The following is a 57671-nucleotide window of genomic DNA, read 5'->3' as shown; positions in this document are numbered from 1 at the left end:
CTATATATATTGTATTTTCTTTGTTAGGGATTATAGTACTTCCACTTGTAGGCATAGTTATATTTCTAGCTTTTATAATGGCCATTATAGGATTTGCTTTTAAAATAGTATTTTCACTACCTTTTTTAATATTCGTTGTTATACTTGGATTTTTACATTTTAGCAAGAGATAGTTTATAAAAATGTTGACTTATTATGAACAAGATGATAATATAAAAACGTACATTAAATAATTTTTTTAACAGAACATTCGTATAATCTTGATAATATGGTTCAAGAGTATCTACCAAGGTACCAAAAATCCTTGACTATGGGTGAATTCCGTGAAAATGGTATTTTTTTAGCTATTTTCTAACTTGAATTATCCTATAATTCATGTTAGAAATTTTTTAATTTTGGAGGGAATTACATGAATGTTGAAAAAGCGAACAAAAATGACGGTGGCAATTTATCTTTTTTAGAATCATTTTTTAAATTGCCGGAAAACAATACTACTGTAAGGACGGAGATTTTAGCAGGGGTTACTACTTTTATTACTATGGCCTATATAATCTTTGTAAATCCAACTATACTTATGCAGGCAGGAATGAATGTACATGGGCTTATGGGAGATGCAGCGGTTAAAGCTGGGTTATCTGCAATAAACGATCCTATTGTAGGCTCTATATTTACGGCAACTTGTATAGCAGCGGCTGTTGGAACTTTCATAATGGCACTTTACGCAAATTTACCTTTTGCACAGGCACCAGGAATGGGACTTAATGCATTTTTTACTTACAGTGTTTGCTTAGGTATGCACTATACATGGCATCAAGCACTGGCAGCAGTTTTAGTTTCAGGAATAATTTTTATTATAATAACGGTAACTTCTATAAGAGAAAAAATTGTAGATGCTCTTCCATTTAACTTAAAACTTGCTATATCAGGAGGTATCGGACTTTTTATAGCTCTTATAGGATTAAAAAATGCAGGAATTGTAATATCAGATCCTTCTACGCTGGTTGCTTTTGGAAAACTAACTAGTGCACCTGTTTTGCTATCAATTATAGGTATTTTAATTACAGTTATACTTATGGCAAGAAATGTTAAAGGATCAATTTTAATAGGAATAATATTAACTACTATAGTTGGTATACCTTTAGGAGTGACACACCTTACAGGAATAAAAGTTGTAAGTGCACCACCATCACTTGCACCTACATTCTTTGCTTTTGATTTTAAAGGCCTTTTAGGAATTGGAAAAGCAGGTGTAGTTGGAGGTTTAACTAGCATAATTATGGTAGTCATAACATTTACTTTAGTAGATTTGTTTGATACTATAGGAACACTTGTTGGAACAGCTGAAAAAGCTGGTATGGTTGATGAAAATGGAAGAGTTAAAAATATGCACAAAGCTCTTTTTGCAGATTCCCTTGCAACTACTATTGGTTCAATGCTAGGAACAAGTACTGTTAATACATATGTAGAATCTACTTCAGGTGTATCTGCAGGAGGTAGGACAGGACTTACATCATGTGTTGTTGGAATATTATTTATACTTTCATTATTCTTTAGTGGACTAGTCGGAATAGTTCCTACCCAAGCTACAGCTCCAGCACTTATAATTGTAGGGGCACTTATGATTGGAGTAGTTACTAAAATAGACTTTAGTGATTTTACAGAAGGACTTCCAGCTTTCTTTGCTATAGCATTTATGCCTTTTAGTTACAGTATAGCAAATGGTATAGCAGCAGCAATAATATTTTATCCAATAGTTAAAATAGTTACAGGAAAATATAAGGAAGTTCATCCAATAGTATATGTACTTGCAGCTTTATTTATATTTAGATTTGCTATGCTTTCATAATTAGAGATAAAAAATAACTGGTTAGAAAATTTATTTTCTAACCAGTTATTTTTTTTAATTAATAGTTAAGAATGAAGAATTAATAGTTAATGTGGATTTTTTTACGTTACACTACAAAAAATGTTCGATTAAGCTTTTTATCACTCGTTTCACTAAAGCCAAACATTACTGATTCATATAAATTTAAAGATTTTTTGCGACAGCTAAAAATCATCCTTCACTATTAATTTTTCATTATTAATTCTTAACTTGCGAAGCTTTGATTCGCATTATTTTTATATATTGTATTGTCTTTAGTCTACAAAACTATTCCAGTAATTTGAATAATCAATTGCTACAGGTGATATATTGGAGTATTTTACATCATAGTGTTCAGCTAATGCATTTATGAATTCTTTTGCAGGCATTCCGGATTTTTCTATTAAACCTTCAATTTGTTTTTGTAAGTCCTCTGGTATTTTAGAAAAACAGTAGGTAGTATTCATTTTAACAAATCCCCCTTATAATATAGTACTAACATTTAATATATTATATGATATATAACTTTTTAAGTGTAATATATACGCTGAATCTCTACTTTTAGTATAGCATTATATGCAAAAAAATTCAATAAAGAGTAGTCTATAAACATATTATTTTTTATGTACTTCTTTGAAAGCAAGTATTTTTTTATATACATTTTGTGCTTCTATCAGAGTAAGTGTTTTTTGTATACATTCTGCCATTAATTTATGGCCTAGTGCTGTAGGATGAATTCCATCTATAAACAAATCGTCATTGGTGTTTGTTTCTAATTTTTCCTGGAAGCGGCTATAAAAGTCTGCATAAAAAAGACTGTTTTTAGTGCAAAAATCTATTATCCAATTTCTGTATTCACTTTCTAGCTCACTTATTTTCTCATAATCTAAGGTACTATCCCACTTTTCCTTAGCTAATTTTTTGTATACGAGAGGTTCTATGCCTATTATTGTAATTATTTTTGCAGATAAGGCTTCTTTTACAATCTCTTTTAAATTGTCTGTTACTAGTTTTAGAGATCTTCCAGTCATAAAGTCGTTACATCCGACCATAATGAGTACATGACTAGGGTTATTTTGAATTACATCTTTATAAGAACGTGACAACAATCCCGAAGCCGTATCTCCACATACTCCTTTGTTTAAAATATCTATTTGAAGTTTTTCTCTTAGAATGGATACAAAACATTCACTGTTAGAAACACCATATCCAGCAGTTAAGCTGTCTCCTATACATACCATTTTCATAGTTAAACAATCTCCTTTCAATTTTTGAAACGTAAAATAATGTTCGATATGGTATGAACATTACCACCATATATTTTCTTACAATCTCAAAATATACGAATATTATGTAGTAAATTAGCATAAACGTATTGAATTATATAATTTGATATGATAATATAAGTATATCATAAATAAATGAATAGAATATCCATATAATCCTAATAATGAGGTTTAGGAGTATCTACAGGGAACCGTAAAATTCTCATAGCTATGGATAACTTTATTTAAAGCTGGATATTTTTATACCAAGTTTTAGTTAAGGTGACTAGCTTAAGGTTTCACATAGATTCTCAATTGTAGATTTTATTGAAACCTTTTTATTATACTTTTGGTGATATAATCTAACATTTGTTGTTTAAGGAGGACGAATATGAAAGTAGCAATTATATTTGGAAGTAGTTCCGACATTGACAAGATGAAAGGAGCTGCCAAAGCCTTAAAAGAATTTGACATTCAATATGAGGCATATATTTTATCAGCCCACAGGGTTCCGGAAAAACTTTTAGAAACTGTAAAAAAATTGGAAGAAGAAGGCTGTGAATGTATTATTTCAGGTGCTGGTCTTGCAGCACATCTTCCAGGAGTTATTGCAGCTAATACAACTATTCCAGTTATAGGAGTTCCACTTAATGCAGCTATTTCTGGATTGGATTCTCTCTTTTCAATAGTACAGATGCCAAAATCCATACCTGTAGCTACAGTTGGAATAAATAACAGTTACAATGCAGGCATGCTGGCAGTAGAGATTTTAGCACTTAAATATTCTGAAATTAAAAAGAAATTAATTGAATATAGAAAAAATATGAAAGAAAAGTTTATAAATGAAAATGGAAAAGGAGTGGAATTATAATATGGAAAAAGGAAAAATGATATATGAAGGAAAAGCAAAAAAGGTATATGAAACAGAAGATAAAGACAAGGTAATAATTTATTATAAAGATGATGCTACAGCTTTTAACGGAGAGAAAAAAGGACAGATATCAGATAAAGGAGTATTAAATAATACAATTACTTCAATGCTCTTTGAGTTACTTGAAAAACATGGTATAGAAACTCACTTTGAGGAAAAATTAAATGATAGAGAACAACTTTGTAAAAAGGTAGAAATAGTTCCTCTAGAAGTAATTGTTAGAAATGTAGCAGCAGGAAGTATGGCAAAGAGATTAGGCTTAGAAGAAGGTACACCATTAAAGACTACAGTATATGAAATAAGCTACAAAAATGATGAACTTGGAGATCCTCTTATAAATGATTATCATGCAGTTGCGATTGGAGCTGCTACTTTTGATGAGCTTAAAACTATATATAATATGACGGAATCCATAAACAATATCTTAAAAGAATTTTTCTTGAAACAGGGAATAAAACTAATAGATTTTAAATTGGAATTTGGTAAATTCAATGGAAAAATAGTTTTAGCTGATGAGATATCACCAGATACATGCAGACTATGGGATGCAAAGACTAATGAAAAATTAGATAAAGATAGATTTAGAAGAGATATGGGAAATGTAAAAGAAGCCTATGTAGAAATATTGAAGAGAATAAGTAAAAATTAGCAGCTGCCTTAATTTTATGGTTAAAAGGAGAGAATTTTTGATGTGCACTTTAAATGATAAATTTAATACTTGCTCCTGTATTGATTTGGAGGAAGATAAATTCAAGGATGAATGCGGTGTATTTGGAATATTTTCTAAGAACAATATAGATGTAGCATCTTTAACTTATTATGGACTATATGCTCTCCAGCATAGGGGGCAGGAAAGTGCAGGTATTGTAGTTTCTGATGGAAGTGAATTTAAGTATCATAAAGGTATGGGGCTTGTAGCAGATGTATTTAATAAGGATATATTAGAAGGACTTAAAGGAAAAAGTGCTATAGGTCATGTAAGGTATTCTACAGCAGGTTCAAGTACTTTAAACAATGCTCAGCCACTTATGGTGAAATATAAACTTGGATCTATTGCTATAGCACACAATGGTACTTTGGTCAATGCAGATGTCATAAGAGGACTTTTAGAAGATGCAGGATATATTTTTCAGACATCTGTAGATTCAGAAGTTATCTTAAGTCTTATTGCAAGAGAGGCTAGGAGAGATATAGGTAAAGCTGTAGTAGATACAGTTCAAGCAGTGAAAGGTTCTTATGCCATTACTATTTTAACGGAAAATGAACTTATAGGTGTAAGAGATCCAAATGGGATAAGACCGCTTTGTATAGGTGAATTAAACGGAGATTATATACTCTGTTCTGAAAGCTGTGCCCTGGATTCTATAGGAGCAAATTTTATAAGAGATGTAAAGCCTGGAGAAATTGTAATTATAAACGATGATGGAATTAAATCTATAAATTTTGCAGAAAAGACAAAATGTGAAACCTGCTCTTTTGAATATATATACTTTGCAAGACCAGACAGTACTATAGATGATATAAACGTATATACATCAAGAGTTAAAGCAGGAAGAATACTTTATAGAGAAAACCCAGTAGAGGCAGATGTGGTTATAGGTGTCCCTGATTCTGGAATACCAGCAGCTCTTGGATATTCAGAAGAATCGGGAATACCTTATGCTATAGGATTTATAAAAAATAAATATGTAGGAAGAACATTTATTGCTCCATCCCAAGAACTTAGGTCTAAAGCAGTAGCTGTAAAGTTAAACCCTTTAAAGGTAAATGTAGAAGGAAAAAGAGTGGTAATTGTTGATGATTCCATAGTTAGAGGAACTACCAGTGGAAAACTTGTAGAAATACTTAGAAAAGCTGGAGCTACTGAAGTGCACTTTAGAGTTTCATCTCCTGTAGTTAAGTATCCTTGTTATTTTGGAATTGACACACCTTATAGGTCTCAACTTATAGGTTCTAATGCAAAAATAGAGGAAATAAGGGATAAAATAGGAGCAGATAGTTTAGGCTATATAAGTATAGATGGAATTTTAAAATCTCTTGAATGTACTGAGTCAAAAGGATATTGTTTAGGGTGTTTTAATGGAATATACCCAATATCTGTACCTATAGAAAAAGATAAAAATTATTTAGAGTAAGAGGTGGTTTGCTGTGGTAACATATAAAGATTCCGGTGTAAATATTGAAGAAGGATATAAGTCAGTAAAACTTATGAAAGAATATTCATCTAAGACTTTTACCCAAGGGGTTTTAAATGGACTTGGAAGTTTTGCAGGTATGTTTGAACTTGGTAAATATAAAAATCCAGTACTTGTATCTGGAACAGATGGAGTAGGAACAAAGTTAAAAATAGCATTTCAAATGAAAACTTATGATACAGTGGGAATAGATTGTGTGGCTATGTGTGTAAATGATGTTTTATGCCATGGTGCAAAACCCCTGTTTTTTTTAGACTACCTAGCTTGCTCTAATTTGGAAGCAGAAGTTGCGGCAGATTTGGTTAAAGGTGTATCAGATGGATGTATTCAGGCAGGTTGTGCTCTAATTGGAGGAGAAACTGCTGAAATGCCTGGCTTTTATTCCAAGGGAGACTACGATATGGCAGGATTCACCGTAGGAGTTGTGGAAAAAGACAATATAATAAATGGAAGCACAGTAGAAGAAGGAGATGTCCTTGTAGGAATAGCATCTAGTGGAGTTCACAGTAATGGATATTCATTAGTAAGAAAAGTTGTAAAAGATTTTGATGAGGACTTTTTAGGTACACCTATAGGAAAAGTACTTTTGACACCTACAAAGATATATGTAAAACCTGTACTTAAACTTTTGGATAAATTTAAAATTAAGGCTATGGCCCATATAACTGGAGGGGGATTCTTTGAAAACATACCTAGAATGTTTAAAGATGATTTTACTGCAGTTATAGATAAGAAAAGCTTTGAAGTGCCACCTATATTTAATCATTTAATGGAACTAGGGGTAGAAGAAAAGCAGATGTACAACACTTATAATATGGGAATAGGATTTGTACTATGTGTAGATAATAAAGATGCTAAAAACGTAGTGGAAGAATTAAATAAAATGGGCGAAAAGGCATATATAATAGGAAGTGTAAAAAAAGGGGAAAAATCAGTATGTTTAAAATAGCAGTTTTGGTTTCTGGAGGAGGTACTGACCTTCAGTCTATAATAGATGCAGTTGAGAGCGGATATATAAAAAGTTGCAGTATAGAAGCTGTAATAGGTGACAGACCTGGAATTTATGCTTTAGAAAGAGCTGAAAAGCATAATATAAAATCCTATGTATTAGATAAGAAAATACATAAGTCTAATATTTCTCAGGAAATATTAAAGATGCTTAAAGGCAAAGTTGACTTAATAGTATGTGCAGGTTGGCTTTCCATACTTAAAGGAGAGCTGATTTCAGAATTTAGAAATAAAATAGTAAATATACACCCTTCTTTAATACCATCCTTTTGCGGAGATGGTATGTATGGCATAAAGGTTCATGAAAAGGCAATTGAGTATGGAGTTAAAGTATCAGGCTGTACTGTACACTTTGTAGATGAGGGTACAGACAGTGGTCCTATAATAATTCAAAAGACAGTTCCTGTATATTTTCAAGATACTCCAGAAATGCTTCAAAAGAGAATATTAGAAGAAGAGCATAAAGCCCTTCCTGAAGTTATCAAACTTATTTCTGAAAACAAAATAGTGGTGGAGAACAGAATAGTAAAAGTTTGTAATTAAAATAATTGGAGGCGCAAATTATGATAGATCGTGCATTAATAAGTGTTTATAACAAAAATGGATTATTGGATTTAGCAAAGTTTTTGATAAATAGGGGAGTTGAAATAATATCTACAGGTGGAACTTATAGATACCTTGTGGAAAATAATATAAAGGTTACAGAAGTATCTAAAGTTACTGGATTTGATGAGATATTAGATGGCAGAGTAAAGACACTTCATCCAGTTATACATGGTGGTATACTTGCCAAAAGAGATAATAAAGAACATATGGATACTATAAAGAGTAAGAACATAAAACCAATAGATATGGTAGTCGTAAATTTATATCCTTTTTTCGACAAGGTATGTGATAATATAACTTTTGATGAAAAAATAGAATTTATAGACATTGGCGGTCCAACTATGATAAGAGCTGCAGCCAAAAATTTTCAAGATGTAATAGTTGTTACAGATGTAAATGATTATTCACAAATAATTAAGGAGATAGAAACCTCTGGAGACGTAAAATATGAATTTAGAAGAAAACTTGCAGGTAAAGTATTTAATTTGATGTCTGCCTATGATGGAGCTATAAGTAATTTCCTACTTGAAGATGAATATCCAGAATACTTAAGCTTGTCCTATAAAAAATCTGAAAGCTTAAGATACGGAGAAAATCCACATCAAAGTGCAGCTTATTACACAGAAACTGTAGGAAAAGCTCCTATGAAAGATTTTGAGCAGTTAAGTGGTAAAACACTTTCATATAATAATATGAGAGATATGGATATGGCATGGAAGGCAGTAAGTGAATTTGAGGAAATATGCTGTGTTGCAGTTAAGCACAATACTCCTTGTGGTGTAGCCCTTGGAAAAGACCTACATGAGGCTTATGTAAAAGCTTATGAGTGTGATTCTACTTCTATTTTTGGAGGTATTATAGCTGTAAATAGAAAATTAGATGCAAAAACTGCGGAAGAAATAGCTAAGATTTTTGTTGAAATAGTCATAGCACCGGATTTTGATAAGGATGCAGTTGAAATATTAAAGGCAAAGAAAAATCTAAGGATAATTAAGTGTGATGTAAAACCTACTAATGATTTTGAAATATCAAAATTAGATGGTGGGATACTTGTACAATCTGCTGATGATAAATTGGTAGATGAGACTAAAGTAGTTACGGAAAAGAAACCTTCAAAAGAAGAAATGGACAATTTGATATTTGGAATGAAGGTTTGTAAATACGTAAAATCAAATGCTATTGTAGTAGTTAAAGACTTCATGGCTAAAGGAATTGGTGGAGGACAGGTAAATAGAATATGGCCTGCATGCCAGGCACTTGATAGGGCAGGAGATGGGGTAGTACTTGCCTCAGATGCATTTTTCCCATTTAACGATGTAGTATGTGAAGCAGCAAAGCATGGAATAAAATCCATAATACAACCAGGAGGTTCCATAAAGGATGAGGATTCTATAGCTGAATGTAATAAAAATGGAATTTCCATGGTGTTTACAGGGGTAAGACATTTTAAACATTAATTCTTAAGACGTTTAAAAGAAGTAACAAGTTAAAGATGCGACGGATATTTTTTATCAGACAAGGAGGTAGGTTCCGCAGATAGTGAATCCTATCTAAGGGTTCTACCGACGCAGTATGATAAAAAATAGGCTAGCATCTTGATTGGTTATTTCTTTGAAAATGTCTACTATGAAAAGGGGGATTTTATATAATGAAGGTACTTGTAATAGGTTCCGGTGGAAGAGAACATGCTATTTGCTGGAAAATATCTCAAAGTTCCAAGGTGGATAAAATATTTTGTGCTCCAGGAAATGGAGGAACGGATATAGTAGATAAATGCAGTAATCTGAATATAACAGACATAGATGGACTTATAGATTTTGCATCTAAAGAAAATATAGATTTAACTGTGGTAGGCCCTGAAGGACCACTTACAGAAGGCATAGTGGATAAATTTAAAAGCAAGGGACTTAAAATATTTGGACCAAGTTTAAAAGCTGCTCAGCTTGAGGGAAGTAAAATCTATTCTAAGGATTTTATGAAAAAGTATGGAATTAAAACTGCTGAATATTGCACTTTTGATGATAAAGACAGTGCTTTAAAATACATAGAAAATTGTAGGTATCCTGTAGTTATAAAGGCTGACGGATTAGCGGCAGGAAAAGGTGTTTCTATATGTCAGAATTATGAGGAAGCAAGTACTGCATTAAATGATTTTATGGTAAAGGACGTATTTAAAGGGGCAGGAAAAAATGTAGTTATTGAAGAATTTCTAGAGGGAGTAGAGGCTTCAATACTTACAATAACAGATGGAAATATTATTCTTCCTTTTATATCTTCAAAGGATCATAAGCAAATATATGATGGGGGTCTAGGACCAAATACAGGTGGAATGGGAGCTATAGCTCCAAATCCATACTGCACGGAGGAAGTTTTAAAAGATTTTGAGAAAAATATAATGGAACCTACTTTAAGAGGAATACAGCAGGAAAACTTAGATTATGTGGGAATAATCTTCTTCGGCATTATGATAACAAAAAAAGGAGTTTATTTGTTAGAGTATAATGTTAGAATGGGTGATCCTGAAACTCAAGCTGTACTTCCACTTATGAAAAGTGATTTTGTGGAACTTGTAGAAAATGCTATAGATAGAAAACTTGATAAATTTAATTTGCAATGGAAAGAGGGAGCTTCCTGCTGTGTTGTAGCTGCGTCTAAAGGGTATCCTTTAAAGTATGATACTGGTTTAAAAATAGAAGGGATGGAAAAGTCCAGTAATGTTTTTGCTGCAGGGGTTAAAAAAGAAAATGGACAGTTTAAAACATCTGGTGGAAGGGTTTTAGTAACTTATGGAGTTGGAAATGATTTAAATTCTGCTGTGGAAGCTGCTTACTGTAATTTGAAAAAAATAAGTTTTCCGGGTATGTATTTTAGAACAGATATAGGAAAGTAAATTATAATTTTAGTGTAAAATTTAGAAAAACTGATTTGTCTTAATTTTCATAAGGCAGGTCAGTTTTTTAAATTAACAGAATGTAAAAGATTTTTCAGTGGAAATAATTTAAAAATAATAGTAAAATAGTTCTATACTGTATGGAGGTTAATTTAAATGAATGATTCGAGAAATAGACGAAGGAAAAATATAAAGAGAAAGAAAAAGTTTTCTCCTAGACTGTTCTTTTTGTTTATAATTTATGAGCTTATAGTAGTTGTAGTTACTAGTCCTTTGCTAGTATTTTATGGGCCATTTAAAAATGTAAAAAACCAGATAGTAAGCACGGCTATGGCTACCTTTACTCATCAATACATAGCTACTCTTTTTTTGTCAAAGGATGAAATAAATAAAATACTGCAAGAAGGTAAGAGTGGCCAAACTACTAGCCAGGAAGCTGAAGATTTAAATGATGTAAATATAAATCATGTAGGTGATAAGGACATAAAAAGGTATGATATACCGAGCACAAGATTTGATGGTTATATTTTAGAGATAAAAGATCCTAAGAGAATACGTATAGGATATACTAGTAAATTAAGAGAAGTTGGAGAAAGAACAAGTGAAATAGCACAGAGAAATGGAGCTGTTGCAGCTATAAATGGAGGTGGATTTACAGATAAATCTGGAGGGAAGTATTGGGTAGGAACAGGAGGCTATCCAGAGGGAATTATAATATCTGGTGGTAAGGTAATATACAGTGATGTAAAATCTAATGAGAAAATAAATGTTACAGCTTTTACTCCAACTGGAAGACTTATAGTTGGAGACCACACACTTAAGGAACTCCTTGCCGATGGTGTAACAGAGGCAATTTCCTTTAGAAACTCACTTATAATAAATGGCAAGACTGTATCAGTAGAAAATGAAGGTTTAAATCCTAGAACAGCTATAGGACAGAAGGCAGATGGAACAATAGTCATGCTGGCTATAGATGGTAGAAAAGGATTGAAAATGGGAGCTTCATTAAAAGAAGTACAAAATATACTTTTGCAGCAAGGTGTAATTAATGCAAGCAATTTAGATGGAGGTTCATCCACTACAATGTACTTTAATGGAGAAGTAATAAATAATCCTTGTGATTGGAATGGTGAGAGAACTGTAGCTACAGCTATATATGTAAAACCTTAGAGGAGAGTGTGGTAGATGAAAAAACTTAAGAGAATAATTGTGTGGACAATGATTCCTATAGTTATGGAATTAGCAGGCCTTTTATTAGTAGATAAGTTTTATTTTGGTGGCGACTCCAATTTCAATATAAAAAAAGTAGATACTACTTCAAAACAGACAGCCAACAAAATTAGTGTAAAAATACCTGAAGATGCAAAGATGGTAAAAGTATCCTACAGTGGAAATTACATATCATATTATGATGGCCAATCTTTACAAGTAATTGATACATTAAAAAATAGCAAAAAAGAAGTGGACTTACAAAATGATTTATCCTATTATACCTGGAACTTGGATACAGATAACATACTTGTAGCAGAAAAGACAAGTGGTGGATCAGAATCAAGAAATTTAAAATTTGAGACTTATGATGCAAAACGTGATTCAACTTATCCATTGAAGAATGAGGAGAAGAAGCAGGAACTTTCAATATTACTTCCAGATAATTCTTATGATGTAAAACATATAGCTTTTTCTGGAGCTAGCAATGTAATCTATGTTAGCAGTGATACTAATGGAGAAGGCAGTAGTAGAATATATAGAATTGATGTAATGATTAGGATGAATTTGGTCAATTTTGTAAGATGCCAGCTTGGAAACATGGCTGCTATAAATGGCACAAATGGTGATGAACTTATATATGAAGATAGAACTTCTAATAGAATAAGAACTAGCAGGGGTGGAATAATAGCTACTGGTGAAAATGCTATGCATTATTTGTTGAATACAGACAACAATGACAATATTTACATAGGAAATGGGGAAGACAATAAAGTTAATAAAGTATTTGTGGCAAATCTTAAAACAAATAAAAACAGCTGGAAGGAATATACACTTCAAGGCTCTGTGAATAAAAACAATATATATGTTACAAGAAGTGGTAATATATATATAAATGATTCAAAAAATAGTCAGGTAAAAGATATTACTACAGGCAAAGTTACCAAGTATTCAGGAAATTTTGTATCTGTATATAAATATGGAGTAATAAGCCAGGACGGCAAAAAGCTAACAAACAGTCTATTTTAGGCATTTGAAAGAAAATAACTAGCGGCTATGCTAGTTATTTCTTTGAAAATGCCTTAGTTGGATTTAAAATAGTATAAGTTACCGTCTTCTATAGAATAGTCTATGAGCTTTTCATTGTATAAATAGGATATGAATGCAGATATTCCTCCAAAATTCAAATGATATTCATGAAAGTTTAAAGATAAATTGTTTAAAATAGTTATGTCTTCTAATATGTTTTCCCTAGTCAGCGGTTGATCTAAAAGATCTAGAATTTGATTTTTATATTTATCTATATTTTTAATGTTTTTGTCAACTAAAGAATTTATTTCACTTTTATCCAGTACCTTTTTGGAGTGGCTTATTACAAAGTAATCTGCATCTATGTCTTTAATTTTATTCAATGACAGGAGACTATCTTCTATATTATATAAGTATGGGAAGGAGTATTTATCTAGTATCTCACTGCTGAATATGGAATCTCCAAGGAAACATACCTTTTCAGGAGTTACTATTCCTATTTGCTCTATTGAATGTCCAGGAAGTGCAATAATGTTAAATTTCTCGTCATTCAATTTATTTATGCCATATTCTAAAATGAAATCTACCTCTAGAGGGTTATTACTCCGGTTAAATGCTCTTGAAGGGTAGGATGAGGAAAGAATAGAGGAAAAGATCTCTGTATTTTCCATAAATAATTTTTCTAATTTAGATGTATATACTAGACAGCCTGGATAGTTTTTCTTAAAGTATAAATTTCCACCACAGTGGTCTAAGTGGCTGTGTGTGTTTATTATGTACTTGGGATGTAGGCTGTTTTCTATAAGCAAGTTTTCTATTTTTTTTGCTTCAGTGTTGTTTATGCCTGTATCTACAATTAGGCAGTTTTTATTTTTAAATATGAATACTCCACAGTTAGTGGGGGCATCTATGTAATAGGTATTTCCTTTTATCTTATTTAAAGTCATTAAAAACACTTCCTTGAAATATTTGAATTATTATTTTGCATACATAGATGATAACATATTTTATCTTTAAAACAAATATAGTTCCCAATATGAAATGAAATTTTGAAATTAAGGATTTATAATGATATAATTTTTAATAGGTATTTTTACGTTAAGATAATTTTAAATGGAGGTATTTTAAATGGATTCAGCTATGACAGGGTTACTTATGTTTATGGGATTCATGGGTGTTATGCAGGGACTTGGAATGAAACATAGCAAAGCTGTGAGGACAAAATTTAAATTAGATGCAGAAGGTGTAGATAAAAAATATGTTAATTTTAAGGCTAATTTTTTAATTATACTGGGAGGAATAATATTAATATTTCAATTAATTATTTTTATAAATCCTACATTTGGTAATAGACTAGAAATAATGTTACCAGCAGTTTTACTTGTAGGTATTACCTGGGATTTTATATATAAAAAAACGAGATTTAAACATAATGATAAGAAAAAGTAAAAGTTAATGCTAAAAGGTCTGTATAATTTATGTACAGACCTTTTAGCATTAACTTTTTCTCATATTGCACAAATTTCTATTTGGGCATCTGGAACAGTCATGATCTTTTTTACTTAATTTTATATTTTTATCAGCTCCATATATATACGCCATAGAACGCATGGAAGAAAGCATATAGTCTTCATTTACAGTCAAATTTAAAAAATTCTCCGCATCTAGCTTATCTAGTATATACTTTTGACATTTAAGAGGAATTTCCCCATCTCCAGGAGATATTCTACAACTCAATCCTAAATGCAACTCTTTAACTTTAGCGTATATGTGGCTAAAGAGTTGAGAGCTGAGTTCAAACAAGTAAGATGAAGCCATAGCATCAAGCATCATACCTTCCTTCATATTTCCATAGGAAAAGAATTCATTTACTTTACTTGTACAATTATCACCCATAGTTATAATACAATACACGATATATTCATAATTTTTTACAGCTTCAAAGTTAAAGTTATCTTCCCTTTTTTCTATTTCAAATATTCCTGTTGGTTCTATATTTTCATATAAAATAGGAAGAAGTTTCTCGTATAAACCTTCTATTTCTTCATCTTTTAGTATACTGCCATAGGACTTTAAAGTTTGTATTACTTGATCCTTGTTTAATTTAAAATCAAAGTCCAGTATTACATCCATTCTTATTACCCCCAAAGTTAGGTTAATTAATGTTTAATGTAGTTAACCCACTGATTTCTAATATCCATAAAGTAATTATCACCTGTTATAGAGTAAATTGCTTCTAATAAATCTATATGAACCTTATGATAATCTAAAGCAGGATTAGCATCCCTAGATGTCATTAGATGGCTTAAATCATAACTGGTGAAACCACCTATGTCATAGTAAGGTAATACTATTTTCAAGGTTTTAATTCCTTCATTGAAATAATAACTTGTTTGATCACCGCTTATGCTAGATACTGTTTTTGAAAGTTGATTCCAATCGTATATACCTAATAATGTAAACATATATCCATTTAATGTATAGGTAGGTGTTGTATTTACATACTCCTGAAAAAATATGTCATTTTTGAATCTAGGTTCCAGACTTCCAAGGGTATCCATAACTCCACCCTGACTTATTGGTGTTATTAAGTAATTAAATACTTTATTTCCCGCATCTATATATTTGTGATTGTGAGTTATTTCGTAAGCACGAGAAAAAACATTTAATGCTTCACCTTGAGACATACTTGAAGTCCAATTAGTTCCAAGGGATTCATAAGAGTAAAATGGGAACTTATATCTAAAACTTCCATCACTATCCATGTGATCCAGAAGAAAATCGCTACACTTTATAAATTGACTTAATACAGATGTATCTCCATGTAAATATTTGGCATGTAAATAAAGTGCATAATTACATATACTAACATAATTATACTGGGTTCCGAATTCTACATAGGTTACCATTGGAATACCATTTTCATCAAAAGTGAATATAGGCAAATTAAAATGATTATCCTTGTAAATATTTAAATATTCCTGAGTAGGGTCGTACTTAATTGTATTATCAAAATTAAAATTAAGTTTACTATAATATTCCACAGCATCTTGAACTATTGCTTTAGAACTTTCCTTATAGATATATTTACTTATTATAGGATTTTTTGATAGTGCAACATTTTTATATATAGTAGCATTAATTTTAATATTTTCAGGAACTGGCAATTGAAGCAAATAATTATAGATGTTTAAAGCTGAATCATAATTTCCCTGATTATGAATGTTTACTGCAGTATCTAATAAGTTGTAGGCATCATGGTCAAAAGCCATCTTTAAATTATAATCGTTAGGATATAATGAAATACCTAAAACTATATTCTTAAAAGCAGCTAGTTCATCAGAAGAAGCTTGTTTATTATAAGAATCTATGAAGTCATTAGGCGTAATATTTTCTGAATCTGTGAAAAATCTATTTAATAGATAGTTTGGAGTAACATCTTCTCCGCCTACTACTATACATTCTTTTAGTGTAGCCTTGTTGCTTCTAACCATTCTAATCTGGTCGAAAGACATGCTGTCATTTACAAGTACTACGGGTGAGTTATTCTTGGCAGCTAGAGGAGAAATAGATAGTCCATCTGGATAATTTATTCCTGCTGCTACATATATTTTTGATGCTTTTGAAAGATCATAAAATTCTTTAATTACATTTGCATTTGTATCATATCTGGTTTGACCACTTAGTCTTTCATAATCACCAAAGTAAGAAGCTGTATCGTCAGGAATAACACCTTGTCCACCAATTACATAGGTTTTCGAAGATTTTAAAGTACTTATATAGTCTTTAAGTACATCAGGAACACCACTTTTAGGAGTTAAAACAATAGGTGCAACTTTACTTGAAGCATAAGATGAAATTGATAGTGCATCTGCAAAACTTTCAGATGAAACAACAAATAATTGGTTACCTCCAACTTCTTTTGCAATTTCAATGGAGGTTTCAATTCTCGTAGCTCCACCTAATCTTTTTACATTTAAATTTTTTTGTGTTAATTCATTTTCTATTTCATTTGAAACAGCACCTGTACCACCTATTAAAAATATATTTTTAACACCTAGGCTTGTCAACTTATTTTGCATTTCAGGACTTAAAGTGTTTCCATCTGTCATCAATAAAGGTGCATTGTACTTAGCACTTAAAGGTGCTGCACAAATTGCATCTGGGAAATTTTCACCTGAAACAATAATTGCAGAATCAGAATGACCGCTCCAGCCATAGTCAGCTATTTTCATATTAGTTGAGTATCTATTTGGACCAGATAATCTTGTTATAGTTGGACCTTGAGACTGAGCATTGATTACAGTAGTTTTTGAAAAAATTAGTGCTGTAGAAATTATTAAAGTAGTTATAACTTTTTTAGATAACATAAATTTCCTCCGATTTAGTTAGATCTTTACTAGAAAACAGAATTGAAATCCATATAAATCATATCATTATATCATTACATTATCAATAATAACAACGTTAGTGCCGTTAATTTTAATAAGTAGTAAAAAACGCGAATAACATCATACTAAGCCTTAACTGGCAATAGACGGATATTATTCGCTCATAAATTTGGATTATAGGTTAAATATGCATATTTTATATGAAGTTTATTGTTCTTCCATAAGATTTGCTTTAATATATTCAACAGCACTAGCTCCTGCTATTCTTCCGCTGTTCAAAGCAAAACCTAGTGAATTTCCAGGTAGTACAAAAGCATAATCAGGATTGTATAGTGAATTAGCATCAGTTCCAGCAGCATAAAGTCCCTTTATAACATTTAAATCATCATTAAGAACTTCAGTATTATAGTTTATTTTTATACCGCCAGCACTTCCATATGCACTTAAACCAAGTTTTAATGCATAATATTTAGGGCCTTTGATTGGTAATAAGTATTTAGGATTTTTATGGAATAACTCATCCTTTGAATCACAATAAGAATTATAAGTATCAATGGTATTTTTTAAGTTTTCTGCATCAATGCCGGTTTTTTTAGCTAACTCTTCTATAGAATCAGCAATAAATAATACATCACTTCCATTTTTCTTTGCTTCTTCTTCTTCTTGTCTAAAATAACTCATATCCATACTAGAAGTAACTACATTTATAAGATCTAATCCTTTTTCTTCATAATGCTTGATTAACTCTTCATCTATTATAGAATATGCAACTTTCTTTTTTTGTTTTTCAATAGCATTTGCGGTAAATACAGGATTTTCTATAACTTCTTCATTTATAAATCTTTCACCATCCAGGTTAACTAAAAGGTTAGGTTGACGGAAGGGTAACTCTATAGGAGCATATCCACCAGTGTTAGGAGCAAAGAATACCATTTCCATAGTCATAAAATCTTTTGAAGCGCCAGCATCCCAAGCCATCTGGATTCCATCTCCAGTTAATCCAGGAATTCTATATGAGAACAAATCTTTTCCCCATTCAAGTCCAACATACTTCTTAATAAAATCTGGATTATCACCAAATCCGCCTGTACCGATGATAACTGCTCCAGCATATACTTCTAATTCACCATCTTTATCGCTAGCTGTTACGCCAATTATCTCTCCTTGATCTTTAATAATACTCTTTACAGGTGTTTCTAATAATATTTTAACGCCTAATTCTTCTGCTCTTTCTGTCATGATTTTAATCATAGTAGCAGCTGCACGGAGTCCTGGTTTTCCAGTTTTAGGTTTAACAATATGCCAAGTTGCTTCTGAAGCTGGAAAATATTTTGAAGGTAATGCGAATTCTACTCCCATATTTTCTAACCATTCAATAGTTCCTGCTGACTGCTCTAAATATCTTCTTATCAATCTTGCATCTGATCTCCAGTGAGAATATTCCATGAACTTATTAAATGCTCTATCTACAGATATATCTATAAGCCTTTCTCTTTGCATTCTTGTTTCAACACCTAGAGGGCCCATTGCCATATTAGCACATCCACCTGTAGTATTAGCTTTTTCAAGCACCATTACTTTTGCACCATTTTCAGCAGCAGTAACTGCTGCAGCAAGCCCTGATGCTCCTCCTCCAACAACAACAACATCTGTTTCAAACTCTCTCATTACTTTTTCCTCCTTTAATAATATTATTGATATATGAAATTTGTATTATTAGCTTCGTCTGCGTCTTCGTCTGCCAGCCATTAATCCTCCACCATTTTGTGGTTCAGCCTTAAAACTTCCAACTGGTACTGGCTCTTGTGGAAGCTTAGGTACAACTGTGCCTGCCTTTTGAATTGCTGCGTTTTCACATATTACTGTACATTTTCCACATCTATCGCAAATATCTAAATTTATTACATGAATCAAATTATTATCTCCAGCAATTGCTTTTTGAGGGCATTCTTCCACACACTTATTACAGCCACTGCATTTTTCTGGTGAAACATAATAACTGAAAAATTTCTTACATACTAAAGCATCACATCTTTTTCTTTTTATATGCTTCTCAAACTCTTCTTTGCTTTCTTCAATTATTTTCTTAGTAATTTTTCCAACCTCTTTACCATAACTGCAGCATGATCCTAGTATTAAATCGTCTGATATTTCAGTTAGAATTTCAATGTCTCCATCACGACCCTTACCTTGAGAAATTGCTTCTGTTATTACATTAAGCTGTAATATTCCTTCTCGGCAGATTACACATTCTCCACAGCTTGTACGTCTTGTACTATCAGTAAATACTCTCATTTTATCAACAGGACATGGATTTTCTGACTGTTTTTTATATTCTTCAATTATAAAATTTTTTATTTCTTCTAAAGATGCCTGTTTCCATAACTTTCTTTGCATTAATGCCATACTTTTCCACTCCTTTCTATTTAACTTTATACTGAGCCCATAATTTTGGCTTTCTAATTTGTGTACGTAAATCACACTGTAAACATCTATTTGATTCTTTGCAAGCTGAAGTTTCACTTAAACAATGATTTACTTCCTTGAAATTTTTAATACGACTTTGAATATTTTCACATTCATTTTTTGCCCTTTCTATGGATAAAAAATTTTCATCTTTACCTATATATGGATTAGGAACAATATCTTCTGTTAATTTATCTTCAATTACTCCATCTCCACCTAGTTCGATATCTATAGCAGATGCAACTTTACGTCCAGCTGCAATTGCCCTAATTATAGAATTCGTTCCATATACTGCATCACCAACTGCATACATATCACTATCACTGATCTTCATTCCATCTTCAGTAATAATTGAATTCCCACGTCCAGTAGGTATATTCCACTTTTCTGGTATTTCTGCTCTTTGACCTGTAGCAAAAATAACTGTATCTGCCGGTATTATATGTTCTGAATCTGGTGCTATTTCAAGTTTCAATCTTTTATTTTCATCAAAACTAAAGGATGCTACTTTCTGGCACTTTACTCCTGCAGCAATATTGCAGCTGCCTTCTATGGAAATAAAAGTTCTTGAATTAAGAATTTTAATTCCTTCTTCTAATCCTTCTTTTATCTCATCATCGCTTGCAGTCATAGCTTTTCTATTTTCTAAACAAGCCATTGTAATATCTTTTGCTCCTAACCTTTTTGCTACTCTTGCACAGTCAAATGCGACATTTCCGCCGCCTAAAACTACTACTTTTTCACCTACAGTTAATGGCCTTTTAAGAGAAACGCTTTGTAAAAATTCTATATTTTCATATACATTTTTATAGTTAGCTCCTGGAATTGGTAATCGTACACCTTTCCCTGTTCCTATTGCCAGTAAAATCTTATCAAAACCTTTAGATTTTAAATTCTCAAGTGAAGTTACTTCTGTATTGGTCAATATAGTAACTCCTGCACGCTCTATTTCTGCAATTTCATCCTGAACAGCTTTTCTTGGAAGACGATATTCTGGAATACCAGTTGTCATCATTCCTCCAGCTACTGGTGATTTTTCAAATACTGTAACTTTATGTCCGCATTTTGCTAAATAATATGCTGATGTTAAACCTGCTGGTCCAGCACCTACAACGGCAATCTTTTTATTAGTTTTAGGTTTAAAAGTAACTTTATCACGCCATAGACCTTCATCATGCTCTGCTGCAAATCTTTTTAATTCTCTAATGGATAAAGCTTTATTGATTTCTTTTCTTCTACATGCATTTTCGCAAAATGCCATGCACACATACCCTAATGAATGTGGAAAGGGTGCTTTTTCACGAATAACTGCAATGGCATCCTGATATTTTCCTTCTTTAATGTATCGAATATATTTTGGAACATCAATATTTGCTGGGCATTCTGCTTTACATGGGATAAGATTTAGTTCACGATTTAAATTTTTCTTGAATACTCCTTCTTTGTCCTGAAGTGCACCTGTAGGACATACTTCTACGCAAGCTCCACAGAAACGGCAGTTTTCTTCTTTTAAAGAATTGTGACTACGAATATCAACCATGATTCTATCATCTTCTGTTATTTCATAGTTAAGAACGTTTACTCCTCGAACCTCTTTACACATTCTTACGCATCGTCCACAGGATATACATCTATTTAGATCTCTTACAATAAGCGGATTAGATGTGTTTACAGGTACACTGTTTAGTGTTCTTCTTAGACGAGAAGTACTTACTCCTAAATATTGAATTAATGATTGTAATTCACATTTTAGATATTTAGGACAAGTAGTGCAATCGTCAACATGATTGGCTAACATTAATTCCATGGATAATCTTCTCATTGCATTTAATTTTTCTGTTTTTGTATGTATTATCATTCCGTCTTCTACCTTAGTAGTACATGCTGTTTTTATTTCGTCACATCCCTCAATTTCAACAACACACAATCTACATGCACCAATATCAGGTAGATCTGGATGATGACATAAATGAGGAATGTATATGTCTGCTTCTAGTGATACACTTAGAATGCTTTTTTCTGAATCTACTTGTAACGTATAACCATCAATTGTAATTGATACTGTATTCATTATTTTCACTCCATTTTTATAGTATTTCATCAAGTTGTTAAGTTATTGTTTTAACAATTAAACTATATAGTCTGCCCCAGGGGAAGAGTCAATAGCTTTTTATATATTTTTCAAATGGTTTGATTAAGGAAATAAAGCATTATATAATAAAGATTAGATGAATTTGCTTTCAGGGGGAGGTATCTGAATTGAAAGATTTATATACTACGGGTGAAGTATCTAAGCTAATGAGTATACCTATTAAAGCATTACGTCTTTATGATTCAATGGGTATATTAAAACCTTTTCGTATTGATGAAAATACACATTATCGTTACTATGCTTATGATCAGTTTTTTTATATTGATTTGATTCGCTATATGAATAAAGGTTTAAAAGTATCGTTAGAAGAGATTAAATTTATGTTGAATTCTTCTGATGATTATGAAATCCTTCTAGAGTGTCTATCCAATCATAAAGTATCTGTTGAGAAAAAAATTCAAGAACTGCAATATTCAAGTGAAGTTATTACAGAGGCAATTAATAACCTTAAAAATAGAGATAACAGTGCTATGGATTTGAAAATATATGAGCAATATCTTATGTCACGTCATGTTGCAGTTAAAAATGTCAATGTTTCAATTTATGATATCGATTTATATTGTAGAAGAAATGAAGACTTATTTGAAAGTGCTATTTCAGCCGAAGGAAATACAATGTGCTATATCTACAAGAAAAAAGATTATAAACCTGAGATGCATGATTTACTAGTATCACAGATTGGATACTTTACAGATAAACGTCTTAAAAATATAGAATATCTCATTTTACCTGAAGGTCGCTATTTATGTTGTAAATTTAGATATTCAGAGAAACTTTCCTGTCAGGTTATATATGAACTTATTAAATTTGCAAGTAATAATGGAATTAATTTATCTGATACGGCTATACAGATTTTTGAGCGTTTTGACTTAAGGGCAAAAACCAAATATGAGTATGAAATGGAAATACAAGTGCTGGAACTTGGAATCAATTCAGTATCATTTTAGTATGCTTAAAAAATCATATAAAATATAGTTGTATATATTAATTTATAACGCATAGTTATATTGACTAATTATCAATGTAACTATGTGTTTTTTAATAATAAGAAAATTTGCGTGAGTTAATGATGATAATTTATCAAAAAAGTATTGACTATTTTGATAAATGGATATATATTATAATAAAGATTTACGATTCGCGAATATTTTACAAAATATGAATAAAAATGCAGAGGAGAGATGAAAAATGACAATAAATGTAGATTTGTGGAAAACATTAATTGATTTAAAAAAATGCAAATGGGTTGATTTAACACATGCCTTTGGTTCAGATACACCAAAGTGGTCTGGCTTTAAGGCTGAAAAAATTGAAACTCTTTTTACAATTGAGAAGGATGGTATATTTGTCAATCAATATACTTTTCCAGGACAGTATGGAACACATATGGATGCCCCAGGACACTTTGCAGCAGGTAAAAGACTTATTGAGGATATAGAACTTAAAGAAATGGTTCTTCCTCTTGTAGTTATTGATTGTTCAGAAAAGTTTAAAGAAAATCCTGATTATGAGCTTACGCTTGAAGATTTGCTTGCATTTGAAGCTGAGTACGGTATTATTCCAGAAGGTTCTTTTGTAGCAATGAGAACGGATTGGGGTAAAAATTGGCCAGATCAAGAAAAATGTTCAAATGCAGACAGTGAAGGAAATCTTCATTATCCAGGATGGGCATATGAAACATTGGAATTTTTATATGAAACACGAAAGATAGCAGCAAGTGGACATGAACCATTTGATACAGATGCTCCAATAAGACAAGCTGAATATGGCTTTAAAGGTGAAAATTATATATTAAATCAAGATAAATATCAAATCGAAGTAATGACGAATTTGGATAAGGTTCCGCCAGTAGGATCAATAATTTTCTGTGTGGTTCCAAAAGCTAAGAATGCACCAGGTTTTCCAGTACGTGCTTTTGCAATAGTTAATGAGTAATAAGGCATTTTCAAATAAATAAGTAAAAGGAGTTCCTATTGTAATGATTAGAGAAATAAAAAATGTATCTATAATTGGAATGGGTGCAATGGGATGTGCTTATTCAAGCCAAATTTTTAAAAATATACAAGATATTAACGTAAAGATAATTGCCGAAGGAAAAAGAGCTGAGAGGTATAGAAAAGATGGCTTTGTAATAAATGGAGAGAAATATTTTTATGATGTTGCAGAACCAGATGAAAAATGTGAGGCTGCAGATTTAATAATAGTTGCGGTAAAGTATAATCAATTAAAAGAAGCAGTTACTCAGATTAAAAATCATGTAGGTGATAATACCATTATAATGTCTCTGTTAAATGGAATTACCAGTGAAGAAATACTTGGAGAAGTTTATGGAAAGGATAAAGTGCTTTATTCAATATCAGCAGGAATAGATGCTGTAAGGGAAGGGCATCAAAATGTAAACTTTAAAAATATTGGATATATAGATTTTGGTGAGGAAAGCAATGATACATTAACGGACAAGGTCAAAACCCTTAAAGAATTTTTCAATAAGGCTAAAATTGAAAACAAGATTCCAAAGGATATGCTTAGATCATTGTGGTGGAAATTCATGGTTAATGTAGGTATTAACCAAACATCAGCTGTTTTAAAGGCAAATTATGGTGTATTTCAAAGAGAACAAGCTGCCATAAATATAATGAGAAATGCTATGGAAGAAGTTATTTTAGTATCTCAAAAGGCAGGAGTTAATCTCACAGAAGAAGATATAGAAGATTGGGTGAAGGTTTTAAATAAACTGTCACCTGAGGGAAAAACTTCAATGTGCCAGGATATACTGGCTAAGAGAAAAACAGAGATTGAGATTTTTGGTGGGACAGTAGTAGAACTTGGCAAAAAGTACAATGTTTTAACACCTATAAATAGTACACTTACCAATATTATTAAGGTTACAGAATCCTTGTACTAATGAAATCCAATGTTAGGCAATTAAGATATTAAATTTGAGGGGGGAATTGCATTGGCTAAGAATGAATTAAAGAAAAACCAATTGAATTATCTTGAGGTAATAGCACTATCTGTTGCTATTATAGCGCCAACCTTTGCTATGTCTATGAATGTAACTTTAATGGCTAGTATTGCTTCATATTCAACTGGATTGGTGTTTTTTGTAAGCACACTTGTGATAGGATGTGTAGCTATAGCTTTTGTAAAATTTAATCAGTATATTTCAACTGCAGGTTCTGTTTATACTTTTGTTCAAAAATCCTTGGGTAAGAAAGCAGGAACAGCTTCGGGATGGATACTATTTTTGGCATATTTTATGTTCTTTACTGGATGCTGTTGTGCCTTTTCTGGCCTTTTTACAGAATTTATAAATCAAATTAGCGGAGTTAACCTCCCATGGATACCAGTTGCAATAATATGTGGCATTACTATGTGGTACATTTCAATTAACGAAGTAGCAATAAGTACAAGGGTAATGTTAGCATTTGAAGGCATAACAATATTAATGATACTTGTGCTTTCTGTTGTAATAATTGCAAAAACTGCCATGACTACAGGTTTAAGTTTGGCACCTTTTAAACTTAATGGAAATAGCATTGGAAGTATAGGTAGTGCTGGAGTTGTTGCACTTTTATGTTTTGGTGGTTTTGAAGGAGCATCAAGTTTAGGAGAGGAAAGTAAAGATCCTAAAAAAGTAATACCCTTTGCTCTTGCAAGTACGGTTATAGTAACTGGATTGTTCTTTATTTTTGTAAGCTATGCTCAGGTTATAGGATTTGGAATTACTAAAGGCGGATTAGAGGCTCTTACAAAGTCTTCTTCAACTACTGTAGATTTATCCCAAAAATATATAGGAAAATCATTTGCTATAGTACTAACATTTGGAGCAAGCTTATCGGCTTTTTCATCAGCATTAGGTGCGTTAACAGCAGGTGCAAGAATTCTTTTTACAATGAGCAGAGATGGCAACGTCCCAAATGTATTTACAAAAGTTCATCATAAGCACAGTACGCCTTATATAGCACTTAATGTAATGCTAGCAGCAGCAGTAGTTGTAATTTGTTTAATGTTTAAAAATGATGGAATAACTACTTTTGGATATTTAGGGACAATTGGTGCGTTAGCTTTATTGATATCTTATTTACTAACATGTCTTGGGGCTATAATATATTTTAAAGCTAAAAATATATGGAAAATTCATAATTTGATACTTCCCACAGTAGGATTATTTGGACTTGCTTTTGCTTTCTATTCTAATATTTATCCTGTACCAAGCTATCCGGCAAATCTCTTTCCTTATATAGTATTAGGATGGACAATTGTAGGATTTGTGTTTAGTCAAATTTATAGAAAAAGCCATGAAGTTTCACATGAAGAGTTATTACATGAAGATTTATATGAAGAAAATGAAGAAAATGCGATATAGTGATAGGAGTGAGTATAATGGATTTTTTGACAAAGAAAATTCCAGATAATGAATTAAAACTAATGTATAAAGATTATGATAGCTTGGGATTTGGTATGATTTATACGGATTATATGTTTACTATGAAATGGACTAAGGAAAAGGGATGGGAAAAGGGGGAACTTAAAAAATATGAGCCAATGTCCTTTGATCCTGCATCAGTGGTAATACAGTATTCTCAAGAAGTTTTTGAAGGAATGAAGGCATATTATTCAGAAGATGGAAGAGTGCTTTTATTTAGACCATTTGATAATGCTAAAAGAATGTATAAGTCTGCTGAAAGATTGTGTATGACACCAGTTCCAGAGGATGTTTTTGTAGAAGCTGTAAAGGAACTTGTTAAAATAGATAAAAGGTGGCTTCCAAAGGAAAAGGGAACATCTCTTTATATAAGGCCTACGCTCATGGGAACAGGAGTGGCTTTAGGTGTTCATCCTTCACCAGAATATAATTTTTGCATTTTTATAACTGCTGTCGGAGCATATTTTAGCAGTGGTTTCAATACTGTTAGCTTATATGTAGAGGATAAACTTGTTCGTGCAGTTGTAGGTGGAGTTGGAGATGCAAAAACAGGAGGAAATTATGCTGCAAGCCTTCTAGCAGGCTTAAAGGCAGAGAAGGAGGGATTTTCTCAGGTACTTTGGTTAGACGCTAAAGAAAATAAATATATAGAAGAAGCAGGTTCTATGAACATTTTCTTCGTTTATGGAAATAAGCTTGTAACACCAAAGCTTACAGGTTCAATACTTCCTGGTATAACTAGAGATTCTGTAATAAAATTGGCAGCTCATTTAGGATATGAGGTTGAAGAAAGAAATATATCAATAGATGAAGTTGTGAAAGGAATTAAAGATAAAGAAATTACTGAAATGTTTGGAACAGGTACGGCAGCAGTTATAGCTCCTGTTGGTGGTTTATGTTATAAAGGAGAAACTGTTTATGCTGGTGATAACAAGGTAGGAAAAATAACAGAAGAACTTTATAATAAACTTGTAAACATCCAATATGGTGAAGATGAAGATATTTTTGGTTGGGTAGAAACAGTGGATACAATATAGTTTTAGTGAAAAAAATTATGAATGAAGTGTACCTTAAATGTTAGAAAATTAACTAAAATTTAAGGTACACTTTAAATTTTACTTACTTAGTTTAACCACGGTTTCAACGTGGGGAGTATGAGGAAACATATCCATAAGTTTTACTTTATCTACATTGTAACCTGCATCAATTAATACATTTAAATCTTGAACTAAAGTTTTAGGATTACAGGATACGTAAATTATTTCAGGTGCATTAAAATCAATTACATATTTTAATGCTTTAGGATGAACCCCTGGCCTTGGTGGATCAAGTATTATTACATCTGGTTTATCCTCTAAAGTATTTAAAACATCCTTTACATCTCCGGCTATGAAGCTACAGTTTTTTATATTATTTAACTTGGCATTTTTATTGGCAGAAGCAACAGCCTTTTCTATAAGTTCTACTCCTATTACTTTATTTACACTGGAAGCTAAGACTTGACCTATAGTTCCCGTACCGCAGTACAAGTCAAAAACTGTTTTTGAGGAAGCATCTCCAAGAAAATCTTTAATTATAGCATATAGTTTTTCTGTACCCCTTGAATTAGTCTGAAAGAAAGATTCAGGAGATATTTTAAATTTCAATCCTAAAATTTCTTCTATAATATAATCTCTACCATATAGTATTTCTACTTTATCTGCTTTTACCATGTCTGATAGATTGTCGTTTACAGTATGAAGTATCCCAACTAAAGTGCCTTTATAGTTGAGATCTTGCAATAACTTATTAAAACCATCTAAATCAAATTGTATTTGAGAAGTTGTCACAATGTTTATAAGTATTTCTCCAGTATTTCTGCCTTTTCTCAATACTAAATTTCTCAGATATCCCTCGTGGTTTTTTATTTTATAATATGGTAAATTTTTTTCTCTGAAATAAGTCACAACTTTATCTAAAATAAGTGTAAAATCTGCATCTACTAGGCTGCAATTATCTACATTTACAACGCCAAAAGATCTTCCTTTTATATGCATTCCAAGGGTGAGTTGTCCTCCCCTGTGTTCATCACCAAAGGAAAATTCCATTTTATTTCTATATTCAGTTTTTTCGGGACTTTTTTCTATGCCTAGAAATTTAAAGTCACAAATGGATGCCTTTTCAAATAGATCTAGGACTTGTTTTTCTTTTAGTTCTAATTGCTTGTCATAAGGTATAAACTGAGAGGTACATCCACCGCATAAATTAAAATGAGGACAAAACGGATCTACTGCATAATTTACATTTTCAAGTATTTCTGTAACTTTCGCTTCTAAATAGTGTTTTGTTTTCTTTGTAATTCTAGCTTTTACCTTTTGACCTGGAACAGTATTTTTTATAAGTACGTCCATATCATCTTTTTTTGCTATTCCTATAGCTGGAAATTGTAGTTCTTCTATGAAAAATTCATATTCGCTGCCTTTTTTCAACTTTTAATCTTTCCTTTCTATGGATGTTGTTTTGGAGAACTTTTCACCTAATGTTTTATTTAATTTGGAACTTTTCATTATAACAGGATATAGAATTAGTATTACTATAAATAGTATAATAAATACTCCTTTCATATCCGATACATAGTATCCAAATATGAGTCTTAATATCAAGTCAAATAAATATAGAGCTGCTATTGAAACTACAGCTGATACAGCTGTGTCTATGAAAGAAATTTTGAAATTCCGCATCAGAGTTCCATTTTTTTCACTTGACTTATTCTCACTAGGCTCAGTTTTATTTGGGACATCTTCATTAATATGTTCTACTTGTTTATTTTGTTCTTCTAATTCTCTCTTTTTCTGTTCTTCTTCAAATCTTGCTTTCTCTTCTTCAAGCTTTTTTTGTTCTTCTAATTCTTTATTTTTAAGCTCTTCAAGTTTTTTCTCTTCTTCTAAATTTTTATTTTTAAGTTCTTCCAAAAATTGTTTTTTATCTTCTTCATTTACTGAGAGTTCTTCTATATTATCTTCTATGTTATCTTCTTTTTCTCCCATCAAATATACAACCTCCTAATTCTTTTAACTTCTTCGTAATAAATATATTATGCTACAGTATGGCATTTATGTAAATAGGTACGAAAAAATACTTTCATTTTGTTAACATATTGTTTTATAATTATACATATTAGTTTCATTAATTTTAGGATTACAAATGTCCATAGGGGGAAAGTAGTATGGATAAAATTAAATCTTTTTTTACAAATTTTATAGATGTAATTTTTTTTGTAACTGTAGTAATGTTTAAAATATTAGTATATGGAAAACATATGAGTTCATTTAAAAGCTTATTTATTCCAGCTTTAGCTTCAGTATTTGTATTGGTATCCATTGCTTGTATTTTTAAAACTAGAGGTCGTGCTAGATTTTTGTATATATGTAATTGTATTATAAGTATATTCATAGTTAGTGATCTGATCTATTATAAATATTTTAAAGATATTATATCTGTATCTGTTCTGATAAGTGGATTTCAATTAAATGCAGTAAAATCTAGTGTGGCTAATCTACTGGACTTTAAAGATTTTTTATATCTTTTTGATATTATATTTATAATTCCATTTATAAATAGGTATTTGGCAGGCCACAATAGAAAACTTTCTACAAAAGTTAGAGTATCTATGTTTTTAGTATTTATTTTAGTAGGTATTCTTATTGATTTCAAAAGTTTTTATGCTTTATCAAAAGAACAGCCTAGGCTTCTGACAACTATGTATAATAAAGTGTATATAGCCAAAAAATTGGGTACGATAAATTATCATTGCCTGGATATTTATAATTGTGTTTCTGCCAATATAAATAGACTAACTCCTGTGTCTAAGGATAAAGTTCAGGCTATAGAGTATTTTGTAGATAAAAGTAAGTCCAGTCATGAAAATTTAAACGGAATCGGACAAGGTAAAAACTTGATAATGATACAGGTAGAAGCACTTCAAGGATTTGTTATAAATTCTTCTGTAAATGGAAAGGAGATAACCCCTAATTTAAATAGATGGATAGGACGTTCGGAGTACTTTGATAATTTTTATTATCAAGTAGCAGCTGGCGGAACTTCTGATGCGGAATTTATGACAAATAATTCACTTTATCCTGCATCAGCAGGTGCAGCATATTTGCTTTACTCGGGTAATGAATACAATGCAATGCCGAAAAATTTTAAGGATGAAGGTTATTGCACTGCAGCTTTACACGGATTTAGGGAAAGTTTTTGGAATAGGAATATAATGTATAAAAAGTTTGGCTTTGATACTTTTTATGGTGAAAAAAGTTATAAACAAAATGAGTCTATAGGACTTGGTTTAAGCGATAGGTCTTTTCTCAGCCAATCTATAGACAAGCTAAAAAATATGAAAAATCCTTACTATGCTTTTTTGATAACTCTAACAAGTCATTTCCCTTATGATGATGTAAATAAATACGGAGACTTTGATGTAGGAGATTATAAAGGAAGTTTTATTGGAAATTATATAAAAGCAATACATTATACGGATGAACAGCTTGGAATGTTCTTAGATGAACTAGACAAAAATGGTACTTTAAAAAATTCAATAGTTATACTATATGGAGATCATTATGCAGTACCTAAAGATAAACAAGATCAGCTTTTTAACTTTTTAAAGACGAGCTCCAAATCTGATTTAGAGTGGGAAAAGCTTCAAAAGGTTCCTATGTTTATTCATTTTCCTGATGAATCTGTGAAAGGGGTAAACCATGTTTATGGAGGTCAGATGGATGTATATCCTACAGTATGTAATTTATTTAAGTTGAAAGAAGAGGACATGCTTGGAAAAGACCTCTTTAATCCTGAGAGTGAAAGAGTCATATTTAGAAATGGTTCTTTTATAGATAAAGATTGCTATTATTCTTCACAAGATGATATTTATTACGATGTAAATACGGGAAATAAAATTTCTAAAAGTGATAAACTTCAAAAAGAAGAAGATTACATATTGAATCAGCTTAGCTATTCGGATTATATTTTGAGACATAATTTAATTAAAAAACTAAATTTGGACAAGAGCAAATAATATATTTACATTTATTTGGATAAGTGTTAGTATAAAAATGTAATTAATCTAAAATTATTTATAGTGCCAGGGGTGCCATTTGTGCTGAGAAAAGTGAAAACTTTAACCCTTTGAACCTGATTCGGGTAACGCCGACGTAGGAAAGCTGCTTTAATATTGGATTCAAAGCACTGTTTTTATAATAGTGCTTTTTATTTTTGTTAAAGTATAGGGAGAGAATAAAATGTTTGTAGATGCGCATAATCATATGGATTTTTATAAAGACAATTTAAGTAATGCAATTGATAGTATAAATCACAGCAATATCAAAACCTTGGGATGCTCTATGGATTTAGAGAGTTATATATTTACAAAAAAATTAAGTAAAGATAATAAAAATATAACTCCATGTTTTGGAATACATCCCTGGGAGGCACATAAAAACTACAAGGATTTAGATAAGTTCGATGATTATGTAAAGGAATGTAAAATTATTGGAGAAATAGGGCTTGACTACTATTGGGTTTTGGAGAAAGAAAAATATCCTTATATGAATCTAGTATTTCAATACTTTTTAGGTAAAGCTAAGAAATATGACAAAATAACAAACATTCATACTAAAGGAGCAGAAAAGGAGGTATTGGATTATATAAGAAAATATGATTTAAGAACACCTATAATTCATTGGTATAGTGGAGATTTGAATATACTAAAAAAGCTTTTGGAGTATGGGTGTTATTTTACAATAAGTGTTGATATAGGATATTCTAAACTTACAAATGAGATAGTAAAGATTCTTCCTCTAGGCAGAATTTTAACAGAAACTGATGGTCCTAATTCACTTGAATGGGTGAATAAAAAATATGGATATCCATCTGAAGTTATAAATATTGTAAGAAAAATTTCTTTAATAAAGAATCTCCAGTTTGAAGAAGTTAGAGAAAAAATTTATGACAATTTTAATAAATTAAAATTATAGACTGAAGGTGCTTATATATGGAAAAAACAAAAAACATTCAAAGTAAAATATATCCTATAGCTACAATAGTAATAGTTGTACTTATATGGCAGTTAACAATAAACTTTGCCCATGTTCCTCAGTATATTATTCCTTCTCCGCTGGATATTTTAAAAACTCTTGTATCAGATTTTCAAAATATAATGGAAAATACGGAAACCACATTGTACGAGTCTTTTATAGGTTTTTTTATATCTATAATATTTTCCTTTATATTAGCTATAATAATGGATAGTTTTGAAATTGTGAGAAAGTCAATATATCCTATTTTACTAATATCTCAAACTATTCCAACTATAGCAATTGCACCTTTGTTTATAATATGGTTTGGATTTGGGGTACTTCCTAAAATAATAGTAGTGGTAATGGTATGCTTTTTCCCGATAGTTGTAAGCCTCGTAGATGGCTTTGAGAAAGTAGACAGGGATTATATAAATTTATTTAGCACTATGAAAGCCTCAAGATTACAGACATTTTATCACTTAAAGCTTCCTTATGCTATGGTGAATTTTTTTTCAGGCTTAAAAATAGCAGCAACTTATATGATAATGTCTGCGATTATAGGTGAATGGCTTGGAGGAGATAATGGCATTGGGGTATACATGGTAAGGGCAAAAAATGCCTATCAATTGGACAAGGTTTTTGCTTCAATTTTAGTCATTGTTATTGTAAGCATTATAATAATCTACATTATAGATTTTATAGGTAAAAAAATAATACATTGGAAATAGAGGGGACGAATATGAAAAAAAATAAAATTATATTTTTGTTGGTAACTATATTTATTATAAGTTTGTTATTTGGGGGATGTGGAACGGGTGAAAAGAAACAGGCAGCTGCTTCTTTAGATAAAACTACAGTAATACTTGACTGGACTCCAAACACAGATCATACAGGATTATATGTAGCACTAGATAAAGGATATTATAAGGAGGAAGGACTGGATGTGAAGATAGTTCAACCTTCGCAAGGTAATGTGACAAATCTTGTAGCTGCAGGCAAAGGAGATTTTGGTGTAAGTTATCAGGAAGATGTAACCTATGCAGTTACAAACAAAGATCCGCTTCCTATAAAATCTATTGCCACAATAATACAGCATAACACTTCAGGTTTTGCGTCACCTAAAACCAAAAACATAAAAAGTGTAAAGGACTTTGAAGGAAAAGTTTATGGAGGATGGGGATCTCCTTCAGAAGAAGCTGTAATTAAAGCTGTTATGGAGAAAAATGGAGCAGATTTCAGTAAACTTAAAATTGTGAATATGGGAACTGATGATTTCTTTGCATCTACGAAGAAAAATGTTGATTTTGCATGGATTTACCAAGGATGGACTGGAGTTGAAGCAAAACTAAAAGGTATTGACTTAAATTTTATACCTGTCAAAGATTTAGATCCTGCACTTGATTACTATACACCTATTTTAATAACTAGTAATAAAAATATTAGTCAAAATCCAGATAAAGTTAGAAAATTTTTAAAAGCTACAGCAAAGGGATATGAATATGCTATAAAAAATTCTGATGAAAGTGCAAAAATACTTGTCAAACATGCACCAGAAATAGATAGGAAATTGGCTGTAGAAAGTCAGAAATATATGGCAAAACAGTACATAGCAGATGCACCTAGATGGGGTGTAATGAAATCTGATGTATGGAGTAGATATGCTAAATTTTTGCAAAGTAAAGGGTTGATTAAAAAGGAGCTAAAAACAAGCGATGCTTTCACAAATGAATTTTTACCAAAATAAACAGGATGATTCCATTATAAAAGTTAAAAATGTGAGTAGAAGTTTTGAGGAAAATCTTATACTAAAAGATATATCCATTAACTTAAAAAAGGGAGAATTCGTTTCTATTTTAGGGCCAAGTGGATGCGGAAAGAGTACTTTGTTTAATATAATAACTGGTATTATTAAAGAAGATAGTGGAGAGGTTTCAGTAAAAGGGGATCTAGGGTATATGCAGCAGAAGGATTTGCTTTTGCCCTGGAAAACTGTAATGGAAAATGTAGTACTTCCACTTGATATAAGAGGTAGTAATAAAAGAGAATCGAGAGAAAGGGCAGTTAAGTATATTGAAATAGTTGGTCTTAAGGGCTATGAAAAGAAATATCCCTATGAACTTTCAGGAGGCATGAGACAGAGGGCAAGTTTTTTAAGGACTTTTCTATCTTCTGAGGAAATAATGTTGCTTGATGAACCCTTTGGTGCATTGGATTCTATAACTAGAGGTAAAATGCAAAGATGGATTCTTGATATGAAACAGGAATTGAAAAGAAGCATACTCTTTGTAACTCATGATATAGAAGAAGCCATTTTGCTCTCCGATAGGATATATGTGCTATCCTCTAAACCTGGAATGATTAAAAAAGAAATTAACGTAGATTTTGAAAGTGAGAACAAGAAAAACAGAATATTTTCTAAAAAACTTTTAGAAATGAAAGCAGATATTTTAAAATTGCTTTAAAAAGAATAATAGTAAAAATAGACTTATACAAAGTATAAGTCTATTTTTAATTAAAAAGTTGAATTGTGTTCTTTAAATTATAAGCTACATATTGTGCATGGTTGGCATACTGCTTATAATTTCAGGATTTACCATGCCAAAAATCATTGCTACATGTGCTACTACAAGAAATCCTCCTACAAGAATAAAATGGATCTTCATTTTTGATTCTGGAGTTTTATTCTTAAATATTATATTAAGTTCCATCAATGCTATAGGTAAAAGAAACACAACGCCGCTTAAATAAAAACCAACTGCTACCACATCAACCCATGTATGCCATCCTCCAGTATTAGTTAAAGGTATTACGGCATTAAATAATAGGTAGATAAATATACCGGTAAAGTAAAACCCATCGAAAATACCAACGATTTTATTTAAAGTTTTAATGCCACCATTTTCTATCCTATTGAAAATTATAAAGAATTCTGTAATGGTGAGAGTTTCAGCACATATTACAGGTATAGCCATAAAAATTATTAAATTCCAAGGTTGATTGGCTGCAAGTAGTGACATGTAATGAGTCATATCCATAATTAAGTACCTCCTAAAAGTTTTATTGATAAATTATAATCACATCTTCCTGTACAATATATCAAGAAAATATGTAGATATTATGTAGATATTTAAATTATTTTTATAAGTTCAACATAATTTTTTGATAGCATAGAATAAGACATATAGTAACAACAAAATCTAACAAATATAAGTGTATAAGTATTAGAACATGTTTAAAACTCTGTTTAGGTAATATTGGAGGTATGTTATGAATTCTATTTTAGTTATTGAGGATGAAATAAAAGTATCAGATGTTATAAAAGCTTATCTTGAAAGAGAAGGATATAAGGTTTATTGTGCTACCATGGGTCTTGAAGGAATAAAATTATTCAATAAAATTGAATTTAAATTAGTAATACTTGACCTAATGCTTCCAGATATTGATGGCGAGGAGGTATGCAGCACAATTAGAAGAATATCTAATGTACATATATTTATGCTGACAGCTAAGGCAACTTTATCAGATAAATTACAAGGCTTAAATATGGGAGCAGATGAATACTTAACTAAACCCTGCAGTCCAAGGGAACTTACAGCTAGAGTAAATGCACTATTTAGAAGGATATCTTCTGCTGAAGAACCTGAAATTATTTCTAGAGATGGATTATTAGTAATAAACCATGACAAAAGATGTGTGCAGCTAAAGGGAGAAGAAATACCTATGACACCTAATGAGTTTAATATTTTATACGTTCTTGCTAAAAATAAAGGCAGAGTTTTAAGTCGTGACCAGTTGATTGAACAGGTATTTGGTATTGATTTTGAAGGTTCGGATAGAACTATAGATGTGCATATAAAAAATATTAGAAAAAAAATAGAAAGGGATACGCGAATTCCAAAGTATATTATAACTGTAATAAAATTAGGTTACAAATTTGGTGGTGAATAGAAATGCAAAGTATAAGAAAAAGGTTAAGTTTAGTTTTAGTACTCTGCACTATTGTAACTGTAGTATTGTCTACATTTTTTGTAAATCATGCAGTGGACAATACATTTAATAAATATATAGCTAGTAATCAGATCAAAAGGAATCAGCGAATTGTGGATTATTTTCAGCAAATTTATAAGAGGGATAAGAGATGGACGAAAAATTCAGGTGTAGAGATGCAGCATGAAGGATATATGAGCAATTATTGTTTAACATTATTTGATGAAAATAAAAGAGAGGTATGGGGGATGAACCCTGATGAATTAAAAAATATGCCGATGTTTAGTAAACAAGACGCAAATAGTGCTGGTGAATATAAGACAAATACATTTTCAATTAAATATGACAATAAAGTAGTAGGGTATATATCTATAGGCCAATACCAACCAGTATTTTTATCAGAACAAGACATAGATTTTAAGAGTTCAATAAATAGAAATATGGTTGTGAGTGTATTAATTGCAATATGCATTTCTATATTTTTAAGCATTTTGTTTTCAAAACAGTTATCATATCCTATAAAAAAAGTTTCGGAAGCATCTGTAAGGTTATCCAGAGGTGATTATGAAGCTAAGCTGAAATTTAATAGTAGTGTACTTGAAATAAAAAATCTTATTAATAGCATTGATATTCTTAGAGAAAAGTTAAAGTATCAGGATGATATTAGAAAAAGGCTGGTTTCTGATATATCCCATGAATTAAGAACTCCTTTAAATATACTGCAAAACAATTTAGAAGCAATGATAGATGGCATATTTCCAGCAACTACAGATAGGCTTAATGCCTTAAATGATGAGGTTATACGATTTGGAGGACTTATAGATAATCTAAATATTTTAAAAGAATTTGAAAGTAAAGAAGTAATATTAAATTTTGAGAAAATACCTTTAGATGAATTGATGTATAACATATGTGAAGAAATAAAGTCACATGCTAAAAGTAAAGGAATTGATTTGATATTTAATGCTGCTGTGGGTGAAAAATATTTGATATCAGGAGATACGGACAAACTTAAACAGGTATTTATTAATATTTTATCAAATTCTGTTAAGTTCACTTTGCCTGGAGGCAAGATATATGTTAATTTAAGCTTTGACAGACAATATGTAATTGTAAGTATAAAAGACAGTGGAATAGGTATAAAAAAGGAGGATTTGCCATTTATTTTTGAGAGACTTTATAGAGGAGATAAAAGTAGAAATGAAGTTGAGGGCAGCGGTATAGGACTAACTATTGTGAAAGACATATTGATTCTCCATTCTGCAATCATTGATGTAAAAAGTGAAGAAGGTAAGGGTACCTGCTTTATTTTAAATTTTAATAGAGTAAAATAAATTATAGGAATTTTAAGCTGCAACTTTACAATTTATGTAATTTACACACTAATATGTAATGCTTTATAACTAAAGAATCAACTTATACGTAGGCATATTTTTACAATAATGAAGCCCTTTTAAATATTTTGTATATAAGTCTTAGAAAAAAATTCTTAAAATCTTAGAACTTTTGAATTGTTTGAGGTACGAGTTTTCAAAAGTCCTTAGATTTTCTAGAATTTTTTGCTTAGACTTATCAAAATATTTAACGAGCTGAAGGTTGTAAAAAATATCCGGAGTATAAGTTGATTCTTTGTTTAGAAACTCTATATTTATTTCGATTTATCTATGTGGACATCTTCACCTAATTGATATAAATCTAATCCCGTAGTCTGGTCTTTAACATTTACATTAAATTTAATTTCTATATTGGATACTCTGAGAAAAAATTTATTCTGTGATTCTGGAAAGAGTTCGTATTTTGCTTTACTACCATCCTGTTCATAATAAAGATGACCTCCATTACTTGTTATAGATATATTTAGCCCTCCTGGAATAGTATAGCTTCCTGCATATTTATCTAAAGTTTTACTGTCCACTTTTACTACTTGTTTTGCACTTGGAAGCTCATAACTTCCACCCATACAGATATTTGCTAAAGTATCAGTGAGAGAATTTACATTATAATACCCTACATTTGTAAGCATGATTATGGTTAAATCTTTATCTGGATATCTTGCTATATTTCCTGTAAAACCTAGAACATTTCCACCATGATATATTTCTCTTCCATATTTGCCGTCAGTTAACATCCATCCATAGCCGTAATAAGGACCATTTTTACTCATCTGCACATAATTTGTAAATATCCTTTTTAAAGTGGACTGTTTTACTAATTTTTCAATATATAACGCCCTGTCCCATTTGTATAAATCTTCTGTAGTTGAATATAGAGCACCTGCACCATAAGCACCATTTAAAGTTATTTCGTCACTTATAGGATACTGGTCTAAATAACCACTGTAGCCTGTAGATGTATACATTTTATCAGCACCATTATAACCTAGTCCTGTACTTTTCATATTAAGAGGATCAAATATATTTTTTTGAAGGTAGTCAATGTAACTCATTCCACTTACCTTTGTAACTATATATCCAAGTAAGATATATCCGGAGTTGGTATAGTCAAAATCAGTTCCTGGAGTGAACTCTAAAGGTTTATTTTTAAATAAGTTGATTACATTGTTTATATCTTTAAAAGAGTCAAGTTTCATAGACCAAAACTCAGGAAAGTTAGTGCAATTTTGAATTCCTGACGTATGGGTAAGAAGATTTTTTATTGTTATAGTGTTACCTTTAGGAAAATCAGGTACATACTTGGATAGGGGATCATTTTCATTGATTAATCCCTTTTCAACTAGCTGCAGTATTGCCATTGCAGTAAATTGCTTTGTCATGGAGCCCATTGGAAATTCAGTTTGGGGCGTATTTTTGATGTTTTGTTCTGCATCTGATTTACCATAACCGTTATCAATAAGTATATTTCCATCTTGAGCTACAAGTACACTTCCGTGGAAGTTATCTGCACTTTGGAGTAAGTTTAAATAGTTGTCTAATTTTTGTGCAGTATCTAAATATCTGCTGGAATTTAATGCACTTTGAAAATATTCTTCTGTATTTTTTACAGGAGTAAGAATTTTAGCTGTTTTTGTGCTGCTATCCCAATCTATTGTCTTACCAAGGAATTGACTGAAAAACTCCAGTGGCACAAAAATAGTACTGTTTTTAATAATAGGTGCCGTGGATAAGCTAAAAATTTCATTGTTTATAACTACCTTTTTATTATTGTTTTCAAGCTTTATAGTGTAATTAGACGTGCTAAGTGTAGCAGAATCATCTTTTATTTGGATATTTGAATTATTGCTAAGCTTTTGCATTACTGCATTAAGAGGTACCATAACTATTGAATTTGAATCTTGATAAGGCTGTCCATCTTTTGAAGAAATATTGTTTCCATCTATACTTACAGTAATTACATCTGAAGCTGATTTGGTAGCTTTTATGGGACTTGCATTTACACTTACAATGGCTGCATTTGAAAATATGAGAAAAGTTGATATTAGAATGCAAGAAAAAATTTTTTTAATCATTGAATAATCATCCCCTCTATAGTTTATCTAATATAACGACAATACGTCACTTAATGATATAAAGGCCAACATAGTAAAAATAATCTTAATAGTAACTTTTATGAATATAATGATAACACAAAAAATGGAAAACTAAACAATAATTTTAAAATTAAAGTTAATTAAGATGATTTGAAACTACTTAATTATAGTGCAAATTTTATTTATACCTTTTTGAATTTCAAAGGTATTAGTTCTGCTAACACTTAGTCTTACTAATTTCTTCGGTACATTAGTATTTAAATAAAATATATTTGGATCAGTTAGAAGAATGTTTTTTGACTTTAACCCATTAATTATATAGTCTATATGTGTACTGTTAACGACCTCAAAACTGGCAAAAAAACCTGAAGGTGGGACGTGCCAAATTATATTAGAGTTGTAACAAGTTTTTACACATTTATTAAGACAGGCCATTCTTTTAGAATATACCTCCCTAAGCTTTTTTGTATGTATGTCAAACATACCACTTTTTATGTAAATTTCTAAGGCTCCCTGTGAAAGTACAGATGTGCTTAAATCATTCCATTTTTTATATTTACCAAAAGTTTTTAGTATCTCTTTTGGAAGTACAATTGCAGAAATTCTCAATCCAGGCAATAATACTTTAGAATAGGTTTTTAGATATATAACTTTTGAGTAAGGATCTAAAGCATATATTGGATCAGACTTTCTTTCAATATCCAAGTCAGCTAAATAGTCATCTTCAACTATATATACATTATATTTTTGGCAAAGTTTTAATATTTGCTTTTTTTCACTATTTGAATATGAAAATCCTGTAGGATTGTGGAAGCGTGGGATAATATAAAAAAATTTTATATCTTTGTGTTTAAATATATTTTCAAGTTCATAAAAGTTTAGCCCTTTTGAGGTCCTATTTATACCTATAATATTTATATTATTAAGTTTTAAAGATTCTATAACTCCATAATAAGTAGGTTCCTCAATAAGCACATTTTTTTTACTATTTGGGAAATCCATCATAGTGAATATATTTATAGCTTGTTGAGAGCCTGCTGTTATAAATATATACTGCTTATCAGCAAAAATTTGATAATTTTGAAGCTGCTTTTGTATTGTACAAATTAAATTTTCAACTCCCTGTGTACTAGGTGGAGAGATAAGATTTCCTTTATATAAATTCAATGCTTGATTTAAACAATCTTGAAATTCTTTATAAGGCAAAATACGTTCATCTGGAGCAGATGTTGAAAAATCTATACTTTTATTATCTAAATTATTATTCATATTTAGGCTGTTTTCAATAAGGTAGTATCCACTTTTTGGTACAGAGTATATTATGTGATCTTTTATCAATAAGCCATATGCTTTGGCAGCAGTTATTTTACTGCACTCAAATTTTTTACATATGTTTCTTATAGAAGGCAATTTTTTACCTGGTTTAATATATCCTTTAAATATTTCTTCTTTTATATATGTGTAAATAACGTCATACTTCATAAAACTACCTACTTCCTATGAATCTGTACTAGGACACATTAGTATTTTTTGCATTGTATAGAAAATATATATTTTCTATACTTTAATTATACTATATAAGGAGATATAAAATATGAAGCATTTAATTTGTGAGAATAAAGAACAAGTAAGTTTAAAATATGATATATTAATTGCAATTTTAGGAATTGGAGGGTTTATTTCTGCTGCTGATAATTGGTTTGTGTCTCCAATACTTCCGGCTATAGCTTCAGAATTTAATGCATCGATTTCTAAAACTGGTATTATATTGACGTTATATATGATACCTTATGGAATAATGCAGCCTGTTTATGGATATTTCAGTGATTGTTACAGTAAGGTTAGAATACTTAAATTGATTATATGTGGATTTGCTTTAGGAACTTGTGGATGTGCATTTGCTAGTTCTTTATTTGTACTGAGCATATGGAGGACAGTAACAGGATTTTTTGCTGCAGGTATTATAGCTGTATCTTTGGCTTTGATTGGAGATACTGTTCCAGTTTCAAAGCGGTCAAAATATGTTGGAAAATTTATGGAAATTGTTTTTTTAGGACAAGGTTTTAGTACTGGATTAGGTGGAACATTAGCTAAATACGTCAGCTGGCGTGTATTATTTATTTTTTTTGTGGCAGCTGCAATATGCACGGTATTTCTTTTGTTTACCATACCTAAAGGTAATATTGTTCCTGTAGATAAGAAGTTTTTTACTGAAGTTAAACGTGTTACTTTAACACCAAGTGGCAAAATAATTTTTCCTATGGCATTTATAGCTGGATTTTTATTTTTGGGTTTGTATAGTTATTTAGGTGCCTATTTTCACTATGCCTTAAAGTTAAATTATATGGAATGTGGAATAATTGTAATGTTTTATGGATTTGCTTGTCTTGGTGCAGGTTCTATCATGGGAAAGTTAAATGTAAAAATGAGATATAAAAATGTGATCATATTAGGTGAAATATTTGCACTAATGACAACTTTGTTTTTAATAAATTTTCACTGCTGGGAAATGGGTTTGGTTGCCACTGTTAGTTTGGGTATTGGATATATTTTTGTTCAATCTACATTGGCTACTATGGCTTTTGATGTGGCATCTGATTCTAAAGTATTACCTTCAGGATTAATTGGATTTGGTTTATTTTGTGGTGGTGGATTGGGTAGTGCTTTTAGTGGCTTTGTCATTGCTAAAATAAGCTATCAGTTATTATGGATAATATTTTTTATTTTTATTTCAATCTTTATTTTTGTAACATATAAACAGATTGATAATGAATAAAACTTTTTTATGTAACAAAAACTATTGGTAGAAAGGAGAGATAAGGATGAAATTAACAGTTGAAGATATGATAAAGCAAAAACTTCTTGATGAGCAGGAGAGCGTTAGAGATTACCAGGAGTATTCTGGTAAAATAGAGAATAAAGAAATAAATCAGGTGTTTAAAAAATTTGCAGAAGAATCTGCCCTGCAAGCACGGGAACTAGAAAGACTGCTTAATAAATTTGAAAGATAACTATATAGAATTATCTCATAGAAGGTTATTATGACCTTCTATTTTTTATAAAAATTACTAGACTTTTTTAACAAAGATAATATAATATAAAATGTGGGAGTTTTTTAAATATTTGCTCAACTTTTGCAGTTTAAAAACTTTGCGAAGCAAAGCTTTTGAAAATAACAAAGTTCAAATAACAAAGAACAGATAAAGATGATTTCCCTCGTACTTCAGGAAATCTATAATTTTAATATTTTCTGACGTTAGGAAGAAAATTATCCTTATTTGATATTTGAATTTTGTACTTTGTTATTTAAAAGATTTTTATATGTGGCAAAATTGAGATAATTATTAAGTATTTGGAGGCATATTATGTGTAGTAAGAACATCTCGGAAAGGCATAGATACATGGTTCTAATTTTTGCATTTATGGCCATACTCAGCTCTATAGTTTTTAAGGTATCATTATTTTACGCATTTACTATAAGTATAATTTTTTCAACCTGTGTTTTTGTAAAAAGTGGATTTAGTGTTACTGAGCTATTAGTTATGATAAAGAATAGCCTTCTTGACTGCAGACAATTACTTACTTTAATTTTATTGATAGGGGCTTTAATCCCTGTATGGTTTTCATCTGGAGTTATACCTACAATAATGTACTATGGCTTTAAATATATGCAGCACATGAATATTCTATTTACGATTTTTATACTTACGTCTGCTGTAGCAGTATTTATAGGGTCTGCTTTTGCAACTATAAGTACTATTGGAATTGCAAGCTTAGGGTTGGCAAAGGCTTTTGGAATTCCAGATTATATTATTTTAGGAGTAATTGTTTCAGGTGCATTTTTAGCAGATAAAATGTCTCCGATTTCAGGACTTGTAAATCTTACCTTAACCACTGTAAAAACATCCTATAAAAATATGTTGTCATCTATGGTTAAGATATTATTTCCTGCATATTTAATAGCTGGCTCTGTATATTTTTACATTGGACAAAGGTATAGTGTTGGTTCTAACTCTTCAAATATAAGCAGATATACTACCGCAATTAAGAAAAGTTTTGTAATTTCACCACTTTTTTTACTAATACCTGCAGTAATTTTTATAGTGTCTTTTTTAGGTATAAAAATAGTTAACTCGCTTTCACTTGGATTAGCTGCCAGTATGATTTTATCTATGACAGTACAAAAGACTAGCATTTGGAGTGTTGTTATGGAAATAACTACGGGTTATGTGGGAAATACAAAATATGAGTATTTGAATAAGGTATTAACTGGCGGCGGAATAACTTCTATGGTTGAGGTTTTACTTATAATGGGAGGAGCTATTTCGTTAAATAGTATTTTTCAAGGAACAGGACTTATAAAACCTATAGTGGATAAAGTAATTTCAACTATAAAATCAAAGGAAGAATTGGTTATAAAGACTTGCGCTATAAGCGGAATGTCCACAATAGCTTGTGACCAAACTGTTGGCATAATATTACCTGGACAACTTTTGAGACATAAGTATGAGGAATTAGGTGTGGAAAATAAGATATTAGCTAGAACAATATCTGATACTGGAACTGTTATTGCTCCATTAGTTCCATGGAATGTGAATTCCTTATTAATTTTAGCAGTTACAGGTATTTCTACCATTAAGTATGCACCCTATGCTTTGCTGTGTTATACACTACCTATAGTTACCATACTTGCAGCTTGCATTTGCAAAGTCAAAAAAGCAGGATAATGTAATTATTATACTAATGGAGCAAACATTCTTAAAATTGATTCTACAATTTTTTTTGAAAGACTTCTTTTTTCCCATACATCTTTGTTTATCTTTTTTGATACTTCTATAGTTCTTAAAAAATCTTTATAAATATTAACTATTATGGGGGTATTGTACAGGTAGGTTGCACATTCAAAATGCAAATATAAACTTCTGTAATCTAAGTTTATAGTTCCAACTACTGCACATTCCCCATCAGATACAAAAGTTTTTCCATGGATAAATCCTGGTGTATATTCGTATATTTTTACTCCTGAATCTAATAAGTTGTCGTAATGAGATCTAGTGAGGATCTGTACGATTTTTTTATCTGGAATAAAAGGTGTTATTATTCTCACATCTACTCCCCTTTTTGCTGCGAGGCAAAGTGCTAGTGTCATTTCATAGCCTATTACCAAGTAGGGGGTAGTAATATAAATGTAATTTTTAGCACTGTTTATAATGTTTAAATACACGTATTCTGCTGCGCCATCAGGTTTTATGGGTCCACTGTTATAAGGCATTACAATACCCTGACTTTTTTCTAGTTTGCATGAAGTCTTATATTTTGAAAAGTCCTCTTTCTTTTTTGATATTGATTGCCACATTCTTAAGAACATAATTGTAAAACTATAAACTGCGTCCCCTTTTAAGCATACAGCCATGTCTTTCCAGTAACCATATTTTTTATATTCATTTATATATTCATCACCTATATTAATTCCACCAGTAAAAGCAACATTTCCATCAATTACAGTTATCTTTCTGTGATCTCTGTAATTTAGCATAAAATTTAAAATTATCTTAAACGGATTAAATATTTTTAATTTTATATTATTGACTTTAAGAGATTTTTTGAAATCTTTTGGTAAAACAACCAAAGAACCCACATAGTCTACTAGTACTCTTACTTCTACACCATTATTGGCCTTTTCTTTTAAAATCTCAAAAATTTCATCCCACATTTTACTTTTTGAGATTATGAAGTACTCTAAAAAAATAAATTTCTTAGCATTTTTCAATTCTTCTAAAAGTTTTTTATACATGTCTTCTCCCGAAGAGAAGTAATCAACTTTTGTGTTTGTGTAGCATCCATAGTCACTAATATTTTTTATAAGTCTTGTTTCATTGTATCTTATTTTATTTTCTTTTTTAAAAGAAGAAAGCATATCTTGGTCTTCTTTTGGAAATACGTCTTTATCCAATTCTATTTTGTTTATCTTATTAAAGTTACGTTTTATTCCAATCATGGAAAAAATATAAATAAGGGTTCCCACTACTGGAATGAGAAGAATTAGAACTATCCAGCTGATTTTATAAGAAGTATTTTTATCCTTATAGTTTAAATGAATTACGAAAATGACACTTATGATTTCAAAAAAGACAAAGTAATATATTAAGGATATATTAAATGAATTGAAAACTAGTGCAATAGCTACAAATTGAAACATTGTCCAAAATATCAAAATTACAAATTTAAAAACTGCCACAAATATTCTTCTTTCACCCAATAGCAGCACCTACTTTTCAAGTTTTTATTCTATTTTATCATAAACTATGTTAATGAAAAAGATTAAGATTTTCTTTTAAAAGAAGTACCACAATTTTTACATGTTATGGTTATCTTTCCTTTGTGTCTAGGAACTCTTAATTTTTGGGAGCAGTTTGGACACTTAAATATTTTATACTGTTTATGATTGTTCATAGAATAGGTAAATCCACTAAATCTTTCAGCTATAGGTGAGATGAAATTTTCATAAGCCTCAAGTTCCTTGTATCTTCTGTATTTATTCCTTGAAAGGCACCTCCAGGTACTGTATATGAAAAATACAAATCCTAGTGTAGCTGTACGTCTAAATAAAGATAGAACAATTCCGCCAATGTAAAGGTGAGTAGAAAGTTTATCAATGCCATAACTTCCTCTAAAATAATAGGAAAGTTTATTTAAAAAATTTCTCAAAGTAATCGCCTCTTTAAATTAGATTGATATTCATAGGTTTACATAATATTCTATTTAACTTCTAGATAATTATACAGTATAATTAGTATTTTTGCATTAGACAAGAAGCTTAATTAATCTTATGTTCATAATTGAAATTACAATTAAAAAGTAATATTATCAATGAATAAGATAAAATTTTGGGAGTGTGTCCATTGAAATATATGAAAAAATATATACATAAATACTGGAAAGGTTTTTGTCTTGCTATATTTTGTCTTGCTGTGGAAGCAATGTGTGATTTGATGCAGCCTACTATAATGTCAAAAATAGTAGATATAGGTGTAGCAAATAAGAATATGAATTATATAGTTAAACATGGATTTATAATGCTGATAATTACTGGATTAGGTGCTTTAGGTGCATCAGGACGTAATATATTATCTGGAAGTGTATCTCAAAAATTTAGTAGGGATTTGAGGGAAGATTTATTTAAAAAAATTCAAAGCTTTTCCTTTAATAGTATTGATAAATTTAAAAGCAGTTCACTTATAACACGTCTTACCAATGATGTAACTCAAGTTCAAAATTTTGTAAATGGACTTATGAGGATATTTGTAAAGGCTCCTATTGTTTGTGTTGGAAGTATTATTATGGCGTCCAAACTGAATTTACATTTAGCAGTCATTTTGTTTATTATAATACCAATTATAGTTTTACTTATATTGTTAAATATGAAAATAGGATATCCCTATTTTATGAAGGTTCAAGTATCACTTGATAAAATAAATTCTGTTATGAGGGAATATTTATCCGGAGTAAGGGTGGTAAAGGCATTTAATAGATTTAATTATGAAAGTGAAAAATTTAAAATTGCAAATGAAAATTTAGGAAAATTAACTACGACTGCAATGCGTATCATGTCCTTATTTTCTCCAGGAAGAAATTTGATTATAAATATAGGAATAATATGTGTTTTGTGGATTGGTGGAAAGTATGTAGAGACAGGAGACATTCAGGTAGGAAAAATAATTGCTTTTACTAATTATATGACACAAATACTTTTTTCTATTATGATGATATCTGTTGTATTCAATGTATTTGCTAGATCTAAAGCTTCAGCAGTTAGGATTTTTGAAGTATTGGATGAAGAGGATGACATGGAATTTAATGGAGCCTCTATAAATTTTACGGAAAAAGGAAGAATAGATTTTGATAATGTATGCTTTTCCTATTCAGATGGACATCAAGTTATAAATAATATTAGTTTTACCTGTATGCCAGGAGAAACAATTGGTATTGTCGGACCTACAGGTTCAGGTAAAAGCAGTTTGGTGAATTTAATACCTAGATTTTATAATGTAACTTCTGGAACGATAAAAATTGATGGAGTGAATGTACAGAATGTAGATGAAAAAGCTTTGATGGATAAAATAGCGTTAGTGCCTCAAAAAACAACATTGTTTACTGGAACTGTTTTGGAGAATATAAGATGGGGTAAAGAAAATGCTTCTCTAGAAGAAGTAAAAAAAGTTTGTGAAATTGCAGAAATTAATGAATTTATAGATAGATTTCCTGAAAAATATGATACTAAAATTGGACAAGAAGGAATTAATTTTTCAGGTGGTCAAAAACAGAGAATTTCCATAGCACGTGCACTTATTAAAAGGCCTGAAGTACTTATATTTGATGACTGTACAAGTGCATTAGATGCAGTTACAGAAGCTAAGATAAAAGAAAATTTGAGAAAAAATTTAATAAATTTAACGTGTATCATAATTTCACAGAAAATATCTTCTATAATATGGGCAGATAAAATACTTGTAATTGATGATGGAAAGTTAGTAGGTATTGGAAAACACGATGAACTTGTGAAAACCTGTAAAACTTATGAAGATATATTCATATCTCAGTTTGGAAAGGAGAACATATAGAGGATATGGGAAAGTATGATAGAAATAACATATCAGTGCCTTTAGGGTCTAGAAAGAGAGGAAGGGGAAGAAGACTTGGACCTGTAGAAAAACCAAAAAATTTAAGAAAAACGCTTCTAAGACTGTGGAAATATTTTGGAAGTGAAAGAAAATTGTTAGTTATAATACTCATATCTGTAATAATAGATTCTCTAGTAGGACTTATAGGACCTTATCTTATAGGAAAAGCTATTGATGCCATGTCAGAATCCTATGGAAAAGTAAACTTTCATATGCTTTGGGTAATAATTATGTTGCTTTTATTAACTTATGTAGTGGATGCTATTTTAACTTTTTTTCAGGGATGGATTATGTCAGGGGTAGCCCAGCGGATAATAATGGGTCTTAGAAAAAACTTATTTGGTAAACTTCAAAATCTTCCACTATCTTTTTTTGATATGAATACTCATGGAGAAATTATGAGTAGACTTACAAATGATGTAGAAAACGTAAGTAGTACTATATCACAATCTACTGTTCAGCTTATGTCAGGTGTAATAACAGTTTTAGGATCGTTTGTAATGATGCTTATATTAAGTCCGTTTCTTACTGTTGTGACTTTAATTACAGTGCCTATGGTCTTTTTATTAACTAAAAGTATAGCAAAAAAAACAAATCCGCTGTTTAAAAACCAACAAATAGAACTTGGAAAACTTAATGGACATATAGAAGAAACAATATCCGGGTTTCAAGTAGTAAAAGCTTTTAATCATGGCGAAAAGAGTGTAGAGGAGTTTAATAAAATAAATTATTCCCTATGTGAAGTAGGATTAAAAGCTCAAGTTTGGTCAGGATTTTTAATGCCAATTATGAATGTAATAAACAATATAGGTTTTGCAGCTGTAGCAGGTGTAGGTGGGATTTTAGCTTTAAAAAATATTATAACAGTGGGAATTATAGCTAGTTTTTTAAGTTATTCAAGGCAATTTGCAAGACCATTAAATGATATAGCTAGTATATTTAATACACTTCAATCAGCAGCAGCAGGTGCAGAAAGAGTATTTGAAGTGCTGGATGAAAAAGAGGAGTTGGAAGATATTTCTCATGCAAAAGTATTTGATCATGTAAAAGGGCAGGTTACTTTTGAAAATGTAAGCTTTTGCTATAGAAAAGATGTTAAAATACTAAAAAACATAAGTTTTGATATAAATCCTGGTACAAAAGTCGCCCTTGTTGGACCTACAGGAGCTGGTAAAACAACTATTGTGAATTTGGTCACCAGATTTTATGATGTATCGGATGGTAAAATTTTAATTGATGGAGAGGATATAAGAAATTATAAGAGAGATAGTCTTAGAAAATGTTTTGGTATAGTTCTTCAGGATACGTATCTTTTTGCAGGGACAATACTTGAAAATATTAGGTATGGTAAATTAGATGCAGATTTTACTGAAATTAAGCAGGCAGTTAAGTTTGCTAATGCAGAAGCATTTATTGAAAGACTCCCGCAAAAATACAATACTTTAATTCATGAAGGAGGAAATAACTTAAGCCAAGGTGAAAGGCAGCTTATAGCTATATCAAGGGCAATACTTTCAAATCCAGCAATACTTGTTTTAGACGAAGCTACTAGTAATGTGGATACACTAACAGAACTTAAGATAGAGGATGCCATGAATAAACTTATGAGGGGAAGAACTAGTTTTATTATTGCCCATAGATTAAGCACTATTAAAAATTCAGACGTCATAATGGTAATAGATAATGGAGAAATAGTAGAGAAAGGAAGTCATAGAGATTTAATTAAAAAGAAGAGTATGTACTACAATATGTATCATAATCAATTTTACAGAAAAGAGCCACTATAAAAATAGAGCCAAAAGTGTAAATTTTGCACTTTTGGCTCTATTTTATTGATTATTTTCAATTTTAGCAGTAAAATTAGATAATAATTTAGTATGTTTTTAAAAGTTGGAAACAATGAAAAATTCTCTATAATTGGGCACCTGGAGAGTTTGGAGTTAGTGGTGCAACCTGCCAATAATCGATTAATTTTAATCGATTATTGGCAGGTTGCATATAAGGGGAAAATTTAGATATTTTTAGGGGGTTTTGATTGTGAAGAAATGTATGAAATCAATTGCTGTTATTGGTTTATTAGCTATTATTTTAGGGACAGGCTGTTCAAATTCTTTATCTTCAAATGAAAATGAACCTGTAATTGGTTTTGTTGCCTGTGAATTTAATAACACATGGATAACTGAACTTAAGAATGAGGTGTATAAGGTATCTAATGGAAAAGCTAGAGTTGATATTTGGAGTGGAGATAATTCTCAAGCAGCTGAAAATGACAAGATAAATCTCTTTATAAATAGAAAAGTAAATGTGCTTGATATAAATCCAGTGGATGTTAATGCTGCAGGACAGATTATTGAAAAATGTAAAAAAGCAAATATATCTGCAGTATTTGTAAATCGTCAACCTAAAAAAGAAGACATGGAAAAATGGAATAAAGTTTACTATGTAGGTGCTAAAGCGGAGCAATCCGGAACAATACAGGGGCAGATGCTTACAAATTATTTTAAAGACCATCCTACTCAAGATGGCACTATTAGATATATTATGCTAAAAGGGGAAACGGGAAATCAAGATGCTGAAGAGAGAACACAATATTCTATAAAAGCTCTTGAAGATTCAGGCTTTAAGGTGCAAAAGGTGGCAGAAGATACTGCCATGTGGGATCGTACAAAGGCTCAGGAAAAAATGACCTCGTTTATTTCGTCATATGGCCCAAATTTTGACTGTGTAATAGCAAACAATGATGACATGGCCCTTGGAGCTGTTGATGCCCTAAAAGCAGCTGGATATTTTAATGGAGGAAAATATGTACCTGTAGTAGGTGTAGATGCTACGGCACCGGCAGTTAAAGCTGTTGAAGATGGCACCCTTCTCGGGACTGTTTTAAACGATGCTGCAAAACAGGGTGATGCTGTTTTTGATTTATCATATATGCTTTCCAAGGGGAAAACTCCTGATGAAAGTAATTTTAAGTATAAGATTACAGATGGAAAATACATCTGGATTGATTACAAAATGATTACAAAAGAAAATGTGCAGGATGCAAAATAGGATTAATTGGGGGAGAGTATTGTGATAAAGGATGTAAAAGTTAAAACTAAAATTTTCGCAGGATTTAGTATTATTTTGATAATGATGTTTTTTGCTACAATAGGCGCCTTTTATAATTTTAACCGTATTGAAAAATCTACAGACAGGGTTTCAAAAGATGTTATTCCAATAGGCAATATTATGTCCCAAATTAGCAGTGAACTGATAAATGAAGAGTCAGGAGTCAGAGGTTATATTGCAAGCGATGGAGATAACAGATTTTTAGAGTCCTATAATTTAAGTGAAGAAAATATTCAAAAGGATATAGAAAATATAAAAAATTATTATTACGTAGATGATAATTTAGCTATTACTATAAAAAATGAAGTTATACCAAATATTCAGGTAATAGATAACTATTTTAAAGATCAAATAAACTTAGTTAAGTCGGGAAAAATTCAAATAGCAAGGGATAGACTACAAGATGGAAAAGTATATATGGATGATTATAAATATGTGTATACTAAACTTAGTAATATGATAAATGAAATTACAAGTAATGCATGGGCACAGACTAGAAATGCAGGATCTAGAGCAAAATGGATTATGGGTATTATATTTTTAATAAGTATTGCAGCTAGCATTTTTGCAGCAATGAAAATTTCTAATAAAATTGTAGTAAGACTTGATAAGTGTGTAGATTCCCTGGGACAGATAGCTGATGGAAATTTGGTAGTTGAACCTATAAAAATAGAAGAAAAGGACGAAATAGGAGAACTGGCTACTTCAATTAATATAATGGCACAAAATTTAAAAAATATTGTAAGACTGGTCCTAAATGTTTCTAATGAGGTAACTGAATCTTCAGAAGAACTTTATAATAACGCCCATCAGTTAAATGATACTGTAGGACATGTGAATGATGCCATTAACAAGGTGGCTGAAGGAGCTGAAAATCAATCTAAATCTTCAGGAGAAGCATCTGCAGTAGTTGAGCAAATTTCCGCAAGTTCTCAGGAAGTGGCAGCTAATTCTCAGGAAGTAGCAAATGCTGCAAGTAATGCATCTTCGGCAGCTAAAAAAGGCAGTGATGTTATATTGCAGGCTGTTAGCCAGATGGAATCTATTAAAAATTCAACGGAAATAGTAAAAGATTCAGTGGAAAAGCTTAATTGTGATTCTATGGCTATTGGAGAAATTGTAAATACTATTTCAGATATTGCAGATCAAACTAATTTATTGGCTTTAAATGCATCTATCGAGGCTGCGCGTGCTGGAGAACAGGGAAAAGGATTTTCAGTTGTAGCAGAAGAAGTACGTGAACTTGCAGAGGAATCAGGTGAATCTGCAGATAAAATTGCAAAACTTATTCAGCAAGTTAAAGAAAATATTCAAGGAGCTACTGTTTCTATGAAAAGCAGTATGGACAATGTAAATGATGGGATGAAAGTAGTGAACAATGCGGGAAATTCATTTAATGAAATATTAAAGCTTGTAAATGATGTTTCTTTGCAAATTCAGAGTACTTCGGAAACTTTGCAGCAGCTTGCAGAAGGTAGTGAACAAATTGTTTTAAATGTAGGGGCAATTGATAAGATATCAAAGGACACTGCATCTCAAAGTCAAACAGTATCTGGAGAAACTGAAGAATTATATGCATCTATGGAGGAAATAACTTCTTCTAGTCAGAATTTAGCCAATTTATCTGAACAGCTTAAACGAGCTGTAAATAAATTTAAAATTTAGTGAAACAATTTATATGTTGAATAATTGACATAATTGTGATATTATGTCCATATTAAAATTAAAAATAATTTGTATTTCGGTTGGACAAATATTTATTTGTTTTCAAGATGATAATATGACTTTTGGGGTGGAAAGTCCTTTAGGGGGCTTTCTACTTTTTTAAGCTAAAATAAGGAGGATATAATGGAAAAAACTTTATTAGATATAGTATTAATTCTTATATGTACAAAGATAGGCGGAATCATTAGTAGAAAGTTGAAGATGCCGGAGGTTTTAGGGGCACTTATTGCAGGTGTAATACTTGGTCCTGTTATTTTAAATGTTGTTCAGTATGATGATAATATAAAACTTCTCTCAAACTTAGGAGTAATTATGCTCATGTTTCTTGCAGGTCTTGAGACTAATATTGAAGAATTTAAAAAAGCAGGATTATCTTCTTTTATCATTGCCATGTGTGGTATTATTTTACCTCTTGTTTTAGGAACTTTAAGTGCATATATATTTTTTAATAATTTCCTAGAAAATGTATTTGTTGGAGTTATTTTAACGGCCACTAGTGTAAGTATTAGTGTGGAAACTCTTAAGGAACTTGGTAAGCTAAATACAAGAGCTGGTATAAATATTTTGGGAGCTGCTGTAATAGATGATGTTTTAGGGCTTATTCTCATATCTATAGTACTTGCAGTAGCCCAAAGCTCTGGCTCTGGAGCCTCAGCTTCCGGGATGATGTCACTTGTTTTTGTGTTTGTAAAAATAATTTTATTTTGTGGATTTTCTATATTGGGTATAGTGTATTTACCTAAGTATATAAATAAATTTACCAGGGATGTAAAGCCAGGTAAAGAGATGCTTACTTTTTCACTAGCATTTGCACTTTTAATAGCATGTGTTGCAGAGTATCTTGGAATAGCGGCTATTACAGGAGCATATATATGTGGACTTGTACTTTCTTCTATTGAGCATAAAAAGTATTTAGAAAGAAATATCAAAGCAATTTCTTCTGGATTTTTATCACTTATATTTTTTGCAAGTGTGGGCATTGAAGCAAATTTAAAGGGCCTCAATCTAGAAGTACTCATTATTACTTTAGTTATGTTTGTTATTGCAGTTGTCGGAAAAATAATTGGATGTGGTGGTGCAGCTAGAGCTCTTAAAATGAGTAAAAGTGAGTCTTTACAAATTGGAGTAGGTATGATCTCTAGAGGAGAAGTTGCTATAATTACTGCAAATATAGGATTACAAAAAAATATTATATCGGAGGAAATATTTCTTCCAACTTTAATGGTTGTAATACTTACTACAATTATAACTCCTGTGCTTTTAAAAATGGCCTTTTCTCATAAAAATGATTCTTTGTCTGAGTTAGATATTTAAATCAATTCACAATGCATATTTTTCTGCACTAATGCTATGAAAAATCTAAAAACTATAAGTAGTATGAACATTAAATTTCTAGATTTTCTGTGACAACAGAAAATCATCCTTAATTGTGAATTGTGAATTGATAAAACATCTGGACACTATAGTAAAATACAATTATAATTTAGCTAAAGATACTTATAAGTCTATGGGGATGAGTGAAACATACTATCTAATGTATGAAATAGAAAAATAATGATTGTTGGGAGATGGTATTGTGTTTAAGAAAATAAGTAAGTTTATTGTAACAGCTGTGGTATGTGGATTGTTATTTGTAGGAAAAAATTGCTATGCTGCAGAAAATTATAAAATTTGGAATAGCGATGCCACCTCTAATGTAGGCAATAATAAAACATGGACAATAAGTTTTAATAAGAATATTGATATAAATTCAGCAAAAAACTCTATTAAAGTATATAAGCAAGACAATAATCAATCAGTAGCAGTTAATGTAGTGAGTTCAAAATCAGATGCTGTACAGGTTTCACCTCAAAATCTTTACACTTCTGGTGAAAAATATGTTTTGGTAATAGATAATAACTTAAAATCTACTGATGGCAAGCAGTTAAATGAAGGAGTAAAATATAATTTTACAGTAGATGGGCAAAATAGTTCTAATGGTGAAATGTCAATAGAAAATTATACTCAGTATTACAATGCTGTAAAGGATGCACTTTCCAATTATGAGGACACCTTGGTTTTAAATATAACAAACTATGATAGAAGCACTTATAATTTGGGTGTCATAGATAAGATTCTGAAGGACAATCCAAATTTAAGAGATTGGTATTCAAGTGCAGGAAGTAATGTTGAGAGTTCCAGTTTTACTAAAATGACTATAAATTTTAAGTATGACGATACTAAACAAAATTTAATAGCTAAGGAAAATGCAATACAACAAAAAGTCGATCAGGTAGTAAACAGTGTCACAACACCTCAAATGAAAGACTATGAAAAAGAATTGGCGCTTCATGATTATGTGGTAAACAATACAGAATATGATCAAAGGGCAGTTACAGGAAATATGCCTAATGATTCCTATACTGCTTATGGAGTTTTAGTGAATAAAACAGCAGTTTGTCAGGGTTATGCAGATGCTATGGACAGGCTTCTTGCAGCTGCTGATATAGAATGTAAAATGGTAATAGGACAGGGAAATGATGGAGATGGATGGATAAGCCATGCCTGGAATATAGTAAAAATACAGGGGCAGTATTATCAGGTGGACTCTACCTGGGATGATCCTGTTACAAATGATGGATCCAAGCTTCTTTCACATTCTTATTTTAATATAACTGATTCTCAGATTGCCAAAAATCACGAGTGGGATAAATCAGATTACCCTGAATGTAATAGTACTGACTATAGTTTTTCTAAACTAGGTGTAACTGAGAAAGACAAATATGGCAATGATATAAAGGTTGTAGATAATTATAATGACTTTTACAATGCATTAAAAAATTATGTAATTAGTCAGAGGCAATCTTTTAGTATTAAAATATTAAATTACAATTCTACAAATTACAATGTGCCAAAAAACTTGAAGCAAATAGTTACTAAATATAATATTTATGGAGACTATAATTTGACCTACTATTCAGATGAAATATCAGGTGCAGAAGTTTTCACAATAGTAAAATCTTAATTAAAGAAAGTAAGGGGGTCGCTGATCCCCTTACTTAATTGTTACATATACTTGAAATGAATTATATTATTGTAAAGTTTTATATAAACAGAGTTCTTGGTTTCAGGTGGAGTTTTTTCTCCATCTGAAACTTAGAAATCGTTATCCAGGGGCGTAGCAGCCGTTATGCACAGCATAAGAACTCTAAATCGCTAAAGCTCAAGAGTTCTAATATCCCCCACTTTATAAGAAAAGCAGATATCCCAAATTTTTGATTTGGTGCTAGTCGCTTTCACAGAGTGCGATGGGGGTATTATGGCTGGTAGCCATCGGATAAATGACGTATAATTTATATAAACGATTTAGTCAGGAGGGAACAAAATGGATAAAAAATTATGGGAAAAATGTGTTGAATTTCACGGACATTTATGTCCTGGACTTGCAATAGGCTATAAAGCCAGTGAGGCGGCTAAAGAAAAAATGGGAATTTCTTTTTCAAAAGATGAGGAGATAGTGTGCATAACTGAAAACGATGCCTGTGGAGTAGATGCGGTTCAGGTGATAACAGGGTGTACCATGGGAAAGGGAAACTTAATTTATAGAGACCGCGGTAAAATGGCATTTAGTTTTTTTAATAGAAAAAATGGTGATGCCCTGAGAGTGGTATTAAAAAATTGGCCGAGAAGTGGGGACAGACAAAAAGATATTGATTATTTGCTAAACTGTCCTTGTGAAAAATTATTTTATTATAAACAACCAGGCTTCTCTGTGCCGGAGAAGGCTAGGTCATTTAATAATATAGTATGTGAAAATTGTGGAGAAGATACAGCTGAGCATAGAATTAGAATAATGAATGGAAAAAAGGTATGTTTAGATTGTTTTAAAGAATATTCAAGGAAAGAATAAATATCTTAATAATATCTTAAAATTTTATATTTGGTTATAATTTTATACTTCTTTTATTAATAAATATAGTATAGTATATTTATAATATGTATTAATATTTATCTCAATTTTCGCAGTTTAAAAACTTTGTGAAGCAAAGCTTCGCAAGTTAATAATTAATAGTTAATAATTAATAGCTCATAGGCCCCCTCATAAAGCTGGAATAATTAACTCAGTTAATTTAAAATTAATTTAGAGTTTTGAGAGGGGGTTTTTATGAATTTCATAAGAAAATATACAGAAGAAGAAAGAGTGAAAATGGTA

The 57671-nt window shown here is 30.9% G+C and carries 49 protein-coding genes, 4 riboswitches and 1 other annotated feature (1 of these 54 running past the window's edge); of the genes, 34 read left to right on the top strand and 15 right to left on the bottom strand.

What is annotated here, in order from left to right:
* Positions 1-173 carry the 3' portion of a hypothetical protein gene (locus tag CLRAG_RS03905; protein WP_065077184.1) on the top strand. 37 nt of this gene lie to the left of the window's left edge, so the window shows 173 of its 210 coding nt (coding positions 38-210); its start codon lies beyond the left edge, outside the window; it ends in the stop codon at positions 171-173.
* A 57-nt stretch (positions 174-230) separates the two neighbouring features.
* A riboswitch (purine riboswitch) is annotated at positions 231-331 on the top strand.
* Positions 332-409: 78 nt separating this feature from the next.
* Positions 410-1846, top strand: a complete 1437-nt coding sequence (locus CLRAG_RS03900) for an NCS2 family permease (protein WP_065077183.1) — start codon at positions 410-412, stop codon at positions 1844-1846.
* A gap of 293 nt (positions 1847-2139) precedes the next feature.
* Here the strand turns inward: CLRAG_RS03900 and CLRAG_RS03895 are convergent, their stop codons facing one another.
* Entirely contained in the window at positions 2140-2331 is a 192-nt protein-coding gene (locus CLRAG_RS03895) for a hydrolase (protein ID WP_065077182.1), read from the bottom strand.
* Between the two features lie 147 nt (positions 2332-2478).
* Positions 2479-3111 carry a GDSL-type esterase/lipase family protein gene (locus CLRAG_RS03890; protein ID WP_065077181.1) on the bottom strand — a complete coding sequence of 211 codons (633 nt, stop codon included), beginning with the start codon at positions 3109-3111 and terminating at the stop codon, positions 2479-2481.
* 167 nt (positions 3112-3278) lie between these two features.
* Positions 3279-3381, top strand: a riboswitch (purine riboswitch).
* Positions 3382-3520: 139 nt separating this feature from the next.
* Here CLRAG_RS03890 and purE point away from each other — a divergent pair.
* From purE to CLRAG_RS03845, 9 genes are all read left to right on the top strand, one after another.
* On the top strand, positions 3521-4000 hold the full coding sequence (gene purE, locus CLRAG_RS03885) for a 5-(carboxyamino)imidazole ribonucleotide mutase (protein ID WP_063600740.1): 480 nt from the start codon (positions 3521-3523) through the stop codon (positions 3998-4000).
* A 1-nt stretch (position 4001) separates the two neighbouring features.
* Positions 4002-4709: a phosphoribosylaminoimidazolesuccinocarboxamide synthase gene (purC, locus tag CLRAG_RS03880; protein ID WP_065077180.1), complete on the top strand. Its 708-nt coding sequence runs from the start codon at positions 4002-4004 to the stop codon at positions 4707-4709.
* A gap of 40 nt (positions 4710-4749) precedes the next feature.
* Positions 4750-6195, top strand: a complete 1446-nt coding sequence (purF, locus tag CLRAG_RS03875; RefSeq protein ID WP_065077179.1) for an amidophosphoribosyltransferase — start codon at positions 4750-4752, stop codon at positions 6193-6195.
* Between the two features lie 13 nt (positions 6196-6208).
* A complete protein-coding gene (gene purM / locus CLRAG_RS03870) occupies positions 6209-7204 on the top strand; it encodes a phosphoribosylformylglycinamidine cyclo-ligase (protein ID WP_065077178.1) in 996 nt (331 codons plus the stop codon).
* The gene (gene purN, locus CLRAG_RS03865; RefSeq protein WP_065077177.1) at positions 7192-7806 is read left to right on the top strand and encodes a phosphoribosylglycinamide formyltransferase; all 615 of its coding nucleotides are present in this window, start codon (positions 7192-7194) and stop codon (positions 7804-7806) included. The genes purM and purN overlap by 13 nt, the downstream gene beginning before the upstream one ends.
* Positions 7807-7826: 20 nt before the next feature.
* Positions 7827-9326: a bifunctional phosphoribosylaminoimidazolecarboxamide formyltransferase/IMP cyclohydrolase gene (gene purH / locus CLRAG_RS03860; protein WP_065077176.1), complete on the top strand. Its 1500-nt coding sequence runs from the start codon at positions 7827-7829 to the stop codon at positions 9324-9326.
* A gap of 191 nt (positions 9327-9517) precedes the next feature.
* Positions 9518-10759: a phosphoribosylamine--glycine ligase gene (gene purD / locus CLRAG_RS03855; RefSeq protein ID WP_065077175.1), complete on the top strand. Its 1242-nt coding sequence runs from the start codon at positions 9518-9520 to the stop codon at positions 10757-10759.
* A 156-nt stretch (positions 10760-10915) separates the two neighbouring features.
* Complete coding sequence (locus CLRAG_RS03850; protein ID WP_065077174.1) at positions 10916-11929, top strand: phosphodiester glycosidase family protein; 1014 nt, start codon at positions 10916-10918, stop codon at positions 11927-11929.
* A gap of 15 nt (positions 11930-11944) precedes the next feature.
* Complete coding sequence (locus CLRAG_RS03845; RefSeq protein WP_065077173.1) at positions 11945-12997, top strand: NHL repeat-containing protein; 1053 nt, start codon at positions 11945-11947, stop codon at positions 12995-12997.
* Positions 12998-13050: 53 nt separating this feature from the next.
* On the opposite strand, the gene CLRAG_RS03840 is transcribed toward CLRAG_RS03845, so the two are convergent.
* Positions 13051-13944 carry an MBL fold metallo-hydrolase gene (locus CLRAG_RS03840; protein WP_065077172.1) on the bottom strand — a complete coding sequence of 298 codons (894 nt, stop codon included), beginning with the start codon at positions 13942-13944 and terminating at the stop codon, positions 13051-13053.
* Between the two features lie 181 nt (positions 13945-14125).
* Here CLRAG_RS03840 and CLRAG_RS03835 point away from each other — a divergent pair, with 181 nt between their 5' ends.
* Positions 14126-14446, top strand: a complete 321-nt coding sequence (locus CLRAG_RS03835) for a hypothetical protein (protein ID WP_065077171.1) — start codon at positions 14126-14128, stop codon at positions 14444-14446.
* A 48-nt stretch (positions 14447-14494) separates the two neighbouring features.
* Here CLRAG_RS03835 and CLRAG_RS03830 read toward each other — a convergent pair whose 3' ends face one another.
* The 5 genes from CLRAG_RS03830 to CLRAG_RS03810 all read right to left on the bottom strand — a co-directional run bounded on the left by CLRAG_RS03830 (position 14495) and on the right by CLRAG_RS03810 (position 21925).
* Entirely contained in the window at positions 14495-15130 is a 636-nt protein-coding gene (locus CLRAG_RS03830; protein WP_065077170.1) for a 5-methyltetrahydrofolate--homocysteine methyltransferase, read from the bottom strand.
* A gap of 26 nt (positions 15131-15156) precedes the next feature.
* Positions 15157-17367 carry a cell wall-binding repeat-containing protein gene (locus tag CLRAG_RS20105; RefSeq protein ID WP_083985532.1) on the bottom strand — a complete coding sequence of 737 codons (2211 nt, stop codon included), beginning with the start codon at positions 17365-17367 and terminating at the stop codon, positions 15157-15159.
* 228 nt (positions 17368-17595) lie between these two features.
* Complete coding sequence (locus CLRAG_RS03820) at positions 17596-19056, bottom strand: FAD-dependent oxidoreductase (protein WP_065077169.1); 1461 nt, start codon at positions 19054-19056, stop codon at positions 17596-17598.
* A gap of 48 nt (positions 19057-19104) precedes the next feature.
* Positions 19105-19794 carry an NADH-ubiquinone oxidoreductase-F iron-sulfur binding region domain-containing protein gene (locus tag CLRAG_RS03815; RefSeq protein WP_065077168.1) on the bottom strand — a complete coding sequence of 230 codons (690 nt, stop codon included), beginning with the start codon at positions 19792-19794 and terminating at the stop codon, positions 19105-19107.
* Positions 19795-19810: 16 nt separating this feature from the next.
* Positions 19811-21925 carry an FAD-dependent oxidoreductase gene (locus CLRAG_RS03810; RefSeq protein WP_065077167.1) on the bottom strand — a complete coding sequence of 705 codons (2115 nt, stop codon included), beginning with the start codon at positions 21923-21925 and terminating at the stop codon, positions 19811-19813.
* A gap of 188 nt (positions 21926-22113) precedes the next feature.
* Between CLRAG_RS03810 and CLRAG_RS03805 the strand changes: the two genes are divergently transcribed.
* The 5 genes from CLRAG_RS03805 (at position 22114) to CLRAG_RS03785 (ending at position 27472) form a co-directional block, all read left to right on the top strand.
* Positions 22114-22953: a MerR family transcriptional regulator gene (locus tag CLRAG_RS03805; RefSeq protein WP_065077166.1), complete on the top strand. Its 840-nt coding sequence runs from the start codon at positions 22114-22116 to the stop codon at positions 22951-22953.
* Positions 22954-23194: 241 nt separating this feature from the next.
* Positions 23195-23941 carry a cyclase family protein gene (locus CLRAG_RS03800; protein WP_013237536.1) on the top strand — a complete coding sequence of 249 codons (747 nt, stop codon included), beginning with the start codon at positions 23195-23197 and terminating at the stop codon, positions 23939-23941.
* Between the two features lie 43 nt (positions 23942-23984).
* On the top strand, positions 23985-24911 hold the full coding sequence (locus CLRAG_RS03795) for a ketopantoate reductase family protein (protein ID WP_154104933.1): 927 nt from the start codon (positions 23985-23987) through the stop codon (positions 24909-24911).
* 51 nt (positions 24912-24962) lie between these two features.
* Positions 24963-26375, top strand: coding sequence for an APC family permease (locus CLRAG_RS03790; RefSeq protein WP_065077165.1), 1413 nt, complete (start codon positions 24963-24965; stop codon positions 26373-26375).
* Between the two features lie 17 nt (positions 26376-26392).
* The gene (locus tag CLRAG_RS03785; RefSeq protein WP_065077164.1) at positions 26393-27472 is read left to right on the top strand and encodes a branched-chain amino acid aminotransferase; all 1080 of its coding nucleotides are present in this window, start codon (positions 26393-26395) and stop codon (positions 27470-27472) included.
* A 78-nt stretch (positions 27473-27550) separates the two neighbouring features.
* Here CLRAG_RS03785 and rlmD read toward each other — a convergent pair whose 3' ends face one another.
* Positions 27551-28903, bottom strand: a complete 1353-nt coding sequence (gene rlmD, locus CLRAG_RS03780) for a 23S rRNA (uracil(1939)-C(5))-methyltransferase RlmD (RefSeq protein WP_065077163.1) — start codon at positions 28901-28903, stop codon at positions 27551-27553.
* 3 nt (positions 28904-28906) lie between these two features.
* Positions 28907-29461, bottom strand: a complete 555-nt coding sequence (locus CLRAG_RS03775; RefSeq protein WP_065077162.1) for a hypothetical protein — start codon at positions 29459-29461, stop codon at positions 28907-28909.
* A 179-nt stretch (positions 29462-29640) separates the two neighbouring features.
* On the opposite strand from CLRAG_RS03775, the gene CLRAG_RS03770 reads away from it, so the two are divergent.
* The 5 genes from CLRAG_RS03770 to CLRAG_RS03750 all read left to right on the top strand — a co-directional run bounded on the left by CLRAG_RS03770 (position 29641) and on the right by CLRAG_RS03750 (position 34953).
* A complete protein-coding gene (locus CLRAG_RS03770) occupies positions 29641-31491 on the top strand; it encodes an LTA synthase family protein (RefSeq protein WP_065077161.1) in 1851 nt (616 codons plus the stop codon).
* A gap of 58 nt (positions 31492-31549) precedes the next feature.
* Positions 31550-31651, top strand: a riboswitch (TPP riboswitch).
* 63 nt (positions 31652-31714) lie between these two features.
* The gene (locus tag CLRAG_RS03765; RefSeq protein WP_065077160.1) at positions 31715-32449 is read left to right on the top strand and encodes a TatD family hydrolase; all 735 of its coding nucleotides are present in this window, start codon (positions 31715-31717) and stop codon (positions 32447-32449) included.
* Between the two features lie 17 nt (positions 32450-32466).
* On the top strand, positions 32467-33219 hold the full coding sequence (locus CLRAG_RS03760; RefSeq protein ID WP_065077159.1) for an ABC transporter permease: 753 nt from the start codon (positions 32467-32469) through the stop codon (positions 33217-33219).
* A gap of 11 nt (positions 33220-33230) precedes the next feature.
* Positions 33231-34235: an ABC transporter substrate-binding protein gene (locus tag CLRAG_RS03755; RefSeq protein WP_065077158.1), complete on the top strand. Its 1005-nt coding sequence runs from the start codon at positions 33231-33233 to the stop codon at positions 34233-34235.
* Positions 34216-34953 carry an ABC transporter ATP-binding protein gene (locus CLRAG_RS03750; RefSeq protein WP_065077218.1) on the top strand — a complete coding sequence of 246 codons (738 nt, stop codon included), beginning with the start codon at positions 34216-34218 and terminating at the stop codon, positions 34951-34953. Before CLRAG_RS03755 ends, CLRAG_RS03750 begins: the two co-directional genes overlap by 20 nt.
* An 84-nt stretch (positions 34954-35037) precedes the next feature.
* Here the strand turns inward: CLRAG_RS03750 and CLRAG_RS03745 are convergent, their stop codons facing one another.
* Positions 35038-35526: a DUF6803 family protein gene (locus CLRAG_RS03745; protein WP_065077157.1), complete on the bottom strand. Its 489-nt coding sequence runs from the start codon at positions 35524-35526 to the stop codon at positions 35038-35040.
* Positions 35527-35758: 232 nt separating this feature from the next.
* Here CLRAG_RS03745 and CLRAG_RS03740 point away from each other — a divergent pair, with 232 nt between their 5' ends.
* Positions 35759-36439, top strand: coding sequence for a response regulator transcription factor (locus CLRAG_RS03740; RefSeq protein WP_065077156.1), 681 nt, complete (start codon positions 35759-35761; stop codon positions 36437-36439).
* 2 nt (positions 36440-36441) lie between these two features.
* A complete protein-coding gene (locus CLRAG_RS03735) occupies positions 36442-37812 on the top strand; it encodes a sensor histidine kinase (protein ID WP_065077155.1) in 1371 nt (456 codons plus the stop codon).
* Between the two features lie 314 nt (positions 37813-38126).
* Here the strand turns inward: CLRAG_RS03735 and CLRAG_RS03730 are convergent, their stop codons facing one another.
* Both CLRAG_RS03730 and CLRAG_RS03725 read right to left on the bottom strand, forming a co-directional pair.
* Complete coding sequence (locus CLRAG_RS03730; protein WP_065077154.1) at positions 38127-39944, bottom strand: serine hydrolase; 1818 nt, start codon at positions 39942-39944, stop codon at positions 38127-38129.
* Positions 39945-40121: 177 nt separating this feature from the next.
* Positions 40122-41447: an aminotransferase-like domain-containing protein gene (locus CLRAG_RS03725; protein WP_065077153.1), complete on the bottom strand. Its 1326-nt coding sequence runs from the start codon at positions 41445-41447 to the stop codon at positions 40122-40124.
* 112 nt (positions 41448-41559) lie between these two features.
* Between CLRAG_RS03725 and CLRAG_RS03720 the strand changes: the two genes are divergently transcribed.
* From CLRAG_RS03720 to CLRAG_RS03710, 3 genes are all read left to right on the top strand, one after another.
* On the top strand, positions 41560-42741 hold the full coding sequence (locus CLRAG_RS03720; RefSeq protein WP_065077152.1) for an MFS transporter: 1182 nt from the start codon (positions 41560-41562) through the stop codon (positions 42739-42741).
* Positions 42742-42787: 46 nt separating this feature from the next.
* Positions 42788-42976: a hypothetical protein gene (locus CLRAG_RS03715; protein WP_013237552.1), complete on the top strand. Its 189-nt coding sequence runs from the start codon at positions 42788-42790 to the stop codon at positions 42974-42976.
* Between the two features lie 354 nt (positions 42977-43330).
* Positions 43331-44692: a Na+/H+ antiporter NhaC family protein gene (locus CLRAG_RS03710; RefSeq protein WP_065077151.1), complete on the top strand. Its 1362-nt coding sequence runs from the start codon at positions 43331-43333 to the stop codon at positions 44690-44692.
* 8 nt (positions 44693-44700) lie between these two features.
* On the opposite strand, the gene cls is transcribed toward CLRAG_RS03710, so the two are convergent.
* Positions 44701-46224 (bottom strand): cardiolipin synthase, encoded by a 1524-nt coding sequence (gene cls, locus CLRAG_RS03705; protein WP_065077150.1) that lies wholly within the window; start codon positions 46222-46224, stop codon positions 44701-44703.
* A gap of 62 nt (positions 46225-46286) precedes the next feature.
* Positions 46287-46673 carry a hypothetical protein gene (locus tag CLRAG_RS03700; protein WP_065077149.1) on the bottom strand — a complete coding sequence of 129 codons (387 nt, stop codon included), beginning with the start codon at positions 46671-46673 and terminating at the stop codon, positions 46287-46289.
* Positions 46674-46876: 203 nt separating this feature from the next.
* On the opposite strand from CLRAG_RS03700, the gene CLRAG_RS03695 reads away from it, so the two are divergent.
* From CLRAG_RS03695 to CLRAG_RS03665, 7 genes are all read left to right on the top strand, one after another.
* Entirely contained in the window at positions 46877-48586 is a 1710-nt protein-coding gene (locus tag CLRAG_RS03695) for an ABC transporter ATP-binding protein (RefSeq protein ID WP_242872087.1), read from the top strand.
* 5 nt (positions 48587-48591) lie between these two features.
* Entirely contained in the window at positions 48592-50433 is a 1842-nt protein-coding gene (locus CLRAG_RS03690) for an ABC transporter ATP-binding protein (RefSeq protein ID WP_065077147.1), read from the top strand.
* A gap of 96 nt (positions 50434-50529) precedes the next feature.
* A riboswitch (cyclic di-GMP riboswitch) is annotated at positions 50530-50613 on the top strand.
* A 70-nt stretch (positions 50614-50683) separates the two neighbouring features.
* Positions 50684-51694, top strand: a complete 1011-nt coding sequence (locus tag CLRAG_RS03685) for a galactose ABC transporter substrate-binding protein (RefSeq protein ID WP_065077146.1) — start codon at positions 50684-50686, stop codon at positions 51692-51694.
* Between the two features lie 21 nt (positions 51695-51715).
* Positions 51716-53419, top strand: a complete 1704-nt coding sequence (locus CLRAG_RS03680; protein ID WP_065077145.1) for a methyl-accepting chemotaxis protein — start codon at positions 51716-51718, stop codon at positions 53417-53419.
* Positions 53420-53497: 78 nt separating this feature from the next.
* Positions 53498-53556, top strand: a sequence feature (sodium ion sensor (DUF1646 type); this cis-regulatory element may regulate processes involved in with the transportation of sodium ions).
* A 46-nt stretch (positions 53557-53602) separates the two neighbouring features.
* Complete coding sequence (locus CLRAG_RS03675) at positions 53603-54793, top strand: cation:proton antiporter (RefSeq protein WP_065077144.1); 1191 nt, start codon at positions 53603-53605, stop codon at positions 54791-54793.
* Between the two features lie 262 nt (positions 54794-55055).
* Positions 55056-56483 (top strand): transglutaminase domain-containing protein, encoded by a 1428-nt coding sequence (locus CLRAG_RS03670; protein WP_065077143.1) that lies wholly within the window; start codon positions 55056-55058, stop codon positions 56481-56483.
* Between the two features lie 360 nt (positions 56484-56843).
* Complete coding sequence (locus CLRAG_RS03665; protein ID WP_065077142.1) at positions 56844-57368, top strand: FmdE family protein; 525 nt, start codon at positions 56844-56846, stop codon at positions 57366-57368.
* The last annotated feature ends 303 nt before the right edge of the window (positions 57369-57671 follow it).

It is taken from the genome of Clostridium ragsdalei P11 (assembly GCF_001675165.1).
Taxonomy (GTDB): Bacteria; Bacillota; Clostridia; order Clostridiales; family Clostridiaceae; genus Clostridium_B; species Clostridium_B ragsdalei.
The sequence above is the reverse complement of the archived record's forward strand: the minus strand, read 5'-3'. Positions and strand labels throughout refer to the sequence as shown.

Coding starts and splice junctions, on each gene's coding strand:
- CLRAG_RS03850 (WP_065077174.1), top strand. CDS start 10,916: ATGAATGATTCGAGAAATAGACGAAGGAAAAATATAAAGAGAAAGAAA.
- CLRAG_RS03820 (WP_065077169.1), bottom strand. CDS start 19,056: ATGAGAGAGTTTGAAACAGATGTTGTTGTTGTTGGAGGAGGAGCATCA.
- CLRAG_RS03740 (WP_065077156.1), top strand. CDS start 35,759: ATGAATTCTATTTTAGTTATTGAGGATGAAATAAAAGTATCAGATGTT.
- CLRAG_RS03730 (WP_065077154.1), bottom strand. CDS start 39,944: ATGATTAAAAAAATTTTTTCTTGCATTCTAATATCAACTTTTCTCATA.
- CLRAG_RS03675 (WP_065077144.1), top strand. CDS start 53,603: ATGGAAAAAACTTTATTAGATATAGTATTAATTCTTATATGTACAAAG.
- CLRAG_RS03830 (WP_065077170.1), bottom strand. CDS start 15,130: ATGGATGTAATACTGGACTTTGATTTTAAATTAAACAAGGATCAAGTA.
- CLRAG_RS03785 (WP_065077164.1), top strand. CDS start 26,393: ATGGATTTTTTGACAAAGAAAATTCCAGATAATGAATTAAAACTAATG.
- purE (WP_063600740.1), top strand. CDS start 3,521: ATGAAAGTAGCAATTATATTTGGAAGTAGTTCCGACATTGACAAGATG.
- CLRAG_RS03755 (WP_065077158.1), top strand. CDS start 33,231: ATGAAAAAAAATAAAATTATATTTTTGTTGGTAACTATATTTATTATA.
- CLRAG_RS03840 (WP_065077172.1), bottom strand. CDS start 13,944: ATGACTTTAAATAAGATAAAAGGAAATACCTATTACATAGATGCCCCC.
- CLRAG_RS03735 (WP_065077155.1), top strand. CDS start 36,442: ATGCAAAGTATAAGAAAAAGGTTAAGTTTAGTTTTAGTACTCTGCACT.
- CLRAG_RS03745 (WP_065077157.1), bottom strand. CDS start 35,526: ATGGATATGACTCATTACATGTCACTACTTGCAGCCAATCAACCTTGG.
- CLRAG_RS03665 (WP_065077142.1), top strand. CDS start 56,844: ATGGATAAAAAATTATGGGAAAAATGTGTTGAATTTCACGGACATTTA.
- CLRAG_RS03815 (WP_065077168.1), bottom strand. CDS start 19,794: ATGGCATTAATGCAAAGAAAGTTATGGAAACAGGCATCTTTAGAAGAA.
- CLRAG_RS03835 (WP_065077171.1), top strand. CDS start 14,126: ATGGATTCAGCTATGACAGGGTTACTTATGTTTATGGGATTCATGGGT.
- CLRAG_RS03765 (WP_065077160.1), top strand. CDS start 31,715: ATGTTTGTAGATGCGCATAATCATATGGATTTTTATAAAGACAATTTA.
- CLRAG_RS03900 (WP_065077183.1), top strand. CDS start 410: ATGAATGTTGAAAAAGCGAACAAAAATGACGGTGGCAATTTATCTTTT.
- CLRAG_RS03750 (WP_065077218.1), top strand. CDS start 34,216: ATGAATTTTTACCAAAATAAACAGGATGATTCCATTATAAAAGTTAAA.
- CLRAG_RS03760 (WP_065077159.1), top strand. CDS start 32,467: ATGGAAAAAACAAAAAACATTCAAAGTAAAATATATCCTATAGCTACA.
- purH (WP_065077176.1), top strand. CDS start 7,827: ATGATAGATCGTGCATTAATAAGTGTTTATAACAAAAATGGATTATTG.
- CLRAG_RS03810 (WP_065077167.1), bottom strand. CDS start 21,925: ATGAATACAGTATCAATTACAATTGATGGTTATACGTTACAAGTAGAT.
- purN (WP_065077177.1), top strand. CDS start 7,192: ATGTTTAAAATAGCAGTTTTGGTTTCTGGAGGAGGTACTGACCTTCAG.
- CLRAG_RS20105 (WP_083985532.1), bottom strand. CDS start 17,367: ATGTTATCTAAAAAAGTTATAACTACTTTAATAATTTCTACAGCACTA.
- CLRAG_RS03800 (WP_013237536.1), top strand. CDS start 23,195: ATGACAATAAATGTAGATTTGTGGAAAACATTAATTGATTTAAAAAAA.
- CLRAG_RS03710 (WP_065077151.1), top strand. CDS start 43,331: ATGTGTAGTAAGAACATCTCGGAAAGGCATAGATACATGGTTCTAATT.
- CLRAG_RS03770 (WP_065077161.1), top strand. CDS start 29,641: ATGGATAAAATTAAATCTTTTTTTACAAATTTTATAGATGTAATTTTT.
- CLRAG_RS03690 (WP_065077147.1), top strand. CDS start 48,592: ATGGGAAAGTATGATAGAAATAACATATCAGTGCCTTTAGGGTCTAGA.
- purC (WP_065077180.1), top strand. CDS start 4,002: ATGGAAAAAGGAAAAATGATATATGAAGGAAAAGCAAAAAAGGTATAT.
- CLRAG_RS03795 (WP_154104933.1), top strand. CDS start 23,985: ATGATTAGAGAAATAAAAAATGTATCTATAATTGGAATGGGTGCAATG.
- CLRAG_RS03695 (WP_242872087.1), top strand. CDS start 46,877: ATGAAAAAATATATACATAAATACTGGAAAGGTTTTTGTCTTGCTATA.
- CLRAG_RS03720 (WP_065077152.1), top strand. CDS start 41,560: ATGAAGCATTTAATTTGTGAGAATAAAGAACAAGTAAGTTTAAAATAT.
- CLRAG_RS03845 (WP_065077173.1), top strand. CDS start 11,945: ATGAAAAAACTTAAGAGAATAATTGTGTGGACAATGATTCCTATAGTT.
- CLRAG_RS03895 (WP_065077182.1), bottom strand. CDS start 2,331: ATGAATACTACCTACTGTTTTTCTAAAATACCAGAGGACTTACAAAAA.
- CLRAG_RS03725 (WP_065077153.1), bottom strand. CDS start 41,447: ATGAAGTATGACGTTATTTACACATATATAAAAGAAGAAATATTTAAA.
- purF (WP_065077179.1), top strand. CDS start 4,750: ATGTGCACTTTAAATGATAAATTTAATACTTGCTCCTGTATTGATTTG.
- purD (WP_065077175.1), top strand. CDS start 9,518: ATGAAGGTACTTGTAATAGGTTCCGGTGGAAGAGAACATGCTATTTGC.
- CLRAG_RS03715 (WP_013237552.1), top strand. CDS start 42,788: ATGAAATTAACAGTTGAAGATATGATAAAGCAAAAACTTCTTGATGAG.
- CLRAG_RS03890 (WP_065077181.1), bottom strand. CDS start 3,111: ATGAAAATGGTATGTATAGGAGACAGCTTAACTGCTGGATATGGTGTT.
- CLRAG_RS03775 (WP_065077162.1), bottom strand. CDS start 29,461: ATGGGAGAAAAAGAAGATAACATAGAAGATAATATAGAAGAACTCTCA.